Source organism: Paenibacillus sp. J22P218 (assembly GCF_056269195.1).
In genome coordinates, this window is sequence record NZ_JBWDNL010000002.1 from 1 (window position 1) to 57671 (window position 57671).

At 51.0% G+C, this 57671-nt stretch carries 49 protein-coding genes, 6 tRNA genes and 1 rRNA gene (1 of these 56 running past the window's edge); 46 read left to right on the top strand and 10 right to left on the bottom strand.

All coding sequences use genetic code 11. The features are described 5' to 3' along the window. From AC0YN0_RS08750 to AC0YN0_RS08825, 16 genes are all read left to right on the top strand, one after another. Positions 1–108, top strand: a 23S ribosomal RNA gene (locus AC0YN0_RS08750); the annotation flags it as partial. Positions 109–311: 203 nt separating this feature from the next. Beyond that, positions 312–399, top strand: a tRNA-Ser gene (locus AC0YN0_RS08755). A 26-nt stretch (positions 400–425) separates the two neighbouring features. Beyond that, positions 426–500 (top strand) — tRNA-Glu (locus tag AC0YN0_RS08760). A gap of 18 nt (positions 501–518) precedes the next feature. Further along, positions 519–595, top strand: a tRNA-Met gene (locus AC0YN0_RS08765). A 35-nt stretch (positions 596–630) separates the two neighbouring features. Further along, positions 631–706, top strand: a tRNA-Thr gene (locus tag AC0YN0_RS08770). Between the two features lie 7 nt (positions 707–713). Then, positions 714–788, top strand: a tRNA-Gly gene (locus tag AC0YN0_RS08775). Between the two features lie 8 nt (positions 789–796). Then, positions 797–873, top strand: a tRNA-Pro gene (locus AC0YN0_RS08780). A 120-nt stretch (positions 874–993) separates the two neighbouring features. Then, a complete protein-coding gene (locus AC0YN0_RS08785) occupies positions 994–2016 on the top strand; it encodes an LLM class flavin-dependent oxidoreductase (protein WP_475820934.1) in 1023 nt (340 codons plus the stop codon). 135 nt (positions 2017–2151) lie between these two features. Then, complete coding sequence (locus AC0YN0_RS08790) at positions 2152–2757, top strand: HD domain-containing protein (protein ID WP_475820935.1); 606 nt, start codon at positions 2152–2154, stop codon at positions 2755–2757. 159 nt (positions 2758–2916) lie between these two features. Further along, positions 2917–3666: a delta-lactam-biosynthetic de-N-acetylase gene (gene pdaA / locus AC0YN0_RS08795; protein ID WP_475821874.1), complete on the top strand. Its 750-nt coding sequence runs from the start codon at positions 2917–2919 to the stop codon at positions 3664–3666. A 260-nt stretch (positions 3667–3926) separates the two neighbouring features. Then, positions 3927–5171, top strand: a complete 1245-nt coding sequence (locus AC0YN0_RS08800; protein ID WP_475820936.1) for an MFS transporter — start codon at positions 3927–3929, stop codon at positions 5169–5171. A gap of 236 nt (positions 5172–5407) precedes the next feature. Beyond that, on the top strand, positions 5408–6328 hold the full coding sequence (locus AC0YN0_RS08805) for an ABC transporter permease (RefSeq protein WP_475820937.1): 921 nt from the start codon (positions 5408–5410) through the stop codon (positions 6326–6328). Between the two features lie 66 nt (positions 6329–6394). Next, complete coding sequence (locus AC0YN0_RS08810; RefSeq protein WP_475821875.1) at positions 6395–7261, top strand: carbohydrate ABC transporter permease; 867 nt, start codon at positions 6395–6397, stop codon at positions 7259–7261. Between the two features lie 83 nt (positions 7262–7344). After that, complete coding sequence (locus AC0YN0_RS08815) at positions 7345–8997, top strand: extracellular solute-binding protein (RefSeq protein ID WP_475820938.1); 1653 nt, start codon at positions 7345–7347, stop codon at positions 8995–8997. Between the two features lie 167 nt (positions 8998–9164). Continuing rightward, positions 9165–10742, top strand: a complete 1578-nt coding sequence (locus tag AC0YN0_RS08820; protein WP_475820939.1) for a response regulator — start codon at positions 9165–9167, stop codon at positions 10740–10742. Continuing rightward, positions 10733–12478 (top strand): sensor histidine kinase, encoded by a 1746-nt coding sequence (locus AC0YN0_RS08825; RefSeq protein ID WP_475820940.1) that lies wholly within the window; start codon positions 10733–10735, stop codon positions 12476–12478. The genes AC0YN0_RS08820 and AC0YN0_RS08825 overlap by 10 nt, the downstream gene beginning before the upstream one ends. A gap of 63 nt (positions 12479–12541) precedes the next feature. Here the strand turns inward: AC0YN0_RS08825 and yhbH are convergent, their stop codons facing one another. Further along, the gene (yhbH, locus tag AC0YN0_RS08830; RefSeq protein WP_475820941.1) at positions 12542–13705 is read right to left on the bottom strand and encodes a sporulation protein YhbH; all 1164 of its coding nucleotides are present in this window, start codon (positions 13703–13705) and stop codon (positions 12542–12544) included. A gap of 276 nt (positions 13706–13981) precedes the next feature. On the opposite strand from yhbH, the gene AC0YN0_RS08835 reads away from it, so the two are divergent. From AC0YN0_RS08835 to AC0YN0_RS08885, 11 genes are all read left to right on the top strand, one after another. Further along, positions 13982–14794 carry an ABC transporter ATP-binding protein gene (locus tag AC0YN0_RS08835; protein WP_475820942.1) on the top strand — a complete coding sequence of 271 codons (813 nt, stop codon included), beginning with the start codon at positions 13982–13984 and terminating at the stop codon, positions 14792–14794. Then, complete coding sequence (locus AC0YN0_RS08840; protein WP_475820943.1) at positions 14775–15590, top strand: ABC transporter permease; 816 nt, start codon at positions 14775–14777, stop codon at positions 15588–15590. Before AC0YN0_RS08835 ends, AC0YN0_RS08840 begins: the two co-directional genes overlap by 20 nt. Next, positions 15548–16510 (top strand): ABC transporter permease, encoded by a 963-nt coding sequence (locus AC0YN0_RS08845; RefSeq protein ID WP_475820944.1) that lies wholly within the window; start codon positions 15548–15550, stop codon positions 16508–16510. Before AC0YN0_RS08840 ends, AC0YN0_RS08845 begins: the two co-directional genes overlap by 43 nt. A gap of 199 nt (positions 16511–16709) precedes the next feature. Continuing rightward, positions 16710–17804 carry an ABC transporter substrate-binding protein gene (locus AC0YN0_RS08850; RefSeq protein ID WP_475820945.1) on the top strand — a complete coding sequence of 365 codons (1095 nt, stop codon included), beginning with the start codon at positions 16710–16712 and terminating at the stop codon, positions 17802–17804. Between the two features lie 118 nt (positions 17805–17922). After that, on the top strand, positions 17923–19296 hold the full coding sequence (locus AC0YN0_RS08855; protein WP_475821876.1) for an aminotransferase: 1374 nt from the start codon (positions 17923–17925) through the stop codon (positions 19294–19296). Beyond that, entirely contained in the window at positions 19296–20579 is a 1284-nt protein-coding gene (locus AC0YN0_RS08860) for a M20 family metallo-hydrolase (RefSeq protein WP_475821877.1), read from the top strand. The genes AC0YN0_RS08855 and AC0YN0_RS08860 overlap by 1 nt, the downstream gene beginning before the upstream one ends. Beyond that, positions 20567–21448, top strand: a complete 882-nt coding sequence (locus tag AC0YN0_RS08865; RefSeq protein ID WP_475820946.1) for a nitrilase-related carbon-nitrogen hydrolase — start codon at positions 20567–20569, stop codon at positions 21446–21448. Before AC0YN0_RS08860 ends, AC0YN0_RS08865 begins: the two co-directional genes overlap by 13 nt. A 27-nt stretch (positions 21449–21475) precedes the next feature. Then, entirely contained in the window at positions 21476–22852 is a 1377-nt protein-coding gene (locus tag AC0YN0_RS08870) for an NAD(P)-dependent oxidoreductase (RefSeq protein WP_475820947.1), read from the top strand. Beyond that, a complete protein-coding gene (gene preA, locus AC0YN0_RS08875) occupies positions 22845–24155 on the top strand; it encodes an NAD-dependent dihydropyrimidine dehydrogenase subunit PreA (RefSeq protein WP_475820948.1) in 1311 nt (436 codons plus the stop codon). Before AC0YN0_RS08870 ends, preA begins: the two co-directional genes overlap by 8 nt. Positions 24156–24158: 3 nt before the next feature. After that, positions 24159–25598 carry a dihydropyrimidinase gene (gene hydA / locus AC0YN0_RS08880; protein ID WP_475820949.1) on the top strand — a complete coding sequence of 480 codons (1440 nt, stop codon included), beginning with the start codon at positions 24159–24161 and terminating at the stop codon, positions 25596–25598. A 28-nt stretch (positions 25599–25626) separates the two neighbouring features. Further along, positions 25627–25839, top strand: coding sequence for a hypothetical protein (locus tag AC0YN0_RS08885; protein WP_442050615.1), 213 nt, complete (start codon positions 25627–25629; stop codon positions 25837–25839). Here AC0YN0_RS08885 and AC0YN0_RS08890 read toward each other — a convergent pair. After that, complete coding sequence (locus tag AC0YN0_RS08890) at positions 25836–27458, bottom strand: PucR family transcriptional regulator (protein WP_475820950.1); 1623 nt, start codon at positions 27456–27458, stop codon at positions 25836–25838. The two genes, AC0YN0_RS08885 and AC0YN0_RS08890, sit on opposite strands and share 4 nt — an antisense overlap. A 149-nt stretch (positions 27459–27607) precedes the next feature. Here AC0YN0_RS08890 and AC0YN0_RS08895 point away from each other — a divergent pair, with 149 nt between their 5' ends. Together AC0YN0_RS08895 and ald are read left to right on the top strand one after the other, a co-directional pair. Then, complete coding sequence (locus AC0YN0_RS08895; RefSeq protein WP_475820951.1) at positions 27608–29086, top strand: CoA-acylating methylmalonate-semialdehyde dehydrogenase; 1479 nt, start codon at positions 27608–27610, stop codon at positions 29084–29086. A gap of 46 nt (positions 29087–29132) precedes the next feature. Next, a complete protein-coding gene (ald, locus tag AC0YN0_RS08900) occupies positions 29133–30260 on the top strand; it encodes an alanine dehydrogenase (protein WP_475820952.1) in 1128 nt (375 codons plus the stop codon). A gap of 14 nt (positions 30261–30274) precedes the next feature. On the opposite strand, the gene AC0YN0_RS08905 is transcribed toward ald, so the two are convergent. Further along, the gene (locus AC0YN0_RS08905) at positions 30275–31528 is read right to left on the bottom strand and encodes an MFS transporter (RefSeq protein ID WP_475820953.1); all 1254 of its coding nucleotides are present in this window, start codon (positions 31526–31528) and stop codon (positions 30275–30277) included. 210 nt (positions 31529–31738) lie between these two features. Between AC0YN0_RS08905 and AC0YN0_RS08910 the strand changes: the two genes are divergently transcribed. Together AC0YN0_RS08910 and AC0YN0_RS08915 are read left to right on the top strand one after the other, a co-directional pair. Continuing rightward, positions 31739–32905 carry an exonuclease SbcCD subunit D gene (locus AC0YN0_RS08910; RefSeq protein WP_475820954.1) on the top strand — a complete coding sequence of 389 codons (1167 nt, stop codon included), beginning with the start codon at positions 31739–31741 and terminating at the stop codon, positions 32903–32905. Next, positions 32902–35997 carry an AAA family ATPase gene (locus AC0YN0_RS08915; protein WP_475820955.1) on the top strand — a complete coding sequence of 1032 codons (3096 nt, stop codon included), beginning with the start codon at positions 32902–32904 and terminating at the stop codon, positions 35995–35997. Before AC0YN0_RS08910 ends, AC0YN0_RS08915 begins: the two co-directional genes overlap by 4 nt. A 76-nt stretch (positions 35998–36073) precedes the next feature. Here the strand turns inward: AC0YN0_RS08915 and AC0YN0_RS08920 are convergent, their stop codons facing one another. Then, complete coding sequence (locus AC0YN0_RS08920; RefSeq protein ID WP_475820956.1) at positions 36074–36616, bottom strand: hypothetical protein; 543 nt, start codon at positions 36614–36616, stop codon at positions 36074–36076. A 205-nt stretch (positions 36617–36821) separates the two neighbouring features. Between AC0YN0_RS08920 and AC0YN0_RS08925 the strand changes: the two genes are divergently transcribed. Both AC0YN0_RS08925 and AC0YN0_RS08930 read left to right on the top strand, forming a co-directional pair. After that, positions 36822–37202: a DUF423 domain-containing protein gene (locus AC0YN0_RS08925; RefSeq protein WP_442050623.1), complete on the top strand. Its 381-nt coding sequence runs from the start codon at positions 36822–36824 to the stop codon at positions 37200–37202. Positions 37203–37362: 160 nt separating this feature from the next. After that, positions 37363–39246 carry a putative bifunctional diguanylate cyclase/phosphodiesterase gene (locus AC0YN0_RS08930; protein WP_475820957.1) on the top strand — a complete coding sequence of 628 codons (1884 nt, stop codon included), beginning with the start codon at positions 37363–37365 and terminating at the stop codon, positions 39244–39246. 83 nt (positions 39247–39329) lie between these two features. Here AC0YN0_RS08930 and AC0YN0_RS08935 read toward each other — a convergent pair whose 3' ends face one another. Beyond that, positions 39330–39818, bottom strand: coding sequence for a hypothetical protein (locus tag AC0YN0_RS08935; protein ID WP_475820958.1), 489 nt, complete (start codon positions 39816–39818; stop codon positions 39330–39332). Positions 39819–39979: 161 nt separating this feature from the next. Here AC0YN0_RS08935 and AC0YN0_RS08940 point away from each other — a divergent pair, with 161 nt between their 5' ends. Then, a complete protein-coding gene (locus AC0YN0_RS08940; RefSeq protein ID WP_337098967.1) occupies positions 39980–40285 on the top strand; it encodes a YunC family protein in 306 nt (101 codons plus the stop codon). 91 nt (positions 40286–40376) lie between these two features. Here the strand turns inward: AC0YN0_RS08940 and mtnA are convergent, their stop codons facing one another. Then, complete coding sequence (mtnA, locus tag AC0YN0_RS08945) at positions 40377–41426, bottom strand: S-methyl-5-thioribose-1-phosphate isomerase (protein WP_475820959.1); 1050 nt, start codon at positions 41424–41426, stop codon at positions 40377–40379. Between the two features lie 24 nt (positions 41427–41450). Beyond that, on the bottom strand, positions 41451–42662 hold the full coding sequence (gene mtnK, locus AC0YN0_RS08950) for an S-methyl-5-thioribose kinase (RefSeq protein ID WP_475820960.1): 1212 nt from the start codon (positions 42660–42662) through the stop codon (positions 41451–41453). A gap of 150 nt (positions 42663–42812) precedes the next feature. On the opposite strand from mtnK, the gene AC0YN0_RS08955 reads away from it, so the two are divergent. The 7 genes from AC0YN0_RS08955 to AC0YN0_RS08985 all read left to right on the top strand — a co-directional run bounded on the left by AC0YN0_RS08955 (position 42813) and on the right by AC0YN0_RS08985 (position 49939). Next, positions 42813–43400: a DUF1802 family protein gene (locus AC0YN0_RS08955; protein ID WP_475820961.1), complete on the top strand. Its 588-nt coding sequence runs from the start codon at positions 42813–42815 to the stop codon at positions 43398–43400. A 278-nt stretch (positions 43401–43678) separates the two neighbouring features. Then, positions 43679–44458, top strand: coding sequence for a Fe-S cluster assembly ATPase SufC (sufC, locus tag AC0YN0_RS08960; protein WP_307205760.1), 780 nt, complete (start codon positions 43679–43681; stop codon positions 44456–44458). A gap of 21 nt (positions 44459–44479) precedes the next feature. Beyond that, a complete protein-coding gene (gene sufD, locus AC0YN0_RS08965; protein WP_475820962.1) occupies positions 44480–45787 on the top strand; it encodes a Fe-S cluster assembly protein SufD in 1308 nt (435 codons plus the stop codon). Continuing rightward, entirely contained in the window at positions 45784–47010 is a 1227-nt protein-coding gene (locus AC0YN0_RS08970; protein WP_475820963.1) for a cysteine desulfurase, read from the top strand. The genes sufD and AC0YN0_RS08970 overlap by 4 nt, the downstream gene beginning before the upstream one ends. Beyond that, positions 46997–47422, top strand: a complete 426-nt coding sequence (sufU, locus tag AC0YN0_RS08975) for a Fe-S cluster assembly sulfur transfer protein SufU (RefSeq protein ID WP_475820964.1) — start codon at positions 46997–46999, stop codon at positions 47420–47422. The genes AC0YN0_RS08970 and sufU overlap by 14 nt, the downstream gene beginning before the upstream one ends. 39 nt (positions 47423–47461) lie before the next feature. After that, complete coding sequence (gene sufB / locus AC0YN0_RS08980; protein WP_442050632.1) at positions 47462–48859, top strand: Fe-S cluster assembly protein SufB; 1398 nt, start codon at positions 47462–47464, stop codon at positions 48857–48859. A 147-nt stretch (positions 48860–49006) separates the two neighbouring features. Continuing rightward, positions 49007–49939 carry a GNAT family N-acetyltransferase gene (locus AC0YN0_RS08985; RefSeq protein WP_475820965.1) on the top strand — a complete coding sequence of 311 codons (933 nt, stop codon included), beginning with the start codon at positions 49007–49009 and terminating at the stop codon, positions 49937–49939. A gap of 61 nt (positions 49940–50000) precedes the next feature. On the opposite strand, the gene AC0YN0_RS08990 is transcribed toward AC0YN0_RS08985, so the two are convergent. The 3 genes from AC0YN0_RS08990 to AC0YN0_RS09000 form a co-directional block, all read right to left on the bottom strand. After that, on the bottom strand, positions 50001–51059 hold the full coding sequence (locus AC0YN0_RS08990) for an HD-GYP domain-containing protein (protein WP_475820966.1): 1059 nt from the start codon (positions 51057–51059) through the stop codon (positions 50001–50003). A gap of 96 nt (positions 51060–51155) precedes the next feature. After that, positions 51156–52199, bottom strand: coding sequence for a ThiF family adenylyltransferase (locus AC0YN0_RS08995; protein ID WP_475820967.1), 1044 nt, complete (start codon positions 52197–52199; stop codon positions 51156–51158). Between the two features lie 17 nt (positions 52200–52216). Continuing rightward, positions 52217–52951: a molybdenum cofactor biosynthesis protein gene (locus tag AC0YN0_RS09000; RefSeq protein ID WP_475820968.1), complete on the bottom strand. Its 735-nt coding sequence runs from the start codon at positions 52949–52951 to the stop codon at positions 52217–52219. 131 nt (positions 52952–53082) lie between these two features. On the opposite strand from AC0YN0_RS09000, the gene moaA reads away from it, so the two are divergent. The 5 genes from moaA to yfkAB all read left to right on the top strand — a co-directional run. Next, positions 53083–54084: a GTP 3',8-cyclase MoaA gene (gene moaA / locus AC0YN0_RS09005; RefSeq protein WP_475820969.1), complete on the top strand. Its 1002-nt coding sequence runs from the start codon at positions 53083–53085 to the stop codon at positions 54082–54084. A 9-nt stretch (positions 54085–54093) separates the two neighbouring features. Beyond that, positions 54094–54570 carry a hypothetical protein gene (locus AC0YN0_RS09010; protein WP_475820970.1) on the top strand — a complete coding sequence of 159 codons (477 nt, stop codon included), beginning with the start codon at positions 54094–54096 and terminating at the stop codon, positions 54568–54570. 51 nt (positions 54571–54621) lie between these two features. Further along, positions 54622–56085 carry a bifunctional metallophosphatase/5'-nucleotidase gene (locus tag AC0YN0_RS09015; RefSeq protein ID WP_475820971.1) on the top strand — a complete coding sequence of 488 codons (1464 nt, stop codon included), beginning with the start codon at positions 54622–54624 and terminating at the stop codon, positions 56083–56085. A gap of 127 nt (positions 56086–56212) precedes the next feature. Next, complete coding sequence (locus AC0YN0_RS09020) at positions 56213–57328, top strand: HD-GYP domain-containing protein (RefSeq protein ID WP_442050639.1); 1116 nt, start codon at positions 56213–56215, stop codon at positions 57326–57328. Between the two features lie 287 nt (positions 57329–57615). Further along, positions 57616–57671, top strand: the 5' portion of a protein-coding gene (gene yfkAB / locus AC0YN0_RS09025; protein ID WP_475820972.1) for a radical SAM/CxCxxxxC motif protein YfkAB. It continues 1114 nt past the right edge of the window; the window shows 56 of its 1170 coding nt (coding positions 1–56); it begins with the start codon at positions 57616–57618; its stop codon lies off the right edge, out of view.

Consider the following 57671-nt stretch of genomic DNA (forward strand, 5'->3'; position numbering starts at 1 on the left):
TTTCCCAGTATGTAAGACCCCTTGAAGACGACGAGGTTGATAGGTTCGGGGTGGAAGCACAGCAATGTGTGTAGCTGACGAATACTAATCGGTCGAGGGCTTATCCTAAAAAGCTTATATGGTCCATACAACCTGTAGGCAACAGCTAAAGTTCAGCAGCAACATTCTTTCGTATCCAGTTTTCAGGGCGCAATGACGCTCTGGAATTCATGGTTATGTCTTTTCTGAAGTGATTCGGGAAGCATAATCAAATGAAAATGGTTGTGTTTTTCGAAGTAATTCGAGAGGTACAATCAGCGAAAACACTGTTTGGAGAGATACCCAAGTGGCTCAAGGGGACCCTCTGCTAAGGGGTTAGACTGCGTAAGTGGTGCGAGGGTTCGAATCCCTCTCTCTCCGTACGAACTTTTTTATCATCATAGCTAGGCCCGTTGGTCAAGGGGTTAAGACACCTCCCTTTCACGGAGGTAACAGGGGTTCGAATCCCCTACGGGTCACCATTATTATTTGTTTAACGACGCGGGGTGGAGCAGCCCGGTAGCTCGTCGGGCTCATAACCCGAAGGCCGCAGGTTCAAATCCTGCCCCCGCAACCAATTCTTTCATCTAGAAGCAGATGAAACCACACCTTGCCGTTGTAGCTCAATTGGTAGAGCAACTGACTTGTAATCAGTAGGTTGGGGGTTCAAGTCCTCTCGACGGCACCAGTTTTTTGCGGAAGTGGCTCAGCGGTAGAGCATCGCCTTGCCAAGGCGAGGGTCGCGGGTTCGATTCCCGTCTTCCGCTCCATCTTTTCTCGGGATGTAGCTCAGCTTGGTAGAGCACCTGGTTTGGGACCAGGGGGTCGCATGTTCAAATCGTGTCATCCCGACCATCTTCATTTTTTAACTTAAACGGTAACCACTAACTTCGTCGAATGGAGACGAACGGGAGTGGTTTTTTTTGAAATTATTTTACTCGTATTGCTGCTCATTATATCGCTAGGAGGTTGGTTATGCTTAAGCTTGGAGTTCTCGATCAGGTGCATATAAGCGAAGGTCAGACAGCGGGACAAGCGCTGCAGGAAGCGACGCGTCTCATTCAGGAGACGGAGAGGTTAGGCTATAGCCGGTTCTGGGTATCGGAGCATCATGCGACAAGAGCGCTTGCATTCTCTAGCCCTGAAGTGCTTATCGCACATTTGGCAGCGGCTACGTCGACGATACGCGTAGGATCAGGCGGGATCATGCTGCCTCATTACAGCGCCTACAAGGTAGCGGAAAACTTTAAGCTGTTGGAGGCGCTACATCCAGGCAGAATCGACGTCGGGCTAGGCCGAGCGCCGGGCGGTATGCCGATCGCGACAAGAGCGCTGCAAGCGGATAAGTTCGTTGATGTGAATAAGTACCCTCAGCAGGTACTGGACTTGGCAGGCTTTCTGCGTGATAAACAGCCTTCGGGGCATCCTTTCGAGGGGCTGTTGACGTCTCCGTCGATCCCGAGCGCGCCGCCGATCTGGATGCTCGGTTCTAGCGGAGAAAGCGCAAGAATGGCTGCGCAGTTAGGTTCGGCTTATGCGTTCGCTCAGTTTTTCGGCACACCGGGCGGAGAGGACGCCATGCGATATTATCAGACACACTTCCAGCCTTCCAAACTGCTCGGCGATAAGCCGCAGGCTATGATTGCAGCATTAGTTATTTGTGCCGATACGGAAGAGGAAGCGAATGCGCTTGCGACAAGCAGCGATTTGTTTTTCCTGCAGTTATCGACGGGACAGCAACTGCTCAATCTGCCTTCAGTGCAGACGGCGTACGATTACCCTTATACGGAAGCAGACTATTTAAGAATTAAGCATACGCGCCAAACGAGAGTTGTAGGTTCTCCGGAGAAGGTGAAGCAGCAGCTGATCGAGCTTAGCGCAGCTTATAATGTTAACGAGATTCTTATTAATAGCCCGATTCATAATTACGAGGCGCGTGTACATTCGTATAAGCTCCTATCGGAGTTGTTCGATCTGAGCATAAGCAGTCATGGTTGATTAGACTATATAACGTGGTATATGAAGCGATATTCGGATACACTACGAACAATTGATGACGATTAAGCATACGCATGTGGTCTAGTTGAAGCAAAAAAGCGTATATATTACGTTTATAGGCTGCATACGAAGAAGATGGAACAGAGACGAAAGGCGGCCATGCAGGAGAGGGAGCGATTATTGGTAATGGAGCTTATACAGAAAGCGATAGATCTTGCGGCAAAGGCTCACAAAAATCAAGTGAGGAAAGGTACAAACCTGCCTTATATTAGCCACCCTTTCGGAGTCGGGATGATGCTGATGCAAGCCCAGTGTGAGCCTGAGATAGTAGCTGCAGGCATCCTGCATGACACGCTGGAGGATACCGAAGTTACGGAAGAAGATCTGCTCGAGAAATTCGGACAGACGGTGACTGATATTGTTATCGGATGCTCAGAGCCAGACAAGAGCAGGTCCTGGGAAGAGCGCAAGTCGCATACGATTGCGTTCTTGAAGACAGCATCGCTCCCGGTCAGAATGGTTTCCTGCGCAGATAAGATTCATAATATTCGATCGACGCGTGCCGCCATAGAGGCTGAGGGCGAGAAGGCGTGGCAGCGGTTCAAGCGCGGACGCGACAAGCAGGAATGGTATCATCGATCGATCATTGAGAGCATTGGCTATCAATCGACCTTTCCGCTGCTAGAGGTGCTGATCCAAGAGGTAAACGGACTGTACGGCGAGCGCAATAAGGGAGAATGATGGATATAATAGCGAAAATCAGGGGAAAATAGCTGCGCTGACGATTTTATAATCGTTGGCGCAGCTATTTTTATTATGATCGGTTACGATCGGGACAAGAGAAGGAGCGGATGAGTGGTTATGCGTTTGATTCGTATCGTCGTTGCTGTTTTGCTGCTTATGGTTATGCTGAGCGGTGCGACTAGTTTTGTAAATGCGGCTGGCTCGCCTGGCGTGTATCATTTTGGCTTTCGGAAGAGCGCCGAGGGAAGGCTTCCCTCCATAGACGATGAGGGCTTCAAACCGATCGTGTTGAAGCACGGCGCTTTGTTTCTTGGCGACACAACCAAGAAGGAGCTTTACTTAACGTTCGATAACGGTTACGAGAACGGCTTCACATCAAAAATTCTCGATATATTGAGGGATAAGAAGACGCCGGCGACTTTTTTCGTGACCGGTCATTACATTAAGGATCAGCCTGAGCTGCTAAAGCGAATGGTGTCTGAAGGGCATATCATCGGCAACCATTCGTGGAGTCATCCGGATATGACGACGTTGTCCGACGAGCAGATCAAATCCGAGCTGGACAAAGTAAATGTACAAGTTCGCGAGCTCACCGGACAGAAGGAAATGATCTATCTTAGGCCTCCAAGAGGGATATTCAGCGAAAGGGTGCTCGCTGTCAGCAAGCAGGTCGGATATACGAACGTATTTTGGTCTGTCGCTTATAAGGATTGGGATGTTAATGCGCAGCGAGGGCGCGATTATGCCTACAGCTCGGTCATTAAGCAGCTTCATCCCGGCGCGATCATCTTGCTCCATTCCGTGTCGAAGGACAATACGGAGGCGCTGGGGGGCATCATTGACGAAGCTAGACGGCAAGGTTATGAATTCAAGAGCTTGGACGAACTAATGGCTGGCTTTATGTAAAAGGTTGTGCGCTCCCGACTTTTTTGCTAAAATGGCAATAACTTTTTGTCGGCAGCGAAAGCTGCTGATCGTCGGGGGTGCTTCCTTTGTTGGGTACAGCATTTATGCGTTTAAGGTAAGACGAGGGGCAGGTCAACATTGCACTCCATTTTTTCAGTAAAATGGCAAGTGTTATTTGGTGTGCTCCTATCACGGAATATCTTAATCAGCAGAATGCATTCGATATCAATCGATGATACCTAAATAAAGGAGCAACCAATATGACAACTGAAAAACAACTTAACACGAATGCTATGCAATGGAAAAAAGCATTCGCCACGATATTCACCGGACAACTATTCTCCATACTAACGACTTCGATGGTTCAATTCTCGATTATTTGGCATTTGACGGAGACGACCGAATCAGCCATCGTTCTGACGATTGCGGGGCTTATAGGCTTTCTGCCTCAAGCGCTGCTAGGTCCCTTTATAGGCGTGCTGCTCGATCGGTGGAACCGCAAGCTTACGATGATTATTGCGGACAGCTCGATTGCGCTATTCAGTCTCGTGCTTGGGTTATATTATTATTTTGGCGAGCCTAGCCTAGCTTTCGTATATTTGATATTAATGATTCGATCGACGGCGTCGGCCTTCCACGCCCCTGCGTTCCAAGCGGCTATTCCCTTGATCGCACCGGAAGATCAATTGACGCGCGTGGCCGGATGGCAGCAAATGATCTTCTCGTTCTCCACTATAATCGGACCTGCACTCGGAATTGCAGTGTATTCAGCGACATCGCTCGGAGTCGTCCTTTTCCTTGACGTGGCCGGCGCTCTCATCGCGAATCTGATGCTCTTGTTCGTCAAATTCAATCAACCGAAGCCGGAAGTGAAGGTGCAGCCGCATTTCTTCAACGAATTGAAGCTCGGCTGGCAAACGTTCATTAAGGTCAAACCGGTTGTCATTATTACGCTTGCCGCGGCGATCTTCAGCATAGCTTTTATGCCGCTTGCCATGTTATTTCCTTTCATGACGCTTTCTCACTTCGAGAGGGGCGGCTACAGCGCCAGTCTTGTGGAGGCAGTATTCAGTATCGGCATGATGGCAGGCGGCTTGCTATTGTCTGTTGCTGCTTCCAGGTGGAAGGATGTAACGTACATCGGCTTCAGCTTGGTTGCGATCGGAGCAACCTGCCTGGCTAGCGGCTTGATCGGCAAAGACGCATTCATCGTATTCGTCGTTCTGTCGTTTCTGATGGGGGCGACGGCGCCCTTTTTCAACGGACCATACATGGCGATGATTCAGAGGGCTTACGAGCCTGAGATGCTCGGGCGCGTCATATCGATCGCAACGAGTGTGATGCTGCTGGCCTCGCCGATCGGCTTGCTGATGGCTGGCCCGCTCGTAGATAAATACGGCATTCAAATGTGGTTTTTCTGGTCAGGTGTCGTAGTCGTACTGACCGGTGTATTTATATTCGCGCAATTCAAACGGCTGCAATTGCAGGAGCCTGGCAAGGAATGAAGGAACAGCCCGTGGATGCATCCGCCATCCATGCAACTAACTATAAGCGTTAATAATAGAAACAGGAAGGTGCAGACCGAACATCTGCACCTTCCTGTTTTTTTTAACCCCAATTAGACGATTACATTCACTGAATACCTTCTCAAAGTATAACTTTTCGATGCATAGTGCGGTGGTTGGGGGCAACGTATCCCATGTATGATTAGGTCGAGAAGAAAAAGAAAGGACGTGACCCTATGCAATCACGAACGAGCAAGCTGATCCGATTCGCGAAGCAATGGGATCTGCAGATTATGGTCATTCCTGCAATTCTGTTCATCGCCTTGTTCAGTTACGTGCCGATGTATGGAGCTTTGATGGCTTTTAAAGATTATGACATAATACAAGGCTTTTGGGCGAGTCCATGGGTAGGCTTTAAGCATTTCGAAGCTTTCTTCCGCTCCCCCGACTTCTGGAGAGTCATGCGGAATACGCTTGCGATCAGCTTCCTGAAGCTCTTGATCGGATTTCCGGCTCCGATTATATTGGCGGTTTTATTAAACGAGATCAGGCATGCCGCATACAAGAGAATTGTGCAGACGATTAGTTATTTGCCACACTTCTTATCTTGGGTAATCGTTTCCGGGTTTGTCGGGTCTATGCTTGCCGTTGATAATGGAAGCTTGAATATGCTGCTAGAGAAGCTCGGATGGATTAAGGAACCAATCAACTTTCTATCGACTGTAGATTACTTCTGGTCCATTCTCATTAGCACAAACGTGTGGAAAGACATCGGATTCTCTTCGATCATTTATTTGGCGGCGATCGCTGGCGTGAATCCAGAGATTTATGAAGCGGCGTCCCTCGATGGAGCTAATCGGTTAAAGCAAATTCATCATATTACGCTTCCAGCAATTAAACCGGTCATCATTTTGTTTTTTATACTGTCCATTGGCAATCTGCTCAGCGCCGGTTTTGAAGACATCTTGTTGTTGTCCAAAAATCCGATTCTGCTCGATGTCGCTGATGTAATCGATACGTATGCCTACCGTGTCGGCATAGGTTCATATCGGTATTCATATGGCACGGCGGTTGGGCTGTTCAAAGCAGTAATAAGCGTTACATTGCTTGTGCTTGCTAACAAATGGGCAAGAAAATCGGGACAAAGCCTGTGGTAGCGATCGCGACTCCGACATTTCAAATAGGGAAGTGAAGATATGAAATTATCGTTCTCTGAACGATGGATGATGAATGGAATTTACCTATTGGTTGGTTTCATGTCCTTCGTCATGTTATACCCGTTCTGGAATTCTGCCGTCATCTCGTTCAACAGCGGAACGGATACGTCTCTGGGAGGAATCACTTTCTGGCCGAGACAATTTACGCTCGACAATTATGCCATCGTGTTCGAAGACAAGAGGCTGATTACAAGCTTCATCGTATCCGTAATCCGAACGGTCATCGGGACAATTTCTGCTATCTTCTTCACGGCCGTATTCGCGTATGGCATGTCCAAAAAAGAACTGATGGGCAAAAACATCTATATGGTCATTTGTTTGATCACGATGTATTTTGCAGGTGGGCTTATTCCTTCTTATATGCTTATACAGTCATTGGGGCTGATGGACAGCTTCTGGGTTATGATTATCCCGAACTTGATCAGCGTATGGAACATGATCGTATTCCGGACGTTTTTCCTTGAACTGCCGGACGGTTTGGAAGAGTCGGCTAAGATTGACGGCTGCGGTTATTGGGGCACGTTCTTACGAATTGTAATACCCGTATCTACTCCGGTTATCGCGACGTTATCCTTGTTTGCCGCGGTATGGCATTGGAATGAATGGTTTACACCGATTCTCTACATTACGAACGAAGATCTTCTTCCAATCCAGACGACGCTGCAACGCATCTTAAACTCCAATATTATGTCCGAGCAGCTTATGCAGACGAATGCGGCCGCGCAGAACGCGATGTCAGCGAGTCAAGCGGTCACGACCAAATCGTTAACGATGGCAACGATGATGGTGGCGACTATACCTATTCTCGTTGTGTATCCCTTCGTTCAGAAGTATTTTGCAAAAGGGGTCATGATCGGTTCAGTCAAAGGGTAATCTATCTTTTCTCTTCCATATTGAAGTGAGAGCCGAGAGGCTTTAACGATATAATAATAACGAGATGGAAAGGGGCATAATCGATGATTAAGAGAAATAATATGGTTTTGTCATTAGCCTTGATGCTGGTCCTTCTAACCGCACTTACCGCTTGCAGCGGAGGGGGAAACAACAATACGGAGGGCGCAACGGATCAAACAGCAGCTAACAATGCGACTAAGGAAGAGAATGCTTTCGTATTCGGAGAAACGCCGCTGTCGTTCTCGTTCTACGGCAACTACGATTGGTATACGATGTATCCGTGGGGAGAAGACCTTGCGACGAAGTGGATTCAAGACAATAAACAAGTTACAGTGAAAGCGATCCCTTCCAGCGGGGCTGCCAGCCAGAAGTTTACGACTATGTTAGCTTCCAAGAAGCTGCCTGATGTCATATGGCTCGACCGCGGACCGGATGTTGAGAAGCTGGTGAAGGCAGGACTTGTCGTTCCGTTAGATTCTTATTTGGAGAAGTACCCTAATTTAGTGAAGTATGCGGGAGAAGAGACGCTGAATATGCTTCGCGCAAGCGACGGCAAGCTTTATCAATTCCCGAACTGGTATACGAACCGTCCGATGGGCAACGGCGGTTACGCAGTCAATATCGAGATTTATAAAGCGCTTGGCGAGCCAAGGCTGGAAACATTCGATGATTTGTATGCGTATTTGAAGCTCGTAAAAGAAAAATATCCGGATGTCATTCCCTATGAAACGGGTATGACGGGTCAAGGCATTGATATGTTCTATCCGGGCATGGCAGATGATCACCCGATGCAGAATCTCGCTATGAGAGCCGTGCCTCAAGGAGATAAATTGATCTCTTTATTCACCGATCCGGTATACCGGGAGACGATGAAGTATACGAGCAAGCTTTTCCGCGAGAAGCTGATTACCCAAGATGCTCTAACACAGACGCGTGATCAAGTGAAGGAAAAGGTCAACAACGGCAAAGTCGCTGTCTACTCCGCTTATGATACAACGGGGCTTTTACCGACAGCTGATGGAATCTTGAAAGAAAAAAATCCGAACGGCGGTTACAAAATTATTTGGCCTATTCATAAAGAAGATGTCGATCCAAACAAGGTTTGGGTCAACCAATACGACTCAATTGGATGGAACGTCAGTTTGATCACGACTTCTGCTGAAAATCCAGAAGGTATATTCGCCTATCTCGACTGGCTGACAAGTCCAGAGGGAGAAAGGGTTATCTTTTGGGGACCTGAAGGTCATTATTGGGAAGGAACGGACGAGAACGGGGCTCCGCTGTATACCGATAAATTTATTGAGGAGAAAGATGAGCGCACGAAAGATATGGCCATCTGGGATACGTTCCAGTGGGCTGGCAACACGAGTTTTATCGATACGTCGAAAGCGGTTAATGAGATGAAACTTGCTGAAGATAAGCGTTCATGGGATACGGTGGCACAAACAACGGTTACCTGGAAAACGTCTTATGACGCGACCCAATTTACGGGTATCGAACCGATTCAGGAATCGGACGAAGGCGTCATCGCTCAGCAAATTGGACAAATTGCCGATCAGGCGCGTGCCAAAGTGATGTTCGCAAAGAGCGACGAAGAAGTCGACTCCATCCTCGACAAAGCGGAGAAGGATGCGCAAGCAGCTGGTTATGATAAATTGCTTGCCTACAAAACACAAATTTGGCAACAAAACTTGAAAAAGATGCAAGGGAAATAAGCGCGTATTTGTATAGAAGAAAGGTACAACCACTCCTTGCGAATGGTTGTGCCTTTTTCCCGTATTGTATTCGTACATACATCCATTCAAGCACGATTCTATAGGCATGTCGAAAGCTTGACGTTATACTACTTGTATTAACAACGACCTAAAGAGGTGATTGCTTCATGTACTGTGCGTTGCTAGTGGATGATGAGGAATTGGACTTATACGGACTGACGCATTTCATTCCATGGGAACAGCTTGGAATTGCCGTCTCTGCATCAGTCAATAGCGGTTATGCGGCAATGAGCGTGCTGGAGCGGGAGCAGATCGATATATTAGTTACCGACATACGCATGCCGAATATGACAGGGTTGGAGCTGGCCAAGAAAGCGAAGACGCTATGGCCTGACTTGAGAATTATTTTCGTAAGCGGAGTGGAGGATTTTCATTACGCGCGCGAAGCTCTGGCGCTCAACGCAGTAAGCTACGTTCTGAAGCCGGTAGACGATGATGAGCTGACCCGCACGATTGAACAGGTAAAGCACTCACTGGATAACGCGAGAGAGATTGTTCGCATGGAGTCCGTCTATAAGGAGCTAGCGCCGATGGCGCGTAAGCAATGGTTGCTGGAAGCGTTGGAAGGCATGAGCTTGAATGGCGAAGCGAATATGGAATATGAAGGTAAAGCGGAGTTATCAAAGCTGCCGGGTAAGATTGCGGTGTTGGAAATTGACGATGTGGCATGGAAGATGGGTAAGCTCTCGGACATGGAACGTGAGAAGCTGCTGTCCAATTGCATGGAATATTTAGCGGAGCAAGTGAAGATTGCGGGAATTGCGAACTGCTGCAGAATCGCATCTCATCGGATCGCCTGCGTCCTGGAGAATGCCAACAACAACAGCTACGAGTGGCTGCGGAGAGCAATCATTGGACTTAGAGAACTACATTCAGTCACGGCAACAGTGGGAGTTGGAGCGTTGTTTGAAGCGTACGACGATATAAAGAGATCATACAAGGAAGCGCTTAAGGCGCTCTCGTGCAAATGGTTTGAAGGAAAGAATCGTGTCATTGAGATCGGCAGTATTGAGCATGCGGAACTGGAGCATGCGAGGCATGTGGATATCGGATTGGATACCTTGTTTGAGGCGTTAAGCAGGTGCGATGCTTTATCGATTGGGGAGGAAGTCGGCAGCGTGTTCAAATTCGTTAGGCGCCTCGACTCCAAGCAGGATGTGGATAATTTCATGGCACGCGCATTATTTAGGCTCGAGTTGTATCTGGAAGGACTTAATGTCGATATCCAAGATCATTGGGGGAAGGCCGCCGACCATTGGGAGGTTATAACCAGCTATGAGACGATTGCCGATGTGCAAGAGTGGTTTAAAGAGAAATTATATGCAATCTCTGATGTTTTGTTGGTTAAGAAACAGCGTAAAAACCGCCAATTAATTGAAAAAGTGATGGCATTCGTCGAAAGTCGAGTCGGAGAGCAATTGACGACGCTCCGCGACGTGAGTGATCATTTCTCCTATTCGCATAATTATATGGGTCAGTTGTTCCGCGAGGAGACGGGCCGAAGCTTTACCGACTTCATCATTCATGTGCGGTTGGAGAAGGCTTGTGAACTGCTGAAGCATTCCAGTCTCAAAATCTACGAAATATCCGACCATGTCGGGTATAGCAACTTGACGTATTTTAGCAAACAATTCAAGGAATCCTTCGGCTTGTCTCCCGGGGAGTACCGTAAGACATGCAGATAACGAGGCGGAGTTACATTCCATTCGGATATAAGCTCATGGCGACTTATCTACTGGTCATATTGATCGCGGTATTGACAATAGGCACTTTCTCGTATGTGACGTTCATTCATTCCATTCGTGAGCAGTCCAGCAGCAACATTAGGGCAACACTTAAGCAGATCGCCGACAATGTGGGTTATAAGCTAAGCGATACAGTTAGAATCAGTAATTTACTTTATTCCGATCTTGATCTTACTGCCCATCTGCGGAATTACGAAGAAGGATGGGGCAGTTACGAGACGACAACCAGTTACCTGATTCCAAAGCTGCAAAATGCGATCAAATCCACGGACAGCAGCATCTGGCTTAGCGTGTATTTGCGAAATCAATCGTTGCCGGAGTTGTTTTATACGAAATCGGATTCGGAGGACTTTTTGGCGAGCAAAGGAAAAATTTTTGAGTTGTATCATCTGAGCCGTATAGTGGACAAGCCTTGGTATGTAAATATTCCGCCAGAGGATTACGGAATCACGATGCACTGGGAGCAGATCGAGAACGACGCTGCAATGGGAAACATCTCCCTCGTCCGTCGATTGGTGGACACCTACGATCCGTTCCAGCTGGATGAAATCGGAATCATGCGGGCTACGGTGAAACTAAACGAGCTGTTCCAAAGTGTCGATTATTCGAAGATCGGCAATGAGGCATCGATCTATGTTTTGAACGAGAAGGGGACGACTGTCTTTGCATCCGAACTAGGAACAGAGGCGGCGAACGTTCCGCAAGAGGATCAGGGAGTCAGCGGCGATCTGGTTATCAGGGAACCGCTGGCGGGTACGCAATGGGAGATTGCAACGGTCGTGCCGAATGAAATATTGACGAAGGATGCAACGAGAGTATGGAAGCTAACGATTATTGTCAGCATCATCGGGACGCTGGTGTTATGGCTGATCGCCGTTCTGATCAGCCGCTATTTCTCCTTGCGTGTTGGACGAATCGTGTCTGTATTGGGGGCGTTCCGCGAAGGAGACTTCCGAAAACGGATGGTTGTTAAAGGGAAGGACGAGTTCTCGGAAATAGGAGTTGCGCTGAACGAGATGGGCACGAATACGGAGAAACTTATTCAAGAAGTTTTACTGATGCAGATTCAGAAAAAGGAATCCGAATTCGCTGCTCTACAAGCGCAAATTAACCCGCATTTTCTGTATAATACGCTTTCTTCAATTGGTCGACTGGCGAAAATGGGCGAGAATCAGAAGATTAATAAAATGATTCTGGAGCTTGCCAAATTTTATCGCCTGACGCTGAACGAAGGCAAGATGTTTCATCTGATTCAAAAGGAAATTGAACATGCCAAAGCTTATTTGGCCATTAAGCAAATTCGTTACGGTGAACGGATGGAGGTCGGTTTTCATATTGATCCGGCGATCTATGCATACGGAACGATCAAGCTTATCTTGCAGCCGTTTTTGGAGAACGTTCTCGAGCATGCCTGGTTCGGCGATCGCATTTATTTGCGGCTTGAAGCGGGAATGGAGGATAAGCATGTCTTCTTCTCCATTATCGATGATGGTGTGGGAATGAGTGAAGATACGATCAAGCGGATTTTTAGGGAAGACGGTGGCAAAGGTTACGGCATTCGCAATGTTGATCAGCGCATCAAGCTTCATTATGGCAATCAATACGGCGTTTCACTTTTTAGTCGTCCCGGAATCGGCACGAACGTGAAAATCTTATTTCCAACGGATCCGAAATAGGATCAAAACAAGGGGAGGCAGTAAGATGCCTCCCCTTGTTTATTCGAAAGATTGTCGTCGCGATTAACCTGTAACGCCCTCCCGCTTGCGGAAGAACGACTTGAGCGCGTTGTATACCTCGCCTTTTTCTTTAATGACGTAATACATGAAGTGCTGCAAGTTAATATGCTTGTAGGCTGACATGAGCGTACTGGAGCGGTTATATTGGTTAACCTCGCCGTAGCCGAACAGGTTGGAGCGCTTAAGCAGCTCGCCGATGAGCTTCACGCACCGTTCGTTGTCGCTCGTCAGGTTGTCGCCGTCAGAGAAGTGGAACGGGTAGATGTTGTACAGGTTCGGATTGAAGCGGCTGTCGATAATTTCCAACGCTTTCATGTAAGCCGACGAGCAGATCGTACCGCCGCTCTCGCCACGGGTGAAGAACTCTTCCTCGGTTACTTCCTTCGCTTCTGTATGATGCGCTATAAACACGATATCGACCTTTTCGTACTGGTGCCGCAGGAAACGCGTCATCCAGAAGAAGAAGGAGCGAGCCACGTATTTCTCGAACGAGCCCATCGAGCCAGACGTATCCATCATGGCCAAGATGACGGCATTCGATTGCGGTTTAACGATCTCTTCCCACGTCTTGTAGCGCAGGTCGTCGGGAGATATGCCGTGAATGCCTGGTTGGCCGGAGGTGGCGTTGCGGCGCAAGTTCTCGATGATCGTCCGCTTCTTGTCGATGTTGGACATGATGCCTTTTTTACGAATATCGTTGAACCGGATTTCCTTCGTCTCGAGCTGATCCTTGTCTTTCTGCTTCAGAAACGGAAGCTCCAGCTCTTCGAACAGCATCGTTTCCAGCTCTGCAAGGCTGATCTCCGCCTCGATAATATCCTCGCCGGGCTGATCGCCGGCCTTGTCGCCTTTGCCGCCCTTCTGCGCCGATGAAGGATCGACGCCGAGCACGTCGCCGACCTGGCTGTCGCCATCGCCTTGGCCGACATGTTTATTTTTATTGTAGTTGTAGACGAACCGATATTCATCAAGGCTCCGAATCGGCACCTTAATAACCTGTTTGCCGTCTGACATGACGATGCTTTCCTCAGACACGAGATCGGGCAAATTTTGCTTAATCGCTTCCCTTACCTTCTGCTGATGCCTGGCCTGATCTTGATACCCTTTGCGATGCAATGACCAATCTTCCCGTGAGACGCTGAACATGCCGTTGTCCGATGAACCCATTTCGGAGCACCTCCCCCGCTTATTTGTTGTTAAAACACCTGTTGTTAATCAATATATTCAACAGCCGAGCGGTTATGTGAAAGAATAAAACGTCTAATTCTAGCAATCTATCTAACGGTCTTGCGGCTGGGGGTGACATTGTGTCCAGTTGGACTGTTCATTTTTAACCACTTTGTATAATGTAATCAAAAATTAATGTTATATAATATGACATATACAGTGATGAAGGCTTTCGCATACTTAACGCAAACTATGTTTGTTTTGAGGAGGGACTGCATGCACATACCTGAAGCTGCCAAGAAGGCAGAGATCATCGTCGATCAAGTGAGTATGCGTTTTGGGAAAAAGGGGCAGGAGGTCACTGCGCTCCAAGACGTAAGCTTCGAAATCTATCGCAATGAATTCGTATCGCTGCTAGGACCGTCCGGCTGCGGCAAGTCGACGCTGCTCAGGCTGATGGCCGACTTGCTTGAGCCTACGAGCGGCACGATTACGATCCAAGATGACCACCCCCGTGAAGTCCGACTCCGCCGTAAATTCGGCATTGTGTTCCAGAACCCGACGCTCTTCGAATGGCGGACGGTGAAGGAGAATATCGAGCTGCCGCTTGAGGTGCTCGGTGAGCGCAAATCGCAATACACTCCTCTTATCGAGAGGCTGCTCGAGATGGTCGGGCTATCCTCGTTCCGTAATTACTACCCTTGGCAACTAAGCGGCGGCATGCAGCAGCGTGTCGCAATTGCCCGCGCCCTATCGCTTGATCCACCTATTCTGTTCATGGATGAACCGTTCTCCGCGCTTGATGAGTTCACGAAGGAGAAGCTGCAGCTGGAGCTGCTTGAGATCAAGAAGCAAACGAACAAGACGATCGTATTCGTTACGCACAGCATTCCCGAAGCGGTGTTCTTGTCGGACCGCGTCATTGTGTTGTCCGCCCATCCCGGACGCGTCCATTCGGTCGTGGAAATGACCAGGGAGGAGGGCGATCTGTCCCATATCCGCGAATCAGCCCATTTCCACGAGATGACGAGGTCGGTGAGGAATTGTTTCTACAAGGAGAGTGATTCCTTTGACGGACAGATTGTTTAAAAGAGGGGGGCAGGGCACCGTCCTTGCCTTATGGGTCGCCGCCGTCCTGCTCTTATGGGAAGCTGGAGCATGGTTCATCGCCGTCGTCATGAAGACGACCGCCCCAGCCTCGAAGCTTCCTTACTTGCATAAGGTACTGGGAACACTAGCCGATCATCTGCCGACCTTGCTTAAGCAAGGGACGGTGACGTTCGGCAATTCGATTACCGGCTTCGTCATCGGTTCGATTGTCGGTGCAGCACTTGCGATTGTAATGAGCGTATCGAGAGCAGCCGAGCATACGCTGTCTCCCTATATGATCGCTTCGCAGATGATACCAATCATCGGCCTAGCCCCCATTATTTACGGGATTGTCCGCGATGCCGAGCTGTCCAGAGTGCTGATGGCTGGATACGTGACGTTTTTTCCGGTCGCGATCCAAATGCTTCGCGGACTGCGAAGCGTAAGTCCTGAGCAGTTGGAGCTTATGCGCACGTATGCAGCCTCGACATGGACGCTCTACAGCAAGCTGAAGCTGCGTGCCGCGCTTCCGGGCTTGTTCGCAGGTCTGAAGCTGTCCGCGCCGCTCGCCATAACAGCGTCTATCATCGTGGAGCTGATGGGAGCGCCGGACGGTATCGGGGTGCTCATGGTCAGCTCGCTCTACTATGGGACGTCACAGGTATATATGTTCTGGTCAACGGTGCTCATTAGCATGGTAATCGGCATCGCATTATATCTGCTTATCGCGGCAGCCGAAAGGCTGCTTACACCATGGCAGCCAGAGTTCCGGGCGAAGGGGAGGGACGAGGCATGAAGGAGCTTGCGGCCGTCAAGTCAGAACCGCAGTCAGGTATGGCGGCGCTGCCTGCCGCGGGCAATGTACAGGAGCTGGATTCAGGGCGCGACCCTATAACGATTAACCTCCAAGCAAACGAGAGAGGTCTGCCGCGTATATCAGCGGGCTGGAAAGCTTTGCAGCCGATGCTGCTTCCGGTAGGCTTCGCGATTGTATTCCTGCTCGTCTGGCAGCTTGAGGGATTCCATCGATTGTTTAAGTTGGAGCGCTATCAGTTGCCGATTCCGTCAGCGATCGCATCCTCCATTAAGGAAAACTTCGATTTGCTTTGGAGCTATTCGATCTATACGGGAATTGAGATCATAGGTGGCTGCATCATCGGATCTTTGCTCGGTCTTGCGGCTGCCGTGGCAGCCTCATTGTTCCCCAATGCAGGCAAAGGCGCGATTACGCTGCTAGCGTCGCTTAACGCCGTTCCTATCGTTGCGCTTGCGCCAGTTATGAACAATTGGTTCGGAAACGGCGTTTCCTCCAAAATTGCGATCGTCTCCGTCATGACGATGGCCACTATGGCGATTAGCGCATTCAAAGGGCTGCGATCCATACAGCCTGCTTACCTCGATCTCATGCATGCCTATGCTGCGCCGAGAACGACCGTGTTTCTGAAGCTGCGCTTTCGAGCGGCACAGCCGGCTATCTTCACGGCGCTGAAGATTAATATGTCCACGAGCATCATCGGCGCAATCGTCGGGGAGTTTTTCATATCTTCACGGGGGCTGGGCTTTCTATTATCGGATCAGATCAAGCTCGGCAACATGCCGCTCGCCTGGTCCTGCATCGTAATCGCCGCAGCGCTAGGCATCGTTCTCTATTATATCGTTCAGCTTGTTGAGCGGCTTGTTATACCTTGGCATGTATCGCATCGTAGACATTCCTGACAACGTTCATCCTGGAAGTACTCCGAATGGAGTTTTTCTCCCCACATAAGAATGCTTAAGTTCTTTACAACGATATTGGGAAAAGAAAATCATTCTGATTGGCGATAAAAACTACCGATTAAACGCGGTCGCTCACCTTGGAAGTACTCCGAAAGGAGTTTGTATCATATAGAAAACAATAGGGAGAGGAATGGTCTTCATGAAACAGAGAAACCGTACGATGCAAGCCGTTTCAACCGCTTTACTCGCATTAATGCTGCTCTTCGTCGCCGCTTGCGGCAACTCGAACGAGTCACCGCCAGCTGAAGACGATCCGAAGCCTACGGATGGGGCAGCAACAGAAGCGACGGATAAGCCGTCCGACGCTCCTCTTACTAAAGTGAAGATTCAACTGAAATGGGTGCCTCAGGCGCAGTTCGCGGGTATTTTCGTTGCCAAGGAGAAAGGGTTCTATGCAGAGGAGGGGCTGGACGTTGAAATCATCCCCGGAGGCCCGGACGTTGTCATTGAACAGCAGGTCGTCAACGGCGCAGCCGACATTGGCGTTACAAGCTTTGACAGCCTCCTCGTCAACCGCGACAACGGTTTGCCTCTCGTAACAGTAGCGCAAATCCTGCAGCAAAGCTCGTACCGGTTCGTTGCGAGCAAGGAGTCGGGCATCGACGAGCCGGCTAAGATGAAGGGCAAGAAGGTTGGCATGTGGACGGGAAGCCAGCAATTCCAAGTGCTTGCCTTCATGGAGAAAAACGGCCTCGATCCGAAGAAGGATGTTGAGCTCGTGAAGCAGGGTTTTACAATGGACCAGTTCTTTAACAAACAGCTCGATGTAGCAATCTCTACGATCTATAACGAATATCATGTCGTGCTCGAGAGCGGCGTGAAGGAAGAGGATTTGTACGTATATGACTTCGAGGATGCGGGCGTAGGTATGCTGGAGGATACGCTGGTCGTTAAGGAGGATTGGCTGAAGAGCAACCGGGAGCTTGCGGTCAAAGCGATTAGAGCGACGATGAAGGGCTGGAATTATGCCATTGCGAACCAGCCGGAGTCGGTTGACATCGTAATGAAGGCGGTAACCGAGGGCAGCACGACGAAGGAGCATCAAACAACGATGCTTATGGAGATGGCTAAACTTGTGAAGCCGGAAGGTTTCACAGAGGCACAGGTTGGCAGCTTCGTCGACGATGCGGTACAGAGAACGGTCGACATCTCGCTGAAATACGAGTTGATCAAGAAAACGCCGGATTTGGCTGCGGCGATCGACAAGACGATTTTGGAAGACGCATTGAAATAAAGGATTGCTTGCTAAGCGCTGACGGCAAGGAAGAAGCGCCGATGAGCAGTTGTTTTCGGCGCTTCCCCACCGCATGGCGGCGAGCTGGAGGAGGCGATAGCGTGTGAAAGAACCGGCTATGGACGGGTTGAGCAAGGAGGAATGGCTGGACAAGGATCGCAGGTATGTATGGCATCATATCTCGCCGCATAACGACCATCCGATGATTGTCGTATCTGGGGAGGGCAGCTGGATTACGGATAGCGACGGCAACCGGTATTTGGATGGGATGTCGGGCTTATGGTGCGTGAATGTCGGGCACGGACGCGAAGAGATTGCGGATGCGGCAGCTAAACAAATGAAGACGATTGCCTATTCCACGCTCATTCAGTCGCATGTTCCGGCGATTAAGCTTGCCGAGAAGCTTAACGAGTGGCTGGAGGGGGACTATCGCATCTTCTTCTCCAATTCGGGCTCGGACGCCAATGAGGTCGCCTTCAAAATCGCCCGCCAATATCATCACCAGAACGGCAAGCCGAGCAAGCATAAGTTCATTTCCCGGCATCGCGCCTACCATGGCAGCTCGCTCGGTTCGCTTGGAGCGACGGGACAGGCGCAGCGCAAGCTGAAATATGAGCCGCTGGCGATGGGCTTCTCGCATGTGCCTCCGCCATATTGCTACCGCTGTCCATTCGGGCAGCAAGAAGGGGCGTGCCGCATGCAATGCGCGGAGGCGTTCGACGACGCGATTACATGGGAAGGGGCGGATTCGGTTGCCGCCGTCATCATGGAACCGGTCATTACCGGCGGCGGCATGATCGTTCCTCCCGACGGTTACATGAAACGGGTGCAGGAAATATGCAACAAACACGATGTGCTGCTAATCGTAGACGAAGTGATCTGCGGCTTCGGCCGATCGGGGATGAAGTTCGGCCATCATAATTACGGCGTGAAGCCCGATATCGTAACGATGGCGAAAGGAATGACGAGCGCGTATTCCCCTCTATCGGCAACGGCGGTGTCGGCAAAGTTGTATGACAGCTTCAAGGATACGAGCAAGGCGGACAATCATTTGCGGCATGTGAATACATTCGGCGGCAATCCGGTTTCCTGCGCGGTTGCATTGGCGAATCTAACGATTCTGGAGCGTGAAGAGCTGGTTAGCCGATCTGCTTGGATCGGTGAGCAGTTCCGTGTGGGCTTGCAGCCGCTTGCTGCTCACCCCCATGTAGGCGAAATCCGGCATTTCGGGTCTGCGCTCGGGATTGAGCTCGTTGAGGATAAGGGTTCGAAGCGGCCAGCGGATGCATCTCTTGTCGCTTCCTATATTGCGTCATGCAAGCGGTTAGGTTTGATCATCAGCAAAAACGGCGATACCGTGCCCGGCTTTGCCAATATATTGACCATTAGTCCGCCGCTTAGTTCGACCGATGAAGACGTTGCATTCATCGTGGATACGCTTCTGAAGGCATTTTCCATCTCGATAAAGGATGAGGGGAAGGTGATTGCATGATGCTGAGCCTATATTCGGGAGCGATCAATAAGGAGAGGCTCCACAGAAGAATTGAGGAGCTGTCGCTCATCGGGAAGATCGGAGATACCGGCGTCTGCCGTCTTGCGCTCTCCCAGGAGGACCGCGAGGCGGTCATGCTCGTTAAGAGCTGGATGGAGGAAGCGGGGCTCGAGGCGCATATCGATCCATTCGGCAATTTGATCGGCGTTTTGGAAGGTGCGAACCCCACGCTGCCAGTCTTAATGCTCGGCTCACATATCGACTCGCAGCCTTACGGCGGCCGATTCGACGGCGTCATCGGAGTGCTCGGCGCGCTTGAAGCCGTTCAGACGATGGCGGAAAGCGGATTTGTACCGATGATGAATATCGAGGTCGTTGCCTTCTGTGACGAGGAAGGCTGCCGGTTCAATAAAGGATTGTTCGGCGTAAGAGGAATGACGGGCAAGCTGGAGGACGGCGAGCTCGCGCGGATGGATAAAAACGGGGTAACGCGTGAAGAAGCGTTAAGGCAATTCGGCTGCGACCCCGGTCTAATAGAAAGCTTCGAGGTAACGGCCGATCGGATCGGGGCCTTCCTTGAGCTTCATATTGAGCAAGGGCCTGTACTTGAATCAATAGAGCATCCGATCGGCATCGTGAGCGGTATTTCCGGGCCGGTATGGTGGACGGTCGAAATGAACGGCTTCGCCGGACATGCGGGCTCGGTGCCTATGCCGATGCGGCGGGATGCGCTGGTCGGAGCGGCCAAAGTCATTACGGCGCTGGACCGGCTCGCAAGGGAGACACCTGGCGCGCCGACGGTCGGGACGGTTGGATCGTTAACCGTCTTTCCCGACTCGCGCAACATTATTCCGGAGAAGGTGAGCTTCACCGTCGATTTTCGCGATATTGAGCTTAGCAGAAGGAACAGGCTGGAGGCTCGGCTGCTTAAGGAAATAGAGGATACCGCCGCCGATCATGGTCTTACGTATACGATTCGCGAGGATACGAAGAGTGATCCGCGCTATTGCGCCGACTGGATCAAGATGACGCTGCGGATCGAAGCGGACAACATGGGCATTACGCCGCCGCCAGAGCTTATGAGCGGTCCATTCCACGATTCGCTTACGATGTCTTACGTATGCGATTACGGGATGATTTTCGTCAGGTGCAAGGAGGGCATCAGCCACAATCCGAAGGAATATTCGTCGCCGGAGGATATAGCGCTCGGCGCTGAGCTTCTGTATCTCGCGGCAAGGCGAATCGCAAGCCATGAAGGAGGGATAGACGCATGTCGAAGGTGAAGATCGGTTTAATCCAAGCATCGAACGAGCTGCATGGCGACGAGCCGGTTGCCGCTCATAAGGAAGCGGCTATCCGCAAGCACTTAAAGCTAGTTAGAGAAGCTGCAGCTCAGGGAGCTCAGATTATATCGCTGCAGGAAATTTTTTATGGTCCGTACTTCTGCTCCGAGCAGCAGACGAAGTGGTATGAGGCAGCGGAAGAAATTCCGTCGGGACCTACGACAATATTGTTTCAAGAGCTCGCGAAGGAGCTTGGCGTCGTCATCGTACTCCCGATCTATGAGCGCGAAGGGATAGCAACCTACTACAATACCGCAGCGGTAATCGATGCAGACGGCTCGTATCTCGGCAAATACCGGAAGCATCATATTCCGCATGTGGCGGCAGGAGGCGGTTCATGCGGCTTCTGGGAAAAATATTATTTTAAGCCCGGAAATCTCGGATATCCGGTGTTCGATACGGCATTTGCGAAGGTCGGGGTCTATATATGCTATGACCGCCACTTCCCAGAAGGAGCGCGGGCGTTAGGGCTTAACGGCGCGGAAATTGTATTCAACCCATCGGCGACGGTGGCTGGTACGAGCGAATATTTGTGGAAGCTGGAACAGCCGGCCCATGCGGTAGCCAACGGGTATTACGTGGCGGCCATCAATCGGGTTGGCGTCGAAGCGCCGTGGAATATGGGCGAGTTTTACGGCCAATCGTATTTGGTCGATCCGCGAGGCTCGATTGTATCTATAGGAAGCCGCGACAAGGATGAGATCGTTATTGGCGAGATGGATAAGGAGCTTATTCGCGAAGTGTGCAATGTGTGGCAGTTTTATCGAGATCGCAGACCGGAGACGTACGACAATATCGTTAGCCTGTGATAGGACGAGAGGAAAGGAGCGGATGGCATGAGCGGTAAAGTTCAATCGGCCTTCATATCTCTAGAGCAATTGAAGCGCAACTTCGCCGAGGTTAAGGCGGGCATGAGGCCGAAGGAAGCGGTGGAAGAATCGAATCGATGTTTGTACTGTTACGATGCGCCATGTATTAAGGCATGCCCAACCGGCATCAATATCCCCTCTTTTATCAAAAAAATCGCCTCAGGCAATATGCTCGGGTCGGCACGGACCATTATGGATGCGAATCCGGTAGGAGCTACCTGCTCGCGGGTATGTCCGACAGAGGAGCTCTGCGAAGGCGCATGTGTCCTTAATCATTCCTCGAAGCCAATTATGATCGGCGACCTGCAGCGTTATGCGACTGATTGGGCGATCCGCAACGAACAGGTGCTGTTCTCGGCCGGGCGCAGCAACGGCATGACGGCAGCCATTATCGGCGGCGGACCTGCGGGGCTGTCGGCGGCGCGGGAGCTTGCGCGGTTCGGCTTCGCCGTTACGATCTTCGAAGCGAAGGAGCAGGCTGGAGGGCTCGATACGTACGGCATCGTATCGTTCCGTCTGCCGCAAAACATATCGCTCTGGGAAGTCGGACAAGTGAAGCAGCTTGGCGTCGATATACGGACGAATACGAAGGTTGGCGTCGATATTAGCGCCGAGCAGCTGCTCGAGCAATTCGATGCCGTTGTACTTGCAATCGGAATGTCTAAAGTACCTATGCTAGGCATCGAAGGCGAAGGCTTGAACGGAGTTTATGATGCTATCGATTTCGTAGAGGCGACTAAGACGGGACTATCGGCTGAGTTCGCAGGCAAGAAGGTAGCGGTCATCGGCGCGGGCAATACGGCTATTGATGCGGCGACCTGCTCTGTCCGGCTTGGCGCGGAAGATGTCAAGATCGTCTATCGGCGGACGAGCGCGGAGATGACCGCTTACGACTTCGAGTTCGAGTTCGCTAAGCAGGACGGCGTATCGTTCAAATGGTTGACGGCGCCTACGCGCATCGCCGCTGGACAGAACGGCGAGGTCAAGGCGCTTGAATGCATCGAAATGAGGCTTGAGGAGGATGCGAACGGCGGGCGAGCAAAGCCTATGCCGATAGAAGGTTCGGCTTTCTCCATGGAAGTCGATGTCGTTATTAAGGCAATCGGACAGACTCGGCACTTGCCGCTCATTGAGCAGTTAGGGCTCGCTCATAAACGAGGCGTCGTAACGGTTGATGCCGCAACGTATCAAACGTCCAATCCGCAAGTTTATGCGGCAGGAGATGTCGTATTCGGCGAAGGGCAGCAGGGCGATGCGATGGTCGTATCCGCAGCGCAGCAAGGGAAGCTCGCCGCTTATTCGATATACAATTCGCTCTGTGCGAGGAGGGAACGCTATGGCTGATCTCAGCATTAATCTGGCAGGCATCAAGTCTCCGAATCCGTTCTGGCTGGCATCCGCGCCGCCGACGAATACCGGCTATCAGGTGCAGCGCGCGTTCGAAGCGGGCTGGGGAGGCGCGGTATGGAAGACGCTTGGCGATCCGATCATTAATACGTCGTCGCGGTTCGCAGCTGTTCACTTCAACGGCCAGCGTGTAGCGGGCTTCAACAATATCGAGCTTATTACGGATCGTCCGCTAGAGATTAATTTGAAGGAAATCTATGAGACAAAGAAGCGGTTTCCGAATCATGCGCTCGTCGTATCGCTAATGGTTGAACCGAAGCGGGAGAAATGGCATGAAATCGTGAAGAAGGTCGAGGCCATCGGCGTTGACGGGCTGGAGCTGAACTTCGGCTGTCCGCATGGGATGGCGGAGCGCGGCATGGGCTCGGCTTCCGGTCAGCAGCCGGACCTTGTTGAAGCGCAGACGATGTGGGCCAAGGAAGCGGCACAGACGCCGGTTATTGTGAAGCTGACCCCGAACATTACCGATATTACGGCTACGGCGAAGGCGGCAGCAAGAGGCGGGGCGGATGCGATATCGCTTATTAATACGATCAATTCACTTGCAGGCGTAGATATCGATACATGGAATACGATCCCGCATGTCGCAGGCAAAGGAGCGCATGGCGGGTATTGCGGTCCGGCAGTGAAGCCGATCGCGCTCAACATGGTTGCGGAATGCGCCCGCAATCCGCAGGTTGCTATTCCTATATCTGGCATCGGCGGTGTATCTAACTGGCGCGATGCTGTCGAATTTCTACTGATGGGCGCAACGGGCGTACAAGTCTGCACGGCAGCCATGCATCACGGCTTCAGCATCGTCGAGGATATGATTGACGGTTTAAACAATTATTTGGATGGCAAAGGCCTTGCTTCCGTTACAGAGCTGATCGGCAAGTCGGTTCAGCGCTTCTCGGACTGGGGCGACCTTGATCTGAATTATGCAGTTGTGGCGCGTATTGAGGAAGAGAATTGCATCGTATGCAACAAATGCCATATTGCCTGCGAGGATGCTTCGCATCAATGTATTGAGCGTCATACCGATGAGAATGGTGTCGCGTATCTGAAAGTACGTGAAGAGGATTGCGTCGGCTGCAATCTATGCTCGATCGTTTGTCCGGTCGAAGATGCGATCACGATGGTCGAGGTGCCTTCAACGGAAATGCCGATGAGCTGGAATGAGCGGCAGAAGGCAATTAGCGCCCTTAACGGCAGCAGCAAGGATGATGCGGACGGCTCGAGCGCAAAGGAGGCGGTATAGAAGATGACTTCCAAATGGATTAAAGGCGGAACGATCGTTACGGCGGCTGACACTTATCGCGCCGATCTGCTTATTAAGAACGGAATTGTCGCGAAGATCGGGCTTGATCTGTCTGCCGAGGCGGCGAAGGAAAGCGCCGAAGCTGTCGATGCATCCGGTAAGCTCGTATTCCCGGGGGGAGTAGATCCGCATACGCATCTTGATATGCCGTTCGGCGGTACGGTGACGGCGGATGACTTCGCGACAGGGACGCGGGCGGCCGCGTTCGGCGGAACGACGACGGTCATTGACTTCTGTCTTACGGCCAAAGGCAAACCGCTTGCCGATTCGATCGCGGCATGGCATCGCAAAGCGGCCGGCAAGGCGGCTATCGATTACGGCTTCCATCTGATGATCGGCGAGATCAATGATGAGGTGCTGGCGGAGCTGCCGGCAGTGGTGAAGGAAGAAGGCATTACTTCGCTTAAAGTCTTTATGGCTTATAAGAACGTATTCCAGGCCGATGACGGGACGCTGTTCCGCACGATGCTGGCGGCCAAGGAGCTTGGCGCCATGGTGATGGTGCATGCGGAGAACGGCGATGTCATCGATTTTCTTATTCGCCAAGCATTGGAGGCCGGACAGACGGATCCCATCTATCATGCGCGTACGAGGCCGTCTGTTATCGAGGGCGAAGCAACGGGCCGGGCAGCGAATCTTGCAGCGCTTGCCGGAGCGAGATTGTATGTGGTGCATGTGACTTGCGAGGAAGCGGTGCGTCAGATTGCGGAAGCGAGAAGCCGCGGTGTCGACGTATGGGGGGAGACTTGCCCGCAATACTTGACGCTCGACGAATCGTACCTGGCTCAGCCGGGCTTCGAAGGCGCGAAGTATGTATGGTCGCCGCCGCTGCGCGAGTCGAGGCACCAAGAGGTGTTATGGAATGCATTAAAGAGCGGACAGCTGCAGACGATCGGCTCAGATCATTGCTCGTTCAATTATGACGGACAGAAGGATCTTGGACTTGGCGACTTTAGCAAAATACCGAATGGCGGCCCGGTTATCGAAGACCGCTTCTCCATTTTGTACTCGGAAGGGGTAGCGAAAGGCCGCATTACACTGAATGAATTCGTAGAGATGGTATCGACGCGTAACGCCAAGCTGTTCGGACTGTTCCCGCAGAAGGGGACGATTGCCGTAGGCAGCGATGCGGATGTCGTTATTTTCGACCCATTGGCGGAAAGGTCGCTGTCCGTGCAGACACATCATATGAATGTGGACTATAACCCGTTCGAAGGCATGCAGGTAACCGGCGTTCCGGTAAGCGTACTGTCCAAAGGCGAATACGTCATTCGCGATAGGCAATTCGTAGGCGAGCTCGGTAGCGGACGTTACTTGAAGAGATCGCCTTATCGCAGCGCTGGGGAGTCCATTCATCGCTCCGCTGCTAACACCGAAGCATAAGTAAAGTCCAGGAGGAGGTGTACGCGTATTGTCGGCATATGAGCAATATATGGAAGAGAAGCTGCGGATCGACAATTTCATTGAGCGCCGCTACAAAATTAAAGCAGTGACGGAGGATCTGAGCGGATCGACGGTGCATATGGAGCATCCCGGGGGTGAACAGACCGTCGTCCAAATCTTGACGGCAGACGCCAGGAAATACCTCGTTAATGTTGTGATTAAGCAGATGAGCGTCTCTTAAGTAACAGGCCCATGAATGTATTCATATGCGCGAAGGGCAAGCTCGATCGTCAACCTTTTCTCATGATCGCTTGCGAAGTCGCTGCCAAGCAGCGCCTCCAGTTTTTCTAACCTATGATAAAGCGTTTGGCGGGCAATGAGCAGCGCTTTGGCCGTTTCCTGCTTGGAGCCTGACAGTGACAAGTAGACGGAAAGCGTTCGCAGAAGATGACCGTTGCGGTCTTTGTCGCTAGCAGCGACAGGCGCGATATATTGCTCGGCAAGCGCGTGAAGCGTCCCAGCTTTCTTGAGCGCATACATCACTTTGTGCAAATGCAAGTCTTGATAGAAAGGCGAGGCTAGCGGGCCTACATCTCTCTGAATAGTGAGCATTTCTTTGGCGGTATCGTAGCTCTCATGGAGCCGGCACAGCTTGGTCATGTAACAGCCGATGGATAGACGCGGTGCGAAAAGCGCTTGCTCTTGTAGCTGCTCCGTTCGCCGTACCCGATCAATGGCGCGCAGAAGCCGCTCCCTATGCTTAATCTCACCAAGCTGGTCAATGACAATGAAGACGATCTGATCGTGTTGAAGCAGCGGCAGCAGCACATAACCTTCTCCTTCGAAGATCGCCCGCGCGACCATATGCTTCTGAATAAGCAATGCCCCGTCATCCTTCTCGGCTTCGCGCTTCGTCTCGGCATCGAGATCGAATAGGCAGACGGTTGCTCCGCCTAGCTTGGCTGTCGGCTTCAAGGTCTGAATATAATCAAGAACCTCTTGCTCGGTGTGTTTTCCGCTTAGCCAGTCAACAGCCCATAAATCTTCCTTAAGCCTGCGGCGTTCCTCCATATATTTGGTACGCATCATTTCCTGGGCAATGGCAGTGGCGCAGCGGTCGAGTACTAAAATTTGAAACTCGCTCAGCTCGGTTTTGCCTTGGAGCAGCAAGTCCGCAAACAAATGGTCGAGCGCTAGAATCGGCCGATGTGCGATGGTTTGCTTCTGCTCCGGATTAGCGAACATTTTACCGTAGATCCATTGCTCATAGAAGATTCCGGCTTTGGCACGAGGCATATGCGGAACGAACTGCGCTTCCGCTCCGAGCGGGAAGAAAGCAACTTGGGCACCGGTCGTCTGATGAAGGAGCCGAAGCAGCGACATCATCCCCTTGCCGGACAACAGCAATTGGTTAAGCTCGGTGGACAGCAGTTCGAGCCGTGACACCATCTGATGATGCTGGTTAATGAAGTAGGCGTGCAAATCTTGCGTTATATCAATATAACGGACTTCCTCGTGAAAAAAAATAAGCGGAAAATGCTCGCTCTCCGCGAGCTGCTTCATCCTCTCGATGGGTTGCTTCGCATAAGTGCCAAGCTCAATGCATAAGCCGGAAGCGCCGCTGTCGATGAGCTGACGGAGGAAGGAGACGCTAAGCTCCTCATCGTCACGCCAACCGATGCCTGTACTAAGAATGAGTTCATGTCCGTTCAGCAAATGGCCAACCTGCGTAACTTCCATAATATGCACCCACCGGACGGAGCGCTGTAGGGCTTCGGGGCTGGCGATGGCTTCCGCTCTAGCGAATAATGGCCGTTTCAAAATGTCCCCTACGGTCATTTGCAGCATCGTGTTGACCATCGTCGTTCACCGCCCTTCTATTATTTTCGGAAAAGTCTGAAAGTTTAATTGTATTTTTAATAGTATACTAAATGTCTTTTTCGAATGGAAAACTTTTATTCGCACTGCTCGTACTTGGACGTTAACTTGCAGCTTAGGAGATGAGAGAGATGGCCATAGAGTCGGTATCCGATCGCCTTACGGAACAGAACCGGTTGCGTAACTTCGTTAATGGCGCTTGGATCGAATCGGAAGGCAGGCAGATAGAGCCGGTCTACAATCCTGCGACCGGAGAGACGATCGCTTATGTGCCGATGTCCGTTCAATCCGACGTGGAGGAAGCTGTGCGGGCGGCGGAGCAAGCGTTTCCTGGATGGAGCAAGACGCCGGTGCCGCGCCGAGCGCGCATCCTGTTCCGTTACTGGCAGCTGCTGCAGCAGCACTCAGAGGAGTTAGCCGAAATCATAACGACGGAGAATGGCAAAAGCTACAAGGAAGCGCTTGGCGAGGTGCAGCGCGGCATTGAAAACGTCGAATTCGCTGCAGGAGCTCCAACGCATATGATGGGGCGGACACTGGCTAATATCGCCACAGACCTGGATTCGGAACTGTTCCGCGTGCCGGTTGGCGTTGCAGCGGGCATTACACCGTTCAACTTCCCCATGATGGTGCCGTGCTGGATGTTCCCGCTGGCTATAGCGCTTGGCAATACATTCGTGCTGAAGCCTTCGGAGCGAACGCCGCTGACAGCGAACCGGCTTGTGGAGCTATTCCGCGAAGCGGGACTGCCGGATGGCGTCCTTAATATCGTGCACGGCGGTCGGGAGGTCGTTCATGGCCTGACGGGCAGTCCGGCCGTTAAGGCGGTATCCTTCGTGGGCTCGCAGCCGGTCGCGAAGTACGTTTATGAGCGGTCGTCTTCCTTCGGCAAAAGGGTTCAGGCGCTGGCTGGCGCCAAAAACATGCATATCGTCATGCCGGACGCCCATATTCCCAAGACGGTCGAGAACATAATCGCCTCTTCCTTCGGCAGCGCGGGTGAGCGGTGTATGGCCTGTTCGGCTGTTGTCGTCGTTGGAGAAGGAGAAGCATTCATGAATGCACTGCACGCTGCGGCTTCCGAGATGGTGATAGGCAACGGTTTAAGGGAGGACGTCACGTTAACGCCCGTCATCCGCAAGGAGCATCAAATGCGAATCGAAGCCTACATTGCCCAGGGCGAGGCAGAGGGAGCGAAGCTGCTGCTCGACGGACGCTCAGCGGAGGCACGCGGATTGGAAGGCTTCTTTCTTGGTCCTACGTTGTTCGATGAGGTTAAGCCGGATATGACGATCGCGAAGGAGGAAATTTTCGGTCCGGTGCTGTCTGTTCTGCGGGCATCGAGCCTCGGTGATGCAATCGGAATTGTGAACAGCTCGCGGTTCGGCAACTCGGCAGTCATATACACCGAGAATGCGAAGGCAGTCAGACAATTTCGAGAGGAGGCCGAAGCGGGGATGCTGGGGGTTAACGTTGGCGTGCCTGCTCCGATGGCTTTTTTCCCATTCTCTGGCTGGAAGGATTCCTTCTATGGCGATTTGCATGCGAACGGCGGAGACGGCATTGAGTTTTATACGAAGAAAAAAATGATAACTTCGCGGTATTTCTAAGTTTTTGACGGCTGAGTGATAGATTGCGGGAGAGGAGGACTTCGGCATGGAAATCGGCATTCCTAAAGAAGTGAAAAACGGGGAAAATAGGGTCGCAATCACTCCCGGCGGCGTTCACGAATTTATTCGTCTCGGACATCAAGTGTTCATTGAACGGGATGCCGGTTTGGGGGCGGGCATCTCGGACGAACAATTTGCAGCTGCTGGATCTGTCATAGTGCCTTCTGCTCCCGATGCTTGGTGCAGGGAGCTTGTTCTGAAGGTGAAGGAGCCGACGCAAGCGGAATATGCGTACTTCCATGAGAAGCTGATGCTGTTCACGTATTTGCATTTGGCGGCCGAGCCTGTTCTGACGGAAGCGCTTGTAAGGGAGAAAGTCACGGCGATTGCCTATGAGACGGTGCAGCTTGCCAGCGGAGGACTGCCTCTTCTGACGCCAATGAGCGATATAGCCGGCAGAATGGCTGCCCAGCTTGGAGCTCATTTTCTTGAGAAGCCGCAGGGCGGCAAAGGACTGCTGCTTGGCGGGGTTCCTGGCGTTCGCAAAGGAAAAGTGGTCATTATCGGAGGAGGCGTGGTCGGGACGGGAGCGGCACAGATCGCTCTTGGTCTCGGCGCGGAGGTGACGATTCTCGATACCGACGTGAACCGGCTTCGTTATTTGGACGAGAGGTTCAGCGGAAGATTGCGGACTTTGGCATCGGGCGTTAGGCAAGTTGCGGACGCAGTAACAGATGCTGATCTCGTTATAGGAGCTGTTCTTATTCCCGGGGCACGCGCTCCAAAGCTGGTGGGCGAGGAGGTCGTCCGCGCAATGGGCAATGGTTCGGTCATCGTTGATGTCGCGATTGACCAAGGCGGCATCTTCGAAACGATCGATCAAATCACGACGCATGATGCTCCTGTATTTGAGAGGCATGGCGTGCTCCATTATGCGGTGGCCAACATGCCAGGCTCGGTGCCGAGGACGGCAACGGCGGCACTGACGAACGCGACGCTGCCATATGCGCTCGAGCTTGCAACGAAAGGCGCGAGAGCGGCTCTGCTAGGCAATGCCGCTCTCGGTCTCGGAGTGAATACGATGTCTGGCCGCATTACTTATGAAGCGGTAGCAAATGCGCATGGATTATCGTATACTGCGCTTGGTCAATGTCTGGAATCGGTATCGGCATAGCGCAGACATTCGGTTTATAACACTTCGTTCCTTTTCACCAGCATGCGATAGAGAATGATCGACGCGATCGAGCACAATAGCGCACAAGCGCCGATGAACAAATAACCCGCTTGGAGGCCGGCGATAAGACTGGCCTCTTCGTCATGTCCGGAAGCGAACAGCCGCTTGATCCAGTCAATGATCGCACCAATGGCGAAGTTTCCGATGACGCTGGCAATGCCCATTAGCGTGACCGTGAATGTAATGGCCGTATCGGCGTTGTTTTTGTATCTGCGAGCGAGCAGCGCCATAACGGTCGGATAGATCGGCGCAATGCCTACGCCAGCGAGCGCGAACAGAACGGCGCCCTGCTCACCTACGATAATAGCGGCGACTGAGCATAGGCCGGAGACGGCGGATAAATAAATAAGCGCCTTCGTGTAACCGATCTTGTCAGTAACAGGCCCGAGAAAGAGACGGGCCAGCATGAAGCATAGGAAGAAGGCGGACAGCATGCGGGCAGCCGCGTCGTTGCTCCATCCGTATGCCTTCTCAAGAAAGTTGACGAGCCAGCCGCCGACGGCAAGCTCCGATATAACGCCAAGCGAGAGAACGATAACAATCAACCAAGCAATGGGATCTTTCATATATTGCCGCAGCGATATTCGTTCCTCCTGCTTGCTCTCTTCAGCAGGGAACTTGGCGATTAACGCAGGCAGCATCGGAAGAACGGACAACGCAAGCATAAGCGCGTACATCCCGCGCCATCCGAGCTCCGATCCGAACAATGAAACACCCATAAGTGAGGCGGCGAGCATCGGTGCGATCATCGAGCTGAGCCCATAGAAGAAGTGGGAGAGATTCATCATCGTTCCGGTGTTTTTGACAAAAATGCGCGCGGCTAGCAAGGCGAGACCAATTTCCAGTATCCCGTTGCCGATATACATGAGAAAATAAGACGCGGATAAAGCGGTGTAATTAGAAGCGATATAGATAAAGATGCCGGATACCGCCATGGAGCCGAGCGCAAGCATCGTCGTCAGCTTCATGCCCGCCCTGCGGGACAGCCAGCCGGTGAAGCTGCAGGCGAGCAAGTAGCCTAGGGAGTTGAAGGCGAGCAGCATGCCGATCTGAAACTCGTCTAATGCGAGGTCGCTTTGCATTTTGGGGAGCGCGGGTCCTTTAATATTTTCAGAGAAACCAAATACTAGGAAACCGCCGAATACGACGATTAATAATAGAATGTAGTTTTTTCGTATGGATGATGCTTTTTCTCGTTCTAGTTGCAAGCGGAAAACCTCCAAAAAAGTTACTATAATGAGACCATTGTTGTCTTCGGCGCAGCTATGCTGCACGCAAAATATCGCCTTGTTCACTCTATCGCGAATAGATCGGAATGGCAAGCCGCAGACTATGCGATTCATAGATTAGAATGGTAAAATAACGGATAGAAATAGGCGGAAGCATGTCGAACCGCGGGGAAAGGTAGGTTGCTAGACATGAAATTTTTTCACACGGCGGATTGGCATTTGGGCAAGCTTGTCCAAGGCGTATATATGACGGAGGATCAGCGGCATGTGCTGGAGCAACTGCTGCAGGCGATTGAGAATGAAAGGCCGGATGCGGTAGTGATAGCAGGCGATCTGTATGACCGGGCTGTCCCCCCGACAGAAGCGGTTGAGCTGTTGGACGAGCTGCTGGAGCGCATTGTTATCGATCTGAATACGCCGGTTATCGCCATCTCAGGCAATCATGACAGCCCCGACCGGATCGACTTCGGGACGAAGCTGATGGCAGGCCGCGGCCTGTATTTGGTTGGGCAGATGAAGCGGGAGCTAGAGCCGATCGTCTTAAGCGATGAATTCGGCGAGGTTCATTTCCACCTCATCCCTTATGCGGATCCCGCACAGGTTCGCCATCTGCTCGGAGATGAGACGATTCGCTCGCATGATGATGCGATGAAGGCGATAACAGCAAGGATTGCCGAAACGATGGATACATCGGCGCGTCATGTGCTCGTTGGACATGCCTTTATTACGCCGACCGGGGCGCATGAGAACAATACAAGCGATTCAGAACGTCCGCTAGCCATCGGCGGAGCGGAGCATGTGAGCGCCGCTCATTTCGCGAAGTTTCAATATACGGCGCTCGGCCATTTGCACCAAGCCCATTATGTGCTGAACGATACGATTCGATATGCGGGCTCTCCGCTCAAATATTCGATTTCCGAAGAAAGCCATGCCAAAGGGTATTTGGTTGTTGAGATGGATGGCGGCGGCAAAGTGGCGGTAGAGAAGCGCGAGCTTGCGCCGCTGCGAGACATGCGCAGAATTACCGCTTCAATAGAAGAAATAGAAACGCATAGCGTGAACGAGGATTATGTGTTCGTAACGCTGCTTAACGATAATCCGGTGCTCTTCCCGATGGAGAAAGTAAGGGCGGTTTACCCGAATGCGCTTCATGTGGAGCGCCGCATGGCTAGTTTGTCCACACTTCGCAATGGGCAGGAAGAGGGAGAACGACGAGGCAGGCGCGAGGCCGATCCGATCGAGCTGTTCGCCGCTTTCTACCAGGAGGTTAAGGGCGAGCCGCTCTCGGATAAGAAGCAGCAGCTGTTCGCTGACACATTCGCAGCACTGCTGCGCGAGGAGGGGGGAGCTGTATGAAACCGCTGAAGCTAACGATGACGGCCTTCGGGCCTTACCGCGACGTGGAGACGATCGATTTCAGCCTGCTGCAGGACCAGCGGCTGTTCGTTATTTCAGGCAACACAGGCGCGGGCAAAACAACGATATTTGACGCGATCTGCTTCGCCGTCTACGGTTCGGCAAGCGGTGAGGATCGTTCCGATATGCGGATGCTGCGGAGCCAATTCGCCGATGAGGACACGCATACGGCGGTGGAGTTCGATTTTGCCATTGGCCGCAAAGCTTATCGTGTATTCAGGCAGATGAAGCATCGCAAGGGCGCGAACAAAAGTGAAACCGGCGAGAAAACCGAGCTGTACGAGCTTACGGAGGACGGCATTGCAACGCCAATTGTTGACCGCTTTATCTCTACGGAAGTGAATACGAAGCTGTTGTCGATTGTAGGACTGACGAAAGAACAGTTCAGTCAGATCGTGATGCTTCCGCAGGGCGAATTCCGCAAGCTGTTAACGTCGGATACGGACAACAAAGAGGATATTTTGCGTCGAATATTCCAAACGGAGCTGTATGAGAAGCTCGAAACGAAGTTCTATGCGATGAACAGGGAGCTGCAAGAGCAGCTCAAGGAAACGCGAGCGGGAGCGGCCGCATATATGAAGCAAGCGGAGGAGGCATTGCCGCAGCGCGAGGGAAGTCAGCTTGCGCTGACGCTGGCGCAGGAGTCGTACAACGCTTTGCAAATGACTGATGCGTTGGAGCAGGAGGCCGCTTATTACGAGCAGCTGTCGGCGAATGCGCAGCAGCGCAAAGCGGAGTTGTCGGGCCGCATCGAGCTTCGCCAAAGCGCGTTGAACGATGCGCTGGCGCTCAATCAGCGGCATGATGCGTTAGCCAAGCTCCGGGAGCAAGAGCGGCAATCCGAAGCGGAGCGGCCTGCATTCGAGGCGCGGGAGAAGCGACTCGCTCTTGCCGAGAAGGCGGCGAAGCTGACGCCGTACGAGGAGCAGGCAACACGCGCGAAGGCGGATAGCGAAGCGAAGCGCGGTCAGCTGGACAGCCGTCGCGAGAGGCTTGCGGCGGTGGAAAGCTCAGCGGCGGCTGCGGAGGAGCGGTTTGCGGCCGAAGCAGCGAAGGAAGAGCAGCGCCGCGAGGCGGAGCGCGAGCTACATAAGCTGACAGAGCTTGCGCCGCTAGTTCGCTCGCTTGCGAGCCAGCAGCAGACGCTTACTCGGCTGCAGCAGGAGGAGCAGGGCGCTGCTTCCAAGCATGCGGCGGCGGAAGCAGCGCTTGCCGAGCAGCGCGAGCGTAAGCAAGGGATGCAGCTGGCGCTGCAGAAGCTAGGCGCGAATGCGGGCTTGCTCGCCAACAAGTTAACCGAACTGTCGCAAGTTCAACAGCAGGGCAAGCAATTGACGCAGATGATCGAGCTGGATAAAGAGCTGCTGCGTATCTCGCTGCTCGAGCGCGAAAATCGGAATACGATGCTGCAAGCGAAGTCGGAATATGATCGGCTGGAACAGCTGTGGATTGAAGGTCAGGCCGGTATGCTTGCGGTTCATCTGCATGACGGCAAGCCTTGTCCGGTATGCGGCAGCGAGTCGCATCCGGCCAAGCAGGCCGTCGCTGAGGATGTGCCTTCACGCGAGCAGTTGCAGCAGGCGAAGGAGCAGCTCTCGGCTATCGAAGGCGAGCTTCACTCGTCTAGAGCGCAAGCGGCGGCAGCCAAATCCACTCGTGACAGCAACGCTGAGGAGCTTGCGGCTTCAGGCATTGAGATCGTAAAGCTGGAGGAGCAGCAAGCACAGCTTCGCAAGCGGTGGCGCGAGCTTAAGGATGAGACGGATGAGCTGCAGAAGCAGGCGCAGGAACAACAGAAGCTGGGCGAGCAGCTGCATCAGCTTGAGCAGGAGCTGGACAAGCGCCAAGCGGACAAGGAACGTCTGCAGCAGCATTGGCAGCAGCTTATAATCGAGCGGACGAAGCAGCAATCGCTGCTCGAGCAGGAGCTTGAAAGAATTCCGGCTGCACTTCGCTCGGAAGAGCGGATGACGGCTAAGCTTGCTGTGCATCAGAAGCTGACCGCTACGCTTGCACTCGCTTGGAAGACTGCACAGGAGCAGCGTCAGCAGCAAGCTTCTTTGTTGGCGGAAGCGAAGGCGCATGCAGAGCAGGCTGCCGTGCAGTATGAAGAATCGAGGCTGCGTCTGCAAGAGTTCGAGGCGCGGTTAACGGAAGAGCTTGCGAATGCGGGTTTCGCAGATGGGACTGAATACCGAACTGCGGCCATGAACGCGGTCGATCGTGATGCGCTGAGATTGCAACTGGAGGCATATCGATCCGCCATTCAACTGCTTGCACAGCAGATTATGCAGCTTGAACAAGAACTGCTGGACAAGCCGCGTATCGATACTGATGGTTTGCAAGCCGAGTTGGCCGGCATGAGGGACGAACTGGAGCGCTTAATTGCAGCCTCGCAGACGCTGCTGCATAATGAGCAAGAGGCGCGACGGCTGGCAGCATCGATTAAGCGGGCTGCCGAGCGGGTTAAGACGCATGAAGCGAAGCTGGCTGAAGTATTCGATCTTTATCAGATGCTCAAGGGCGACAACGCGCTGAAAATATCGTTCGAACGTTATATTCTGATCGAGTATTTAGAGCAAATCCTGCTTGCGGCTAATGCGCGGCTCGCGGAGCTGTCGAACGGGCAGTTCCTGCTGGAGCGAAGCGACCGGCTTGAGAAGAGCGGCAAGCAGAGCGGTCTCGGGCTTGACGTGTATGATGCTTATACGGGGCAAAATCGCGATGTAAAAACGTTGTCCGGCGGCGAAAAGTTCAATGCTTCCTTATGTCTTGCGCTCGGTATGACGGACGTCATCCAGTCGCATCAAGGCGGCGTCACGATCGAAATGATGTTCATCGACGAGGGTTTCGGCTCCTTAGACGAGGAGTCGCTGGGCAAGGCAATCCATGCATTAGTGGATTTGCAGAAGGCGGGGCGGATGATTGGCGTTATCTCCCACGTGCAGGAGCTAAAGGATGCGTTCCCAGCCCGGCTTGAGGTGCAGAAGACGAAGGAAGGTTATAGCCGAACGAAGATTGTTGTGAAGTGAAACTTATAAAAAAAGTCTGCCGCATGAAGTTCCCGGCCGGGCACTTAAGCGGCAGACTCTTTAGGGCTTGTAACGATTAGCCGACTCCGCCGGAAGTTGCTCCCATGGCGATGCCTATGATAAAGAGAGCGATCGCGCCTACAATCAGCAAGCCGTTAAGCACGAGCCCGATAATCGCGAACGCTTTGCGGCGGTTTTTGGCGAATATGCCGATGAAAGCAAGAATCGCGCCTACAAGCGCAACGCCTACTGAACCGAACATGCAGATCATAATCAGCACGAGCACCCCAAGAATGTCACCGCCGAGCGTTTCAATGTCTTCCGGTGTAACTACGCCGTTACGTGCATTCACTTCTTCGACAAATTCAATGAATTGGGCGGAGTTTGACGTTGCAAGGACGAAGGTGATAATAATAAGCAAGACGGCAACGAGAGCGATGATAAAGGAAGCGATGCCAAGCTTCGATTGCTTTAACGGCCCGGTTTCATTCGAGTTGTCGTCCGAAAATCGCGGGGCTGTCGAATCAGGCGAATATCCGCTATCTCTCGGTTGATCCGAGGTTGGTTGTTCCGCCGTATCCTTCGACAAATCGGGCGGATGGTTGTTTTCGTTATTCAATACGGGTCAGCTCCTTGGAATAGGTTAACATCAAGCGACAAGCGTAAACGGCTTACGCTACGCACGAACCATTGACGGCGTAAGCTAACGGTTCGCGGATGAAATATAGGCTCAGTATAAGAGTATGACTATTATACTTTCCTATATTTTCAAAAATCACAATTACGGTAAAATTATACACAACAACGAAAGGGTTGAAAACATAATGTTTCCAAAATATTTTGTAATAGGCGCAATTAACGCAGCGCTTTCCATCGCATTAGGCGCGTTCGGCGCGCACGGTCTTGAAGATAAAGTGAGTGAGCACCTCATAGAAGTATTCGAAACAGGGGCGCGATACCATATGTATGGGGCGCTGGGTTTAATGCTGATTTCATTGCTGGCCAAATTTATTGACGGCGGCAAACTGCTGCTTAATGGCGCAAGATTCATTTTTGCCGGCATTATTTTGTTCAGCGGAAGCCTATACGTCATGACGCTTACGGATATTAGCAAGCTCGGTATGATCACGCCGCTCGGCGGGGCAGCGATGCTAATTGGGTGGGTATGCGTTATCATTTCCGCAATAAAATTTGGACGAAAATAATGAAATAAATATAGTGATTCGACAAGAATCGCCGTTATCCAACATTAATCCGGTTGTCATTAGTAAATATTTCTATACCGCAGCGACTTCATCGTTTATAATAAAGCTAACACTCACTTGACTCGAACAAGAGGAAGGAAGTTGGTGCGTGACGAGACGGATGGATAATAGAACTAATAGACGAACCCGCCGATCGTTAGGTGAGCCGCTTAGCGGCCCTTGGACGATAAGTATCGTATTAACTTTACTCGCTGCGGTCTGGATCGTCGTTTCCTTTATATTAATTAATCCGATGTATCGATGGTCTGCTTCAGCTATCGCTGCGTCATTATTAGTTGCCGCAATTATTATCTATATACGTCGAAGACAATCATTCAGCTTCAATAATTATCATACAGCAATCGTGGAGACGCTGCTTCGTTCCGAGGCAATTCCGCTTGCTGTGCTGGATCGAAGCGGAACGGTTATAGAGATGAACGAAGCGTCGAGCAGTACGCTTGGCTATTCTCGGAACGAATTGCTTGGCGAACCGCTTGAGCGCCTTGTAGAACCAGCCAGCCGGCAGGTGCTTCAGGAAACGTTCCAGCAGGCGCTGCTTGGCGAGGCGAAGCAGACGAACATTAATATTACGCATCGTTCTGGATTCCCGCTTGAGCTGCAGATCGTGTGCACGCCTATGATAAGGGATGAAGAAGTGATCGGAACGGTCATGATCATTCATGATCTAAGCGATCGTAAGCGGAATGTCGAGCGAATACGTTATATGGCCTATTATGACGATATGACGGGCTTGCCGAATCGGACGCTGTTCCAGATGAAGCTGACGGAGAGCATAAGCCGTGCAGTCGAGGAAGAGCGAATCGTTGGCATCTGTTATTTGGACTTGGATCGGTTCAAGCTTGTGAATGCTTCGTTCGGCCGAGAGTTTGGCGATATACTGCTCATGCAGGTTGCCGAGAGACTTAACCGCGGCATGTCAGAATCCGATTTCGCTGGCCGTATGGAAGGCGATGAATTCGCGCTTCTATTCCATAACGTTAACTCCGAGCAGCATCTTCTAGAGCTGTCGCGCGATGTGCTTAAATCCATTGAGGAGCCGTACGAGCTTAGAGGATTCCCGTTACATATTACGGCAAGCATCGGTTCCGTTACGAACCGAAATGTCGAAGATGATGCTTATACGTTAATTAAGAAAGCGGATATGGCTCTCGTAAGAGTGAAGGAAAGCGGTAAAAATGATTGCCTGCTTTACTCCGAGACTTGGAGCAATTCCTCATTCGAGCGGTTAACGCTGCAACATGAGATGTACCGTGCGATTCAGCGCAGCGAATTTATTCTTCATTATCAGCCGCAGTATGATCTCGTATCCGGAACCATGGTCGGCGTTGAGGCGCTCGTCCGTTGGAAGCACCCCGTCAAAGGAATGATTCCGCCAGGCAGCTTCATTCCTCTAGCTGAGGAAAGCGGCATGATCGTCCAGATCGGAGATTGGGTGCTTGAGGAAGCATGCCGACAAAACAAAGCATGGCAAGACGCGGGTTTACCGCCAATACCGGTATCCGTCAATCTATCCATAAGACAATTCGTTCAGAACGATCTGGCAAGCAAGGTAGCCGCTGTGCTTAAGAAGACGGGACTGGATTCCAAGTATTTGGATCTCGAGATTACAGAATCGATGACGATGGATGTCAGCCATGTATCGCGCTGTCTGCTTGATTTGACCGAGATGGGCGTAGGCATTAGCGTAGACGACTTCGGAACAGGGTACAGCTCCTTCCATTACTTAAAGAACTTCCCGATCGATCGGCTTAAGATCGACCGTTCCTTTGTAAGAGACATTCAGCAGGATCCAAGCGACGCCGAGATCGTGGCCGCTATCATAGCGATGGCGCATAATTTGAACATCCAAGTAATCGCTGAAGGCGTCGAGACAGAAGCGCAGATGGAATTCCTTCGCAAGCATAATTGCGATGAGATGCAAGGCTACTTCTGGAGCCCGCCGGTATCCAGTGACAATATTGAGCAGATGCTGGCCGCCAGCTAGAACGCTCTGAAGACAAAACCCCGTACAAGGGCTGCAGGTGCAGCGCGCTTTGTACGGGGTTTTGCTTTTTTTCTTTACGACAATTAAGCTTGCTCCTTATAATCTTCAATCTCATTCAAACGGAACGTATAGACTTGCTTCTCATCGACATGGTAGACCGTAATTAAGTTCTCGCTCTCGTTCATGTTGAGTATTCGGCAAGGAATGTTAAGCGTGATGCCAAGTCCTTTGTTGACAACGAGTCGGATGAGGGAGTTGCTCTTAATGATTTGTTTAATACGCTCAAGCCCGTAATTAACGCTTTCAGAATTAGTTATCGGAGGCATGCTCTTCGGCTTCTCCTGGAGTGGGAGCTGAATCGGTATCGACTGCTGCGTTGTCGAAGCTGCTTTGCGCTCCTCGAGCAGTTGTCCAAGCTGAATGCCGGATTGGACCTTATAATCGAGGAACCCCCCATTATTGAGTTGACGCAACAGCTGTTCGAGCGCTTCGCCGTTCGTCGTTCCCTCAACAAGCACTTCAATTTGGAAAATGAAGGATGATTTATCAGCGGATGTAAGTGGTTTTTTCATAAACCCTCCGTACGAAAATGATATCTCTAATATACCACCAAATCGATCGTTCATGTAGTCATAAAATGAGCATTTATCGGGTGGCTCTCGCCTGCAATATGCATATAATGTGGATGCAGACTTATGCCTCTAATGACGTGGATGAAGGGGGTGGATCCAGTATGATGCGAATGATTCCATTTACGCTCGAAAATGGCGAAACCGTGCTTGGCGTTGAAGTTAATTTGCCCAAAACAAACCTGCTCGCAATAACGACGGATAAAGGATATATCATGTGCGGCGCGCTTGATGTCGCGCTATTGAACGAACGATTGAAAACCCGAGAAATCATTGCAGGCCGCGCTGTCGGCGTTCGAACATTGGAAGAGCTTATGGAAGCGCCGCTCGAATCTGTAACGTTTACGGCCGAGAAGCTCGGGATCGTTGCCGGTATGAAAGGATCGGATGCACTCCGTCTTATGCTGTAATTAAACTTATTTGGCCTTATTGATGAAGAAAACCCCGGCACGCCCGTACCCATCGAAGGGAGAAGCGAACCGGGGTTGTCTGTTCTCACGCTTATTCGAACAGTTTGCGCAGATTGTCACCGTACGGAGCCTGAATGATACCCTTCTCGGTAATAATCGCAGTTACATATTCATTAGGCGTAACGTCGAAGGCTGGATTGTAAACTTTGACCCCTTTCGGAGCCGTGCGTTTACCGAAGCCTTCTGTAATTTCCTCGGCGTTGCGCTCTTCGATTGGAATCTCAGCGCCCGTAGGCGTGTTCAGATCAATCGTCGACAACGGGCAAGCGACATAGAACGGAATGCCATGCGCCTTCGCCAGTACAGCGACGCTGTATGTGCCGATTTTGTTGGCTACGTCGCCGTTGGCAGCTACGCGGTCTGTACCGACGATGACGGCGTCGACCCAGCCCTTGGCCATGATCATGCCGGCCATATTATCGCAGATAAGCGTCACATCAACTCCTGCTTGCTGAAGCTCGAACGCGGTAAGGCGGGCGCCCTGCAGAACGGGGCGAGTCTCGTCGGCGAACACGCGAAGCGTAATGCCTTTCTCAAGAGCTAAATAGAATGGAGCAAGCGCCGTGCCGTATTTGGCAGTTGCAAGTCCGCCCGCGTTGCAGTGCGTCAGTACGCCCATGTCGTTCTTGAACAAAGAGAGAGCGTGCTCGCCGATCAGTCGGTTCGTCTCCTCGTCTTCACTCTGAATCGCGATGGCTTCTGTCAACAGCGCTTCCTTGCATGCAGCAAGCGAAAGCTCTTGACCGGCGAATGCTGCCGCAGCAGCTTTCATGCGATCAAGCGCCCAGAATAGATTGACTGCTGTCGGACGGGAAGTTGCAAGGTATTCAGCTTCCTTATTAACGGCAGCGAGCCAGGTCTGAACGGAGTCCGCATCACGGCTGCCGAGCACTACCCCGTAAGCAGCGCTAATGCCGATAGCCGGCGCACCGCGTACTTTAAGGTGACGGATCGCTTCCCATACGTCCTCGGATGTTGTAAGCGGCAGATACACGATTTCTTCAGGCAACAGACGTTGATCGAGCAAATCAAGCCGATCCTCTGTCCATATAACGGATTGCAAAGCTGTATTTGTAGTCATGCTGTTAATTCCTCTCTGCTTCTTTCATTTGTTTGCGGCAGTTAGCGCGGCATCGATAGCTTGTTCGATCGATTGCGTCTGACGGTTGCCGCGAATTAGCGTTGTGCCGATTGCCAGCGCAAGGCGCTGCGCTTTCTCGCGTGTAGCATCATTCGGTATACGATCAATATCGGCTACATGCGCAAGACCTACGATACGGCGAACCATCTTGCAGCCAGCGAATCCGACGGCGTCCTGAAGGAGACGGTTCATATAATAATCTTGATAGCCTGCTGCGGAATTAGCAAGTCTGTCGACGCCATTCACATTCCACAAGGCACGGAACTTCGACTCGAACTGATTCCAAATATCGACGATGGAGGTAATTAAATATTGGCGGTAGTCCGCACGTTCAGCTTCATCGGATAACCAATGCTCTTGTCCGGCATAGTTGAGCAGCAGATTCGCGATGACAGCGCCGACATCGAAGCCGACTGGACCATAATAAGCGAATTCCGGATCGATGACCTTCGTTGATTCGGGAGTTACGAATATACTGCCTGTATGCAGATCGCCATGCAGCAGCGCTTGAGCGTTCGTTAGGAACTTGTCGCGCAGGATCGCGACTTCCAAATGAAGCTCGCTATCCTGGGTGAGCGCTTCCGCGGCGTCGGCAATTGCAGGATCGAAGCTGTTGTTGGACGATACGGTGTAAGGATCGTCGAATATGAGATCTTCCGTTATTTTGCACAAATCCGGATTAATAAACGACTTCACCTGATTTTTCTTATCTTGTTGGTTCATACCGAGATCCGATGTGAAAAATAAGGTACGAGCCATGAACGTCGAAATATCGTCTGCGAACTTCGGATATCGCGTACCGTTTATTAAGCCTTGACGCATAATAACATGATCGCTTAGATCTTCCATGATTGTAAGAGCGAGATCGGAATCGTATTTATACACGGTCGGCACGAGTCTTGGAGCAAGCTTCGCCTCAAGGATAAGCTTCTCGCTCTCGATGCGCGCTCTGTCCAGCGTGAGCGGCCATGATTCGCCTACGACCTTGGCATACGGCAGCGCTTGCTTCATAATGAGGCTTTTGCCGCTGACGCTATCGGTAATGTGAAAGACAAGATTCAAGTTGCCGTCGCCAATCTCGCGGCAGCTAAGTTCTGCTTCCTGTGGAAAAAAGCCTTCAATCGAACGGGATATCTGAATCGCTTCTTGTTCATTTAAAGGGTGATATGCAGACATGGCTGTCCACCTCCGAATATAGGTTTATAAGCTCAAGCATAAATGCCAAGTAATCATCTCCACATAGTATATAGGATATTATTTCGCCATGGAATACCTACCTTTGATATAATAGTGTCAAATCTAGAGCAGACAGGTGGATGATGGATAATGACAGAGAGCAATGAGCTGCAGCCGGTCGCCCTCAAGGAATGGGCCGTATCGGTGAAGGCATTGGCCGAGGGAGAGCAAATCATCGTGATGCGCAAAGGCGGAATCGTTGAAGAAACGCGCGACTTTCAGTTGATCAGCCCAAGCTTCTACTTAATGCCCGCATACGAGCATCAGAAGAAGCATTTGCTGAAGCCAGGGTACGAAGAGCAATTGGACGAGACCTTGAAGGACTGGACTCCAGAGATGGAGACGATTACCCTTGAAGCTTACGCGGAAGTTGCCGAGGATATTGAGATAACGGATCAAGAAACGTTGAATAAGCTGCGTGATTTTCACATATGGACGGACGGCTTTGCCGAAGAACGGCTGAAGTGGAAGAAGACGAAACCGCTGCATCTTCTGATTATGCGCGTCTACAAGCTGGATGAGCCGATTAAACTTCCGATGCAGCCTGCTTATAATGGGTGCAAATCTTGGGTAAAACTGGAGGGGAACGCCGAGCTCCGTCCTGCTTCGATGAAACCGGTAGTAGACGATGACAAGTTCCGGTCGGAATTGGATCAAATAAGGGCCGCTCTGGCATAGGTTCGACAAAAAAATATGCGAAGTCACGCCCGAAAGCTAACTTACGTTGATTTATAACTAAAATTATATTAAAATAATTATTGAGAATCAGTGAGAATCACTCTATAATAGACAGGCTTGTCTGTTTACGGAAGTGACTACACAAATGTAACCGGCTGTTGCCGTCCTTTAGCGGCATAGGCTTTCGTTTCGCGGTGAAATGTAGGAGTAAGTTTAAGAGTGAAACTTATGCTTTCCTATATTTTCAAATAAACCAACCTTGGAGGGGTAAAGATATTATGGCAACGCATTTTGTCATCGACGGCTTGAAAGCTGAGATCGAAGGAAAAGAAATTTTGAAAGGCATTAACCTTGAGATCAAAGGTGGAGAAATCCACGCAATCATGGGTCCTAACGGAACAGGTAAAAGTACATTGGCGTCCGCTCTTATGGGACATCCTAAATATGAAGTAACCGGCGGCTCCGCTACGCTTGACGGCGAAGATCTGCTTGAAATGGGCGTTGACGAGCGCGCTCTTGCCGGCTTGTTCCTCGCTATGCAATACCCTAGCGAAATTCCAGGCGTTACGAACTCCGATTTCTTGCGCAGCGCGCTTAACGCACGTCTTGGCGAAGGAAACGAAATTTCGCTCATTAAGTTCATTCGCAAAATGGAAGGCAAAATGAAAGAACTCGAAATGAATCCCGAGTTCGCTCACCGTTACTTGAACGAAGGTTTCTCCGGCGGCGAGAAAAAACGTAACGAAATTTTGCAAATGATGCTGCTTGATCCGAAGATCGTCGTACTTGACGAAATTGACTCCGGTCTTGATATCGATGCTCTTCGCATCGTTTCGAACGGCGTGAACGCAATGCGTTCCGAAGATCGCGGCTTCTTGATCATCACTCACTATCAGCGCCTGCTTAACTACATCAAACCTGATTTCGTTCACGTTATGATGCAAGGCCGCATCGTTAAATCCGGCGGTCCTGAGCTTGCTGAGCGTTTGGAGAACGAAGGTTATGATTGGGTTAAAGAAGAACTTGGCATCGTTGACGAAACTGTAGGCCAGGCTTAAGCGGAGAAGGGGGCAAAACGGATGAGTACAGAACTATCTACGGGAGCCACTCGTCAGTCTGCTGAAGCGCTGGCAAGCAGCAAAGGCGAGCCGAATTGGCTCGTGGCATTGCGCGGCGAAGCGGCTGAATTGGCTGGGACACTTGGCTGGCCGAAACCAGAGAAGGTGCGCATTGAGCGCTGGAACCTGACAGCGGTAGGCAACTATGAGCAGCCATCGCCGGCGGCTTCGATCGGCGAATTGCCGACAGTCGTACGCGAGTTGATTGCAGAAGGCACGGAGAACTTGCTCGTACAACGCAATTCCGGTGTCGTATGGAAGCAATTCTCGCAAGAGCTTGCTAGCAAAGGCGTTATTTTCACAGATCTCGAGACGGCATGCAAAGAGCATGGCGAGCTCGTTCAACAATATCTGTTCCAAGCAGTAGCGAAGAACGAAGACAAATTGACCGCATTGCATGCGGCACTATGGAACGGCGGCGTATTCGTATACGTGCCTAAGAATGTAGAGGTGGAAATTCCTCTGCAAGCGATTCTGTTCAACGACAATGCAGCTGCAACATTTGCACCGCATATTCTGATCGTTGCAGACACGCATAGCCGCGTAACTTATGTTGATTCCGTAGTATCTGAACCAGGTGCGGCATCCGCGCCATTCATGCATCCTTCGGTTGTCGAAGTATTCGTTAAAGCAGGGGCGCATGTTCGTTTCGGCTCCATTCATCATATGGGCGAGACGGGCGTGGATATGTCTATCCGCCGTGCCGTAATCGAAAATGACGGCCGGATGGAATGGATTATCGGCGACCTGAACGACGGCAACACCGTATCGGATACGAAGTCGGTGCTGAAAGGCAAAGGCTCGACATCCGACGCGAAAGTGATCAGCGTAGGAACTGGCGCTCAACAAATGAGCTTGACGACACAAGCCGTTCATTTCGGCAAAAGCTCGGACAGCGACATGGTAACGCGCGCCGTTATGAAAGATTCCGCATCGGCGATCATCAACGGCATTACGAAGATTGAGCACGGCGCAACGAAAGCAAACGGCGTTCAAACCGAGAAAGTTCTCATGTTGAGCCCGAAAGCGCGCGGCGACGCGAATCCGATTCTGCTCATCGATGAAGACGATGTTACAGCTGGTCACGCAGCAAGCGTAGGGCAAGTTAACCCAGAGATGGTCTATTATCTGATGTCTCGCGGTATATCTAAGCAGGACGCTGAACGATTAATTATTTACGGTTTCTTGGCTCCGGTCGTATCGGAAATTCCGGTCGAGGCGGTACGCGAGCAGCTTCAGCGTTTGCTCGAAAGGAAGCTAGAGGGATGAATATAAATGCGATTCGGGAGCAGTTCCCGATATTGCATCAAGAGGTAAACGGGCATCCGCTCGTTTACCTGGATAGCGCGGCGTCTTCCCAGAAGCCGCGTTCCGTCATTGATGCGGTTAAACGATATTACGAGCTGGATAACGCGAACGTTCATCGCGGCGTGCATACGCTCGGTTCGAGAGCAACCGACGCTTATGAGGGAGCGCGCGAGAAGGTGGCGGCATTGCTTAATGCCGGCGCCGCGGAACAAATTATTTTCACACGGGGCACGACGACGGCACTTAATTTGGTTGCTTCAAGCTATGCCCGTTCCGTCTGCGGCGAAGGCGACGAAATCGTCATTACGCCAATGGAGCATCACAGCAACTTGATTCCGTGGCAGCAAGCAGCGAAAGCTACAGGCGCGACGCTCAAGTATATTCCGCTTCAGCCTGACGGCACGATCTCGCTAGAGGATGCCGAGAAGACGATTACGCCTAACACAAAAGTCGTATCCGTCACGTATGTGTCGAACGTGCTTGGCGTAGTGAATCCGATTAAGGAACTGGCTCAGATTGCGCATCGCAACGGCGCGATCATGGTCGTTGACGGCGCGCAAAGCACGCCGCATAAGAAAGTGGACGTACAGGATTTGGACGTTGATTTCTATGCGTTCTCCGGCCACAAGATGTGCGGACCTACGGGCATCGGCGCTCTGTACGGCAAGAAGAAGCTGCTTGAAAGTATGGAGCCGATCGAGTACGGCGGCGAGATGATTGACTTCGTAGATCTGTACGAATCGACGTGGAAGGATATTCCTTACCGCTTCGAGGGCGGCACACCGATTATTGCCGGCGCAGTCGGACTTGGCGCAGCAATCGACTTCCTGAATGAAATCGGAATGGACAATATCGATAAACACGAGAAGCATCTTGCTGCTTATGCTTACGAGAAGCTGTCCAGGATGGAAGGCATTGAGCTGTACGGGCCTAAGACAAACCGAGTCGGTCTAGTCACCTTCAACCTTGAAGATGTTCACCCGCATGATGTCGCTACGGTACTTGATTCCAAAGGGATTGCGGTACGCGCTGGCCATCATTGCTGCCAGCCGCTTATGCGCTGGCTGAATGTTTCGGCAACGGCTAGAGCAAGCTTCTATATATACAATACCGAAGAGGATGTTGACCGCTTAGCCGAAGCATTAATCCAAACAAAGGAGTTCTTCGGTCATGCAATTGGATGATTTGTATCGCAGAGTCATAATGGATCATTATAAAAATCCACGCAACCGCGGAACAATGAACGATGAGGCGGTTACGATCAACTTAAATAACCCAACCTGCGGCGACCGAATTTCGTTGCAGTTGCAAGTAGAGAACGGTAAAGTCGTTGACGCTAAGTATACGGGCGAGGGCTGTTCGATCAGCATGAGCTCCGCGTCGATGATGACGGAAGCCGTTAAGGGCAAGTCGTTCGACGAAGCGCTTAACATGGCGGAACGTTTCTCCGGTCTCATGAAGGGCCAAGAGGTCGAGTTCGAAGAGCTTGAGGATATTGAGGCGTTGTCGGGTGTCAATAAATTCCCGGCACGGATCAAGTGCGCAACACTTGCTTGGAACGCGCTGCGCAAAGGGATCGAGAACGAGCAGCGTTAAGGATACAAAATCCCGAAATGAAAGAGGAGAGTGAATACGATGGCAAAATCAATGCCGGAAATGGAAGAGTATAAGTATGGCTTCCGTGATGAGCATAAAGCAGTTTTCCAATCGGGTAAAGGCTTGACGCCGGAAATCGTACGTACGATTTCGGAGATGAAGAACGAACCGGAATGGATGCTTGAATTCCGCTTGAAGTCGCTGGAGCAATTCAATAAGATGCCAATGCCTAAATGGGGCGGCAACATGGACGATCTGGACTTCGAAGACATTCAATACTACGTTAAGCCGTCGGAGAAACAAGGCAAGACGTGGGAAGAGGTTCCTTCGGAAATTAAGGAAACGTTCGACAAGCTTGGTATTCCTGAAGCGGAACAGAAGTTCCTTGCGGGCGTATCGGCTCAATACGAGTCCGAGGTTGTCTACCACAGCATGCAAGAGGATCTTGAGAAGCAAGGCGTTATCTTCACGGATACGGATACGGCGCTTCGCGAGCATTCTGAGCTGTTGAGAGAATATTTCGGTACGATCATTCCTCCGAACGATAACAAGTTCGCGGCGCTTAACAGTGCGGTATGGTCGGGCGGCAGCTTTATCTACGTTCCAAAAGGCGTGAAGTGTGAAATTCCTCTTCAAGCGTATTTCCGGATTAACTCCGAAAATATGGGTCAATTCGAGCGTACGCTTATTATTGCCGACGAAGACAGCTCCGTTCACTACGTAGAAGGATGTACAGCACCTGTGTACAGCACGAACTCGCTGCATAGCGCAGTTGTTGAGATCCTTTGCAAGAAGAACGCTCGCGTTCGTTACACGACGATCCAAAACTGGGCGCCGAACATCTACAACCTTGTAACGAAACGTGCAGTAGCGGACGAGAACGCAACGATGGAATGGGTAGACGGCAACATCGGCTCCAAGCTGACGATGAAATACCCGGCAGTCGTATTGCGCGGCCGCGGCGCGAAAGGCATGGTATTGTCGATCGCCGTTGCAGGCAAAGGTCAGCATCAGGATGCAGGCGCTAAGATGACTCATCTGGCACCTGACACAAGCTCGACGATTATTTCCAAGTCGATCAGTAAACATGGCGGTAAAGTAACGTACCGCGGTCTTGCATCGTTCGGACGCAACTCGGACGGAGCGAAAGCGAACATCAAGTGCGATACGCTTATCCTTGATAACGAATCCACTTCCGATACGATTCCTTACAATGAGATCTTCAACGACAACATCACGCTTGAGCACGAAGCAACGGTGTCGAAGGTGTCCGAGGATCAATTGTTCTACTTGATGAGCCGCGGTCTTAGCGAAGCGGAAGCTACGCAAATGATCGTTATGGGCTTCATCGAGCCATTCACGAAAGAACTGCCGATGGAATACGCGGTAGAGATGAACCGTCTCATTAAGTTCGAGATGGAAGGCTCTATCGGTTAATAAGACTATACCCATGAACCGTCCCCTCTTCGCGAGGGGACGGTTTTTTTGCGATATTTTCGTTTTAATTAACTATAATTAACTTTTCCATTGGATTGCATTGGGCATAAACGTATACTTGAAAGAAAAACCAATCGGAGTGATACCTTGTTCCAAGTATACGAGCTTAAGGAAAAGGCGGAACGGTTTGAAGAAGCCGTCCACCTATTTTGGAGCCAGTGGGGAAGCAATGAAAATTTTCATTTTTATTACGACTGTATGTTTCATTCAATGACAACGGATAGCCAGCTGCCGCGATTTTATATTGCTTTGGAGAATGATTCAATCATCGGCACTTATGCGTTGTTGAGAAATGATTTAATTAGCCGCCAAGATCTATTTCCATGGTTAGCCTGTTTGTATGTCGTTCCGGAATACAGAGGAGAGAATAGGGGGGCCAAACTGCTGGAGCATGCCCTTCGCGAAACGAGAAAGAAGGGCCATGACTACCTATATCTTTGTACCGATTTGGAAGGCTATTACGAAAAACACGGCTGGTCCCACCTATCTGACGGATTCATATTTAATGGTGTGAAAACGAAAATTTACGCGGCTTCGACTGCAATGAATGTAAACTCGCTTGAAGGTATCGTAATCCAGTCTATTAAAGAGTCTCCGGAACATCGAGACGCGTTCATCAATTATATATCTGAAGCTTGGCCCGGCGTAAAGGATATCGCGATAAACCAAATAGAACAAAGCTTAGCAACAGCAAACGGTTTACCGTTGGCTTTCTTAATGTTCCGGGACGAGCGGATTATCGGCTTTTATCAATTGAATGAACAGGAATATCTAGTCAGAAAAGATTTGTCACCTTGGATTGGACCGCTATTCATTGACGAAAGCGAGCGAGGACAGGCATTAGGAGCGCTGCTGCTGCAACACGGAAGAAAAACGGCAGGACAGCTCGGCTATGATAAGGTGTACTTAACGACGGATCATATCGGATATTATGAGAAGTATGGTTTCCGTGAAATCGGAATTAGCCAGTTCGAGTGGGGACGTCCCAGCAAAATATATGAGCATCATAGTATAATGTGACAAAGCAAAGCGCAGCCCGAATGCCAAATGGCAATCTAGCTGCGCTTTGTTATTTATGAGCTTACAGGTACACTTGTTTAATCTCATAGCCGCGTTCGACGGTTAGATCGATGAAGCGCTCGTCGATGCGGATAAGAGGCTGGAAGAACTCGGTCGGGTGGGTCATCACTATGACGCCAATCTCTCCGGTTACCAGCTCAACCTTCTTCCCGATAAAGTTCGGAATCATATGCTTGATAAAGATGTGTGTCGTGAAAGCGTCCAGTTCTGCGAAGCTCATGTTGTACAGCTCCTTGAGGACGTCGAACAAATCACGTCTTTGCTGGTACACTCGTTCTGAAATCATCGCGCTATATATATCGACGACAGAAATGATTTTTGCAACGGGATGAATTTCTTCACCTTTTAAGCCATGCGGATATCCGCTGCCATCGACACGCTCATGGTGCTGAAGAGCGCTGACGGCGAGATAAGGCTCGTCGAACGACTTACTAATAATTTCATGGCCATATAGCGTATGTTTCTTTACTTCGTCGAACTCGTCTTTCGTGAGCTTGGCAGGCTTGTTTAGAATGTCTAAATCGATCCGGCATTTGCCGATATCATGGAGAAATCCAGCTTTGCCGATCTGAAGGGATTCTTTATTGTCATATCCGACCCAAGTGGCAAGATAGTACGATAACATGCCGACTTGTACGGAATGTTGATATGTATAATCATCGCTCGTATTTAGAAGCAACAGCATCGATACGACGTCGCGCTCAAGTTGCAGGTTGCTTAGGAGCGGCTGAAGCGTAGCGGTAACTTCATCATGGTCTACTTCTCCGTCGTTAAGCGCTTTCGAAAAAAGGGTTTCGAATTTACTTACAGCGGTTTTGTATATAGGCTCGACAGTGGGCAGCCATTTCGGACTAGTAGTAGATTCAATCGTTCTAGAGGCTTGAGTTTGAGTTGTTGGTTTATCGTTAATGTCAACATAATCAATCTGATGCTGAATAAGCCTAGCAATGTCATAGCGTTGCAGCGTCGTCCCCTTGGAAAGAACATGGAGCCCAAAATTGTTGAAAGTATCCCGGCTTAGTACGTCTCCCTCATTCAAATCTATGACTTGAACCCTCATTAAGACACCTCTGATTAGTATATTGTTTGTACGAATATACCTACAATAGTAGCAATGATTCGATAGAATGGCAATATGAGGAACTTGTAAATAAGACTAAACTCCTAGTAATTCAGCATAAACCGACTTTGCCTTCGACAACTCATCGGTGCCTTGAACAAGCGCTCTGCCGTCGCTAAATAGCACAAAAGTCAGTCCTTCTGGCAGCTCTACTCGCAGGAGGTATCGGTTATAGGTCGTACGGCCTGCAGGAGCGAGCCTGTTTTTAAGCTGCTCCAAGTCCAAGACTGCGGGTTTGCCGGGCGTAATCTGAACGGTATGACGTCCGCATAGCGTTGCGGCGGCGGTTTCTGCTCCGTTCTCCTCTAAGAAAGGATAGTGATGTTGACCGCAGGTTGGACATTCGCTTCTCCGAGCGGCAGCTAGGCCTACAGGCATCCAAGCATGATTCCATAGATCGACTTGAAATAAGGTACGGTGAAGCGCCTGTTCGTTGCCAGATAACAGCTTTATTGCTTCGCTTGCTTGAACGGAGGCGATAATATCGATAATCGGAGATAGAACGCCAGCAGTCTCACAGGTGTCCGTCATGCCAGGTGCAGGCGGCTCTGGAAATAAGCACCTATAGCAGGGGGAGTCGCCAGGCATAATCGTCATGGTCATGCCGGAAGCGCCTACAGCACCTCCATAGATCCATGGAATGTTATGTTTTACACTTATGTCATTAAGTAAATAGCGAATGCTGAAGTTATCGGTTCCGTCAATAATGAGCTGCACATTAGAGAGCAGTTGCTCTGCATTGAGCGGTGTGACATCGGCCACAATAGGTTCAATGACAATAGAGCTGTTGATCTCGCGCAGATGAACGGCGGCGGCCTCAGCCTTCGGTAGAAGCTGTTGAACGTCTCTTTCTGTATAAAGCATCTGGCGCTGCAGATTGCTCCATTCGACGATGTCACGATCGATAATACGCACATGTCCAACGCCAGAGCGAACGAGGTGGGAGGCGATGACGCAGCCAAGCGCTCCCATCCCGACGATGGCAACACGGCTCTCGTTGATCGAATGTTGTCCTGAAGCGCCGATTGGCGCATATCGTATTTGTCTTGCATATCGGCTAGCAGCGTTCATATCGTTCATGCGGGCATATACTCCTTCTAATAATCCGTTAAAGGCACGGTTGGATTCCAAGGGCCAAGCTGGTGGCCTTTCCACTCGGAGCCGTCCTCCCATATTTCTTTTTTCCATATCGGCACAATTTGTTTCAGCCGTTCAATCGCATATCGGCTGGCGTCATAGCAGTCTCCTCTATGAGGTGCGGATACCGCGATAACGACACTTGTCTCGGCAAGGCCGACTACGCCGATCCGATGACTGATCGCGCATAGCGCTCCCGGCCAGCGCTGCGCAATCTCATCGCCAATCTGCTTCATTGTTGTTACAGCCATCGGTGCATAGGCCTCGTACTCTAACCTAACCGTCCGCTGTCCTTGCGTCCATTCACGCGTCGTGCCGACAAAAGCCAGGCTGGCGCCATGAGCAGGGACAATAACTTTGGCTATCACATCGCTCTCGCTTATCGGATCGGATGTTATGACGTACAGCTCTTGGTTGGTTGCTGTTATGCTTGCAGGCTCTTCTCCGCCCGATACAGGAGGGAGAAGGGCAAGCTCGTCCGACGCGTGCATGGTCGAATGGTCTGCCGCATATGAATGGTTGCAAGCGAGGAATGAAATCGAAATTAGATTGGCATGTTCAGGATATGCAGCGGCAAGCAGCTGCTTCAGTTCAGCGGCAGTAACCGCTTCTGCGTCATGCTGAACCTTTATGGAAGAGACGCCGAAACGCTCCGGCAAGCCTGCGAATAATTGTATGGTCCACGTATATGTCATGTCACAAAACCTCTCATAGTATAGGTTGAAGTTGTTTATAGAATATCATAATTCACGAAAAAATGTTATGCTGATACATAGATAGATAAGCGGATGCTTACGACGTGTGTTACTGGAGGAGTGGGAGAGATATGCCTGAATTAATAGACCGCTTTGGACGCGTACATGATTATTTGCGCATATCCGTTACGGATCGCTGTAATTTGCGCTGCTTATATTGCATGCCCGAGGAAGGCGTCGAGTTTACGGAATCCTCAAACCTGCTTTCTTATGACGATATTGTTGAGGTTGCCCGTGCCGGCGCCTCGCTTGGTATATCCAAATTACGCATTACGGGCGGAGAACCATTAGTGCGTCCTGGCCTTGACGGCTTAGTTAAGCGTCTTGCCGACATTCCCGGCATTCGCGATATAGCTTTGACAACGAACGGCATCTTTTTGGCGAAGCAGGCAGAGGCGCTAAAGAAGGCCGGTCTGAACCGCGTCAACATTAGCCTCGATACTCTCGATCATACGAGGTTCAAGTTTATCGCTAGGCGCGGTGAGCTCAAGCGGGTTATGGAAGGAATTGAAGCGGCAGGCGCGGTGGGCTTCGACCCCATTAAGCTGAATTGCGTGCTGCTCAAGGATATCAATGAAGACGAAATCTCAGATTTCTTGAAGCTTGCCTTCGAACAGCCGCTTCATGTCAGATTCATTGAATATATGCCAATCGGCCATGCTGACGAGAATTGGAAAAAGATGTACTTGCCGCTATCTCGCGTATTGGAGATTGCTTCATCCGAAGGCTACGACATTAAGCGCAAGGATAATATAAAGGGGAACGGACCTTCCGACGATTGGCAAATCGAAGGGGGCAAGGGGTCATTCGGTCTTATTCATCCAATCAGCGACCACTTCTGCAAGAGCTGCAACCGGCTCAGACTAACGGCAGACGGCTCCATTAAACCATGCCTGTACTGGGTAGATGAATTGAACGTGAAGACGGCTCTTGGCAATCCTGAAGCGATGCGGGAGCTTCTCCTGCGGGCGATGGACGTTAAGCCGGAAAATCACGAGATGGCGGCTAAGCTGGCAGACGGGGCGCAATCGCATGTTCCAACAGAACGGCGTATGTCGCAAATTGGAGGATAATAATCGATTATGCGTGAAATAAATATATATCATTCCCATTATGGACATTCGGTAACCGAAGCTGCCCAGATGGCCGAGATCGCCGGGAAACATTTCGACATAGGGCAACGAGTGCCTGAGGTGAGCGGTAAAGCGTTCGATCTGTTAACATGGTACTCGAATTGGCTTGCGCTATATGAAGATGGTGAAGCAAATCCCTTTCTGCCCTCTATCCTGAAGGTTGAAGCTGTCGATACATTCGAGGCGACGATCCCATGGGATCAACTTACCCAAGCAGCCATTTTATTCGAGAAGGATGGCGAGGCCCTCGGGCAGAACGGTCCGATTCGTCTCTATGTACCTGACGGCAGCAGCAAATGCTTGAATGTCAAAAGCATCGTCGCTATACGTATTGAATGCGAAGCAAGCGGCGCTGCAGACGCTGAGCAAGAGGCGAGTTACGGCTTCAAGCATACATTTAGCAAGGATGATATGTTCAAAAAATAAGGCAGATCTTCATGGCGCTGAAGCGGAGTAATGAGGAGGCGTGCATCGACATTGAATAACAACATACAGACCCAAGTTGTGCTTCTGCATAGCAACGATGTACATAGCCGACTGGAGAACGCAGCTAAGATAACGGGTTACATTGCCGAGGAGCGCCGCAAATACGGCAGCGATTCCGTACTCGTTATAGATTGCGGTGATCATATAGATCGGATGCGAGTCGAGACAGAAGGAAGCGACGGACTCGTTAACGTGGCTTTATTGAACCTGGCAGGTTATGAAGCTGTTACGCTTGGCAATAACGAGGGACTTACGTATTCGATACAAGTACTAGAGAGCTTGTATCGCGATCATGCGGCATTTCCTGTTATTTGCGCCAATATGAAACAGACAGCGACAGGTGAGCTTCCCGAATGGCTGCTGCCGAATGCCATAATCGAGAAGAATGGGCTGTCCATTGGACTTATTGGCGTTACGACAGCTTACACCGATTTTTATTCCTTGCTTGGCTGGGAGGCCGCAGATCCGATAGAGACTGTGCGTAAGCAGGCAGCTCTATTAAGGGAGCAGGTGCAAGTTGTCGTTGTGATGTCCCATCTTGGCATTAGGTACGATGAGAAGATGGCGGAGAGCATTGACGGTATTGATCTCATAATAGGGGCGCACACGCATCATCTATTGGAGGAGCCTCTCGAAATCTGCGGAACGACGATTTGCGCCGCAGGCAAGTTCGGCGAGTATATCGGCCGAGTGGAGATTAGTATGGATGAGTTGTCGCATCGGCCTGTTTTTCGCGCAAGCGTCATACCGACAGCCGCATTCGTGGAGCAGCAAGAAGCCGCCGAGCTAATAAGCGCGTATCTGGAGTCGGGGCGGCAGAGACTAAGCGAAGTCGTATCCATGCTTAACGAACCGCTGCCTGCATTTACGAATCGAGAGTCTCCGTTATGTAATTTGCTTGCTTCTGGATTGCGCCGCTGGACGGATGCCGACATTGGTATCGTGAACACAGGGCAGCTGCTGGGAGGTCTTGCGCAAGGTGAAGTGACAGCGGGAGAGCTGCACGCCTTATGCCCATCACCAATCAATCCTTGCAGAATCAGTATAGAAGGCAAATATATACGGGAAGCGCTGGAGCAGTCGCTGCTCCCCGAGTATATCGAGAAGCCGATCAAGGGCTACGGCTTTCGCGGACATGTGCTTGGGAATATCGCCGTTGACGGCCTGCGAATTGAATATGACAGCAATTGCCCGGATTACATGAAGCTGCAATCGGTGCTGGTGAATGGAGAACCGTTGGACGATCAGCGAGTCTATCGTGTAGGAACGATCGATATGTTCACCTTCAAGGCTGGCTACGAATCGCTTGCGAACGGGCGCTCTATCGATTATTATTTGCCTGAATTTATTCGCGACGTGATCGCCCATCAACTGCAAAACAGCGCAGATATTGCGGATTGCCGTAGAACCCGTTGGCATAATGTGGCGACGGATCCGAGGTCAACGCGGTTATAATCGGTCGCTGTCGAAAAATATAGAAGAAAATGGTTGCGAAATCCCCGTTTTTCCCGTACATTAACATTACGAACGGCTTTTTCCGATGAAAGTATTGAGGAGACCATTTGGGGGAAGGATCGAGAAAATGCGTTTGGTGCCGATTACAAAATGCGAGCCGGGGATGAAGCTTGCCAAAAAAATATTTTCACAAGAGGGCATGGTGCTTCTCGGCGAGAATATAGAGCTAACCCAAAGACTAATAACCCGCCTGGCGCAGTGCGGGATACAATACGTATACATATCCGATGCAAGAACGGATGACATTGTGTTGCCGTCATTAATTAGTGAAGATACGATTCGTGTCGCTTTGAAGGACATAAAGTCGAATTTTCGCGAGATGATGGATCGCCCAAAGAAGAAAAAAGGGGTAACATACCCCTATATTGCTCAGCCCTTTAAGCAAATGATGAATATGATTATAGACGATCTCTCCGGGCATCAGGATGCAATGATTATGCTTATGGATATGGGGTCGGTCGACCATTATCTATTCCAGCATTCGCTTAATGTGTGCGTCTATACCACGCTGCTCGGCATGTCGCACGGATATTCGCGCGAAGAGCTGATGACGCTTGGCATGGGCGCGCTTCTGCATGACATTGGAAAGACGCAAATATCGATCGATGTTCTGAAGAAGCCGGGCTCTCTGACGGAAGAGGAATTCCAGGCCATGAAGCAGCATGCGCGAATAGGTTATGAGCTGCTGAAGGATGAGCCTAACTTGCCGCTTCTTGTGGCACATTGCGCCTTCCAGCATCATGAACGGTTGGACGGAAGCGGTTATCCGCGGGGCATTAAGGGCGATGAAATCCATGATTATGCGAAGTGGATTGGACTCGTCGATTCCTATGACGCGATGACGACGAACCGGATTTACCGAGCTCCAATGCTGCCGCATCACGCGATCGAGCGCCTGTATGCAGGTTCAGGAACTTTATATGAGCAGAAGATGCTCCAGCTGTTCCGAGACAAGGTGGCCATCTATCCGATAGGCATTACCGTTAAGCTGCAGTCAGGGGAATCAGGGGTCGTCGTCGATCTTAACTCGTCCTATCCGCACCGGCCAATTGTGCGCGTGCTGAACAACGAGGCAGGAGAGCAGCTGGCCGTTCCGTACGAAATCGATTTGTCGAAGCAATTGACGGTTATGATCACACATGTGAATGATGACCCGACGGACAAGCTTGTGTCAGGGATCTAGCATCCGAGATCATATAGAAACGCAGGAGTCTGATAAGACGTCTTGCGTCATAACAGGCCAGCCAGAATACTCTGGCTGGCCTGTTATGTTTGATAGGATCGAGTATAGGGGATTGGGAGCCTAATGCTGCAAGCGGACTGCGGCATCTTCATAGTCGTTTACGCTTAAGCTTGCTTCCTGAGGAATCGGACATTACAATGAAATAATAAGCATATCGAAGCTTGTATCCTGTTATATGTTAATATGAAGATATAAAATCCAGTCAATTAAGTCAGGTGCTGATATAGATGAATACTGTTCAATTGCAACAAACAACGACTAGCATAAGCCAGGTGAACGCCCC

Bases quoted from the DNA above. Each gene is read 5' to 3' on its own strand.
- AC0YN0_RS08785 (WP_475820934.1), top strand. From the start codon at position 994: ATGCTTAAGCTTGGAGTTCTCGATCAGGTGCATATAAGCGAAGGTCAG.
- AC0YN0_RS08790 (WP_475820935.1), top strand. From the start codon at position 2,152: ATGGAACAGAGACGAAAGGCGGCCATGCAGGAGAGGGAGCGATTATTG.
- pdaA (WP_475821874.1), top strand. From the start codon at position 2,917: ATGGTTATGCTGAGCGGTGCGACTAGTTTTGTAAATGCGGCTGGCTCG.
- AC0YN0_RS08800 (WP_475820936.1), top strand. From the start codon at position 3,927: ATGACAACTGAAAAACAACTTAACACGAATGCTATGCAATGGAAAAAA.
- AC0YN0_RS08805 (WP_475820937.1), top strand. From the start codon at position 5,408: ATGCAATCACGAACGAGCAAGCTGATCCGATTCGCGAAGCAATGGGAT.
- AC0YN0_RS08810 (WP_475821875.1), top strand. From the start codon at position 6,395: ATGATGAATGGAATTTACCTATTGGTTGGTTTCATGTCCTTCGTCATG.
- AC0YN0_RS08815 (WP_475820938.1), top strand. From the start codon at position 7,345: ATGATTAAGAGAAATAATATGGTTTTGTCATTAGCCTTGATGCTGGTC.
- AC0YN0_RS08820 (WP_475820939.1), top strand. From the start codon at position 9,165: ATGTACTGTGCGTTGCTAGTGGATGATGAGGAATTGGACTTATACGGA.
- AC0YN0_RS08825 (WP_475820940.1), top strand. From the start codon at position 10,733: ATGCAGATAACGAGGCGGAGTTACATTCCATTCGGATATAAGCTCATG.
- yhbH (WP_475820941.1), bottom strand. From the start codon at position 13,705: ATGGGTTCATCGGACAACGGCATGTTCAGCGTCTCACGGGAAGATTGG.
- AC0YN0_RS08835 (WP_475820942.1), top strand. From the start codon at position 13,982: ATGCACATACCTGAAGCTGCCAAGAAGGCAGAGATCATCGTCGATCAA.
- AC0YN0_RS08845 (WP_475820944.1), top strand. From the start codon at position 15,548: ATGGCAGCCAGAGTTCCGGGCGAAGGGGAGGGACGAGGCATGAAGGAG.
- AC0YN0_RS08850 (WP_475820945.1), top strand. From the start codon at position 16,710: ATGAAACAGAGAAACCGTACGATGCAAGCCGTTTCAACCGCTTTACTC.
- AC0YN0_RS08855 (WP_475821876.1), top strand. From the start codon at position 17,923: ATGGACGGGTTGAGCAAGGAGGAATGGCTGGACAAGGATCGCAGGTAT.
- AC0YN0_RS08860 (WP_475821877.1), top strand. From the start codon at position 19,296: ATGCTGAGCCTATATTCGGGAGCGATCAATAAGGAGAGGCTCCACAGA.
- AC0YN0_RS08865 (WP_475820946.1), top strand. From the start codon at position 20,567: ATGTCGAAGGTGAAGATCGGTTTAATCCAAGCATCGAACGAGCTGCAT.
- AC0YN0_RS08870 (WP_475820947.1), top strand. From the start codon at position 21,476: ATGAGCGGTAAAGTTCAATCGGCCTTCATATCTCTAGAGCAATTGAAG.
- preA (WP_475820948.1), top strand. From the start codon at position 22,845: ATGGCTGATCTCAGCATTAATCTGGCAGGCATCAAGTCTCCGAATCCG.
- hydA (WP_475820949.1), top strand. From the start codon at position 24,159: ATGACTTCCAAATGGATTAAAGGCGGAACGATCGTTACGGCGGCTGAC.
- AC0YN0_RS08890 (WP_475820950.1), bottom strand. From the start codon at position 27,458: ATGGTCAACACGATGCTGCAAATGACCGTAGGGGACATTTTGAAACGG.
- AC0YN0_RS08895 (WP_475820951.1), top strand. From the start codon at position 27,608: ATGGCCATAGAGTCGGTATCCGATCGCCTTACGGAACAGAACCGGTTG.
- ald (WP_475820952.1), top strand. From the start codon at position 29,133: ATGGAAATCGGCATTCCTAAAGAAGTGAAAAACGGGGAAAATAGGGTC.
- AC0YN0_RS08910 (WP_475820954.1), top strand. From the start codon at position 31,739: ATGAAATTTTTTCACACGGCGGATTGGCATTTGGGCAAGCTTGTCCAA.
- AC0YN0_RS08915 (WP_475820955.1), top strand. From the start codon at position 32,902: ATGAAACCGCTGAAGCTAACGATGACGGCCTTCGGGCCTTACCGCGAC.
- AC0YN0_RS08925 (WP_442050623.1), top strand. From the start codon at position 36,822: ATGTTTCCAAAATATTTTGTAATAGGCGCAATTAACGCAGCGCTTTCC.
- AC0YN0_RS08930 (WP_475820957.1), top strand. From the start codon at position 37,363: ATGGATAATAGAACTAATAGACGAACCCGCCGATCGTTAGGTGAGCCG.
- AC0YN0_RS08935 (WP_475820958.1), bottom strand. From the start codon at position 39,818: ATGAAAAAACCACTTACATCCGCTGATAAATCATCCTTCATTTTCCAA.
- AC0YN0_RS08940 (WP_337098967.1), top strand. From the start codon at position 39,980: ATGATGCGAATGATTCCATTTACGCTCGAAAATGGCGAAACCGTGCTT.
- mtnA (WP_475820959.1), bottom strand. From the start codon at position 41,426: ATGACTACAAATACAGCTTTGCAATCCGTTATATGGACAGAGGATCGG.
- mtnK (WP_475820960.1), bottom strand. From the start codon at position 42,662: ATGTCTGCATATCACCCTTTAAATGAACAAGAAGCGATTCAGATATCC.
- AC0YN0_RS08955 (WP_475820961.1), top strand. From the start codon at position 42,813: ATGACAGAGAGCAATGAGCTGCAGCCGGTCGCCCTCAAGGAATGGGCC.
- sufC (WP_307205760.1), top strand. From the start codon at position 43,679: ATGGCAACGCATTTTGTCATCGACGGCTTGAAAGCTGAGATCGAAGGA.
- sufD (WP_475820962.1), top strand. From the start codon at position 44,480: ATGAGTACAGAACTATCTACGGGAGCCACTCGTCAGTCTGCTGAAGCG.
- AC0YN0_RS08970 (WP_475820963.1), top strand. From the start codon at position 45,784: ATGAATATAAATGCGATTCGGGAGCAGTTCCCGATATTGCATCAAGAG.
- sufU (WP_475820964.1), top strand. From the start codon at position 46,997: ATGCAATTGGATGATTTGTATCGCAGAGTCATAATGGATCATTATAAA.
- sufB (WP_442050632.1), top strand. From the start codon at position 47,462: ATGGCAAAATCAATGCCGGAAATGGAAGAGTATAAGTATGGCTTCCGT.
- AC0YN0_RS08990 (WP_475820966.1), bottom strand. From the start codon at position 51,059: ATGAGGGTTCAAGTCATAGATTTGAATGAGGGAGACGTACTAAGCCGG.
- AC0YN0_RS08995 (WP_475820967.1), bottom strand. From the start codon at position 52,199: ATGAACGATATGAACGCTGCTAGCCGATATGCAAGACAAATACGATAT.
- AC0YN0_RS09000 (WP_475820968.1), bottom strand. From the start codon at position 52,951: ATGACATATACGTGGACCATACAATTATTCGCAGGCTTGCCGGAGCGT.
- moaA (WP_475820969.1), top strand. From the start codon at position 53,083: ATGCCTGAATTAATAGACCGCTTTGGACGCGTACATGATTATTTGCGC.
- AC0YN0_RS09010 (WP_475820970.1), top strand. From the start codon at position 54,094: ATGCGTGAAATAAATATATATCATTCCCATTATGGACATTCGGTAACC.
- AC0YN0_RS09020 (WP_442050639.1), top strand. From the start codon at position 56,213: ATGCGTTTGGTGCCGATTACAAAATGCGAGCCGGGGATGAAGCTTGCC.